The following is a 42590-nucleotide window of genomic DNA, read 5'->3' as shown; positions in this document are numbered from 1 at the left end:
TGCAATTCGGTCATGCGCATTCGCGAAACAGAGCGAGGGCTTGTCACCGCACCGATGTTCCATTGCGCAGAATTGCATTGTTGCTTCCTTCCACGCGTCCATGCTGGCGCAACAAACGTGATTGTTCATCATTTCGACCCGAAACAAGTATTAACGGTCATCGAACAAGAACAAATTACCATCTTATTTGCCGCACCGACGATGTGGAATATGCTCTTGCAAGAAAAATTATCCGATTATGATTTATCGTCGCTTCGCATCGGTCTATACGGAGCCGCTCCGATGGCGCCAGTGCTTGTGAAAGAATGCAAAGAGCGGTTAGGCATTGATTTAATCCAAGCGTACGGCATGACGGAAATGGGACCAGCTGTTACGTTCTTGTACGAAGATGAGCAGTTAACGAAAGCTGGGTCTGCTGGGCGGGCGTGCTTAAACCATGAAATTCGCATCGTCAAACCGCGCGAAGACGGTCCATCCGACCCAGATGACATCTTGCCACCGGGACAAGTTGGTGAAATTATCGTTAAAGGTCCATGTATGATGGTTGGCTACTACAACCGTGAAGACGCGACCGAAAAAGCGATGTATAAAGGCTGGTATCATTCTGGCGATTTAGGTTATATGGATGAAGACGGTTATTTGTACGTGGCCGACCGCGTCGATGACATGATTATTAGCGGCGGCGAAAATGTCTATCCTCGCGAAGTAGAAGACGTGCTTTACGAACATGAAGGCGTGCTTGATGTCGCAGTGCTTGGCGAGCCAGATGCGCTATGGGGAGAAAAAGTCGTTGCTTTCGTCGTCAAAAAAGACCAACAGCTTACCGCAGAACAATTAGAGGCGTTTTGTAAACAAAGCGACAAGCTGGCTCCGTACAAACGACCGCGCGCGTACTATTTTGTCGAGGCACTGCCACGCAATGCGAGCGGAAAAATTCAAAAGTTTTTATTGCGCGAACAAATGAAAAAAATGGCGCAATCATAAGGTGGGGACAACATGGCAACCTATTTGCATGAAGAACATCACATTTTTCGGGAGGCGTTCCGAAAGTTTTTGCAAAAAGAAGCGTACCCGTTTTATGCGGAATGGGAAAAACAAGGAATCATTCCACGGGAGTTTTGGCGGAAAATGGGGGAGAACGGATTTCTTTGTCCGTGGGTAGATGAAGCGTACGGTGGATTTGGTGCCGATTTCGGCTATTCAGTCGTCATCAATGAGGAGTTAGAAAGAGTAGGGTCTAGCCTTGTCGGCATCGGCTTGCATAACGATATCGTCGTTCCGTATATCGCATCGTACGGCACAGAAGAACAAAAGAAGAAATGGCTACCGAAGTGTGTATCCGGGGAACTCATCACCGCCATTGCGATGACCGAACCAGGCGCAGGTTCTGATTTAGCAGGTATCCAAACAACGGCGGTGAAACAAGGTGACCATTATATCGTCAACGGGCAAAAAACGTTCATTACAAATGGCATTCATGCGGACTTAGTCATCGTCGTTTGCAAAACGAACCTGAGTGCGAACCCGCCGCATAAAGGGATTAGTTTGCTTGTGGTAGAGCGAGAAACACCGGGGTTTACACGCGGTCGGAAGCTTGAAAAAGTCGGATTGCATGCCCAAGATACAGCGGAGTTATTTTTTAGCGACGCGAAAGTTCCGGTGGAAAACTTACTTGGAGAAGAAGGAAAAGGGTTTTACTATTTAATGGAAAAATTGCAACAAGAGCGGCTCATTGTTGCGATTGCTGCACAAACAGCAGCAGAAGTGATGTTTGACTTAACGAAGCGGTATGTGAAAGAACGTACGGCGTTTGGGAAAACGATTAGCCAATTTCAAACCGTTCAATTTCGGCTTGCGGAAATGGCGACGGAAATTGCGTTAGGGCGCGCGTTTCTTGACGATGTCATCGAACAGCATATCGCAGGCAAAGACGTCGTGGCAAACGTATCGATGGCGAAATGGTGGATGACAGAAATGGCAAAGTGTGTTGCTTCGGAAGGGATGCAGCTTCACGGAGGATATGGCTATATGGAAGAATACGAGATTGCCAGACGTTACCGCGATATTCCGGTGAGCGCCATTTATGCCGGAACGAATGAAGTGATGAAAATGATCATTGCGAAACATCTTGGGCTTTAGGGGGGATTTTGTTGCTTGCTGGAATAAAAGTGATTGATTTTTCCCATTATCTCCCCGGTCCGTTTGCGAGTCTTCGCTTAGCGGATTTAGGGGCGGAAGTAATCAAAATCGAGCCGAAAACAGGCGATCGAATGCGGGAGTTAGCCGATGATTACCTTTTTGACGCGAACAATAAAAATAAAAAAAGCATCGCGCTCGATTTGAAGGACGAGCAAGATGTTCAAATCGCGCAACAGCTTATCCGCGAAGCAGACGTCGTTATCGAAAGTTTCCGTCCCGGTGTCATGAAAAAGCTTGGGCTTGGCTATGAAGACGTATCCGCTCTCAATCCAGCGATTGTTTATTGTTCTATCAGCGGGTATGGTCAGCATAGCACATATGGGAGCCATGACATCAATTATATGGCGCTTTCCGGTGTTTTAGCCCAGATGAAAGCGGACGGCCGCCCCATTCATCCGACGATCACGCTTGCCGATCTCATTACGAGCATGCATGTCGTTGAACAAGTTGCCGCTGCTTTGTATGCTCGGGAGCGGACGGGAAAAGGGTGTTATATAGACGTTGCCCTTGTCGACGGCTTACTTTCAATGATGACAAACCATTTTGTAGTAGAACACTATACGGGGCAAAAAAACGGGATTCCTGTATTAGCTGGCACGGTTGTGTCGTATCATTTGTACGAAACGAAAGACGGGCGCTATATGGCGCTTGCCGCGCTGGAAGCACACTTTTGGCGCAATTTTTGTGACGCAGTCGAAAAGCCAGAATGGTATGAAGGACATTTATCGGCAGCTTGTGACGACAATCCTCTCTTTCTAGAAATAAAGCAGTTGTTTCGCACAAAAACGTTCCAACAATGGATTGCGTTTGCCGAGCAAGTCGATTGTTGCTTAACGCCGGTATTCGAAACAGATGAAGCGAAAACGTGGTTTGCAAATAACGCGTACCGAAAAATGATTCATATCGACAACGACCAAATTGAAGTGGCGACTCGTTATGACGAACATTTTTTTACAAAACGTACACGAGCACCAAAGCTAAACGAACATGGAGGAGTGCATGCATATGATGAACGTTCCATTAAATATTGTGACAATGCTTGAACGGGCAGAAATGTTTTTTCCGAAAAAACAAGTCATTTCGCGGATGAAGAACGGGCTTGTCCGCCACACGTATCAAGAAATTGGCGAACGGACGAGAAAGCTTGCGAGCGCATTACGAACACTTGGCGTCCATACAGGAGACCGCGTCGGTACGTTTGCATGGAACCATCATCGCCATTTAGAAGCGTATTTTGCCATTCCAGGCATCGGGGCGGTGTTGCATACGATTAACATTCGCCTGTCGCCGCAACATATCGCCTATATTATTAATCACGCCAACGACCGTGTGCTATTGATTGACGACGATTTACTGCCGCTCATTGAACGTGTGAAAGACGAAATAAACGTTGAAGCGTTTGTCATTATGACCGATGAACCGACGCTTCCCGAGACGACGCTGTCGCCTGTTTATCATTATGAGGAATTGTTACAACAAGCCGAGCCGATTTCGTTTGTCAAAGATATCGATGAGCATCATCCTGCTGGGATGTGCTATACGTCCGCAACAACTGGAAATCCAAAGGGCGTGTTATACTCCCATCGCGGCATCGTTCTCCATAGCATGGCGCTAGGGCTTGCCGATAGCGCGGCGCTGTCGGAATCGGATGTGGCGCTGCCAGTCGTGCCGATGTTTCATGCGAATGCGTGGGGCTTGCCGTTTGCGGCGGTTTGGTTTGGAACGACGCTCGTTATGCCAGGGGCAGCATTTACACCGAAAATATTGGCAGAACTAATGGAACAAGAAAAAGTGACGCTTGCGGCTGGTGTGCCGACCGTTTGGCTTGGCTTATTGAATGAGTTGGAAAAAGGCACGTACGATTTACGCAGCGTGACGCGCATTTTATGCGGTGGTTCAGCAGCGCCAAAAGGAATGATTCGCGCCTTTGAAGAAAAATACGGCATCCCGTTCGTGCACGCCTACGGCATGACGGAAACGAGTCCGCTTGTCGTCTTATCGCGTCTAAAAAGCTACCAGCAGCACGTATCGAACGAAGAAAAATTGGACATCCGTGCGAAGCAAGGATTTCTTGTCCCTGGGGTAGAAATGAAAGTGATTGGCAAAGACGGCGAAGTAGCGTGGAACGGAACAGAAATGGGCGAACTATGCTTGCGCGGTCCGTGGATTGCCGACGAATACTACAACGATGAGCGAAGCAAAGACGCATTTCGCGATGGTTGGCTATATACGGGAGATGTCGTCACCGTCGATGAGGAAGGATTTATTAAAATCGTCGACCGGACAAAAGACGTCATTAAAAGCGGTGGGGAGTGGATTTCGTCTGTCGATTTAGAAAATGCCTTGATGGCGCACGAAGCGGTGTTTGAAGCTGCCGTTGTGGCGGTGCCACACCCGCAATGGCAAGAGCGACCGATCGCTTGCGTGGTAGTGAAAGAAGGAAAAAATGTGACAAAAGAGGAACTATACGACTTTTTACGTCCGCAATTTGCGAAATGGTGGCTGCCGGATGAGATTATTTTTATGAACGAAATTCCGAAAACAAGTGTCGGAAAATTTTTGAAAATGAAATTACGCGAACAATTTCGCGATTATTTCACGAATGTTCAATAGGGGGAGTAGCGATGCAAACAATTGCAGTCATCGGTGCTGGCTTAATGGGAAGCGGCATTGCCCAGTCGCTAGCGATGGGCGGAAAAACGGTTTATTTATACGATATTTCCGAAGCAGCGCTTGAAAAAGGAATGCAGTCGATTCAAAAAAGCCTTGCTCGCTTTGTAAAGGCTGGTAAACTACAAGAACAAGAAGCAACGGCTATTCTTGCCCGCATCCAAACCGAAACGAATTTGCAAGAAGCAGTAAAAGAAGCGGACGTTGTCATCGAAGCGGTGCCAGAACATTTGCCGCTCAAAAAACAAGTATTTGAACAGCTTGACCGCTATGCGAAACAAGAAGCGATTTTAGCAACGAATACGTCGGAATTAAGCGTGACCGCGATTGCCGCAGCGACTAAACGTCCGAGCCAAGTCGTCGGCATGCATTGGTTTAACCCAGCGCCAGTCATGAAGCTCATTGAGATCGTCAAAGGCGTGGCAACATCCGAACAAACGATCGAAGTGATTCAACAACTGTCCGAAGAAATCGGCAAAGAAACAGTCGTTGTCAAAGATATGCAAGGATTTGTGACAACAAGAGCGCTTGCGGCGCATATGATTGAATGCATTCGCATGTACGAAGAAGGAGTTGCTTCCGCCGAGCATATTGACAAAGCGATTCGCCTCGGGCTGAATTACCCGATGGGACCATTAGAACTTGCCGATTTAGTCGGATTAGATACGATGTTGTTTGTGAGTGAAAATATGACAGAAGCGTATGGCGACCGATTCCGTCCACCACAAACGCTTCGCAAACTTGTCGAAGCGGGGCATCTCGGTCGAAAAACAGGCAAAGGATTTTACACATACGAATGAAAGAAGGGAAAGATATGCGCGAAGTCGTGATTGTCGAAGCGGTACGCACTCCTGTTGGCAAGCGAAACGGGGTGTTCCGTGACAAACATCCTGTTCACTTAGCAGCTGTGGTGCTCGATGAAGTCGTGAGACGAGCGGGGATTGGAAAACAGCTGATCGAAGATATCGTGATGGGATGCGTAACGCCGATTGGCGAACAAGGCTACAATATCGGGAGGCTAGCAGCATTAGAGGCAGGCTTTCCGGTGGAAGTACCGGCGGTGCAAATTAACCGAATGTGCGGGTCGGGACAGCAAGCGATTCATTTCGCTGCGCAAGAAATTAAATCAGGCGATATGGATATTACGATTGCGGCTGGCGTCGAAAGTATGACGAAAGTGCCGATTTTAAGTGACGGGAACGAGCGAACGATTCCACCGTCGCTCCATGAAAAGTACGAATTCGTTCACCAAGGAGTGTCTGCTGAACGGATTGCCGAAAAATACGGATTGACAAGAGAACAGTTGGACGAATATGCATATGAAAGTCATCAACGGGCGCTTCGGGCACAAGCGGAAGGTCGTTTCACCGAAGAAATCATACCCATCCACGGGCTTGATAAAGATGGAAACGACATCATCGTAACAGCCGACGAAGGACCGCGCCAAGATACATCGTTTGAAGCGTTGGCGACATTGAAGCCGGTCTTTAAACAAAACGGAAAAATTACGGCTGGAAACGCAAGTCAAATGAGCGACGGTGCTGCTGCGGCGCTGCTGATGGAGCGCGAAACAGCGATTCGCCTCGGCTTGAAGCCGAAAGCAAAAATCGTCGCGCAAACGGTCGTTGGCTCCGACCCGACATATATGCTTGACGGTGTCATCCCGGCGACGAAAAAAGTATTGCAAAAAGCAAACCTCACCATTGATGATATTGACCTTGTCGAAATTAACGAAGCGTTTGCGCCTGTCGTCCTCGCTTGGCAAAAAGAAATCGGTGCTCCCCTTTCGAAAGTGAACGTTAACGGTGGTGCCATCGCCTTAGGTCATCCGCTCGGTGCAACGGGCGTGAAACTGATGGCATCCCTCGTTCACGAACTCGAACGACGAAAGGGGCGCTACGGGCTACTGACGATTTGCATCGGGCACGGTATGTCCACTGCGACCATCATCGAACGGTGGGAAGAATAAAAAGAAATCGGATGTCTCCATCAAGACATCCGATTTCAGTTTTCCATCTTCAACGATTTATTTGGCAATTTCCAGTTGTACGTATATGATAAAATACGTAATGTTGCAACAATAACAAACAATACGTACAAACTAATTGAAGAATGTGCGATTCCAGTTCCGACTGTAATGCCAGCTACAATAGCCCAAACAGCATAAATTTCATCGCGCAATACGAGCGGTTTTCTTCCCGCCAGTACATCACGGATCATCCCCCCACCGCTCCCGGTCAATACAGCAGCGACGATGACCGCGCTCAACGGAAGATTCATTTGAACAGCATATAGCGCTCCTTGAATGGCGAACGCTGAAAGACCGAGGGCATCAAAAAAGTTCCCCCACCGCTGCCAATGTGGTAGCATTTTTTGCGGAAACAAATAGACAATCGTCATCGCAATAAACGCAATCAAAAAAAGAGTTTGTTGCTGCCAAAGGATCGATACAGGTACACCAATTAATACGTTGCGTACAGCACCGCCGCCGAATGCGGTTACAATTCCGAGAATATACACACCTAAAATATCGTATTCTTCTTCCATAGCAACAATGGCTCCGCTAATCGCAAAGGCGATGGTGCCAATCATACTTAATACTTCCCAAGTCATCGTTGCATTCCTTTCTATCATGTAACATCACGTTAAAATTTTATGTGTAAAATACGAAAAAATCAATGCTCATTTTTCAGTCATAGCACTTTTACATAAGATTTGTTATGATGAGAACAGACGTTCAACAGGAAAGAGGGAAAATATGCAAAAAGAACAAGAAAGAGTGATTATTGTTGGGTGTCAATTACCACATGTCGATGATGAGCGGTTTTCGTATTCAATGGAAGAGCTTTCTTCGCTCGCTCATACGGCAAACGGTAAAGTCGTTATCCAGCTTACGCAAAAGCGGGAGATGATCCATCCGGCTACATATATTGGTAAAGGAAAAGTGGAAGAACTTGTTCGGCTTGTTGAACAGTTTGAACCAGATGTTGTTATTTTTAATGACGAGCTGTCGCCAAGTCAAAACCGCAACTTAACGAAGGTATTGAATGTGCGTGTCATTGATCGGACGCAGCTTATTTTAGACATTTTCGCAAGCCGGGCGCGTTCAAAAGAAGGGAAATTGCAAGTTGAGCTTGCTCAGTTACAATACATCTTGCCGCGGTTAAGCGGGCAAGGTGTAGAACTCTCTCGTTTAGGTGGTGGAATTGGAACGAGGGGACCGGGGGAAACGAAACTAGAAACGGATCGTCGTCATATTCGCCGTCGCATCGATGAAATTAAAGCGCAGCTAAGAGCGGTCGTCGAACATCGTGAACGGTATCGTGAGCGACGAAAAAAAAATGCTGTGTTTCAAATTGCGCTTGTCGGCTATACAAACGCTGGAAAATCCACGCTTTTTAACCGCCTAACGAACGCAGATGCGTTGGAAGAAAATTTATTGTTCGCTACGTTAGATCCGCTCACTAGAAAACTTGTGCTGCCAAGCGGCTACACCGCGCTGTTGACGGACACGGTCGGCTTTATTCAAGACTTGCCGACAACGCTTGTTGCAGCGTTTCGTTCGACGTTAGAAGAAGTGAAAGAAGCTGATTTGATTTTACATATTGTCGATTCGTCCAATCCGGACTATATTCAACATGAACAAACTGTTTACCGCTTGCTTGAGGAGTTGGAGGCGACATCTATTCCAATTGCTACCGTGTATAATAAACGCGACATCGTCCTTCCGAGCTTTGTGCCAAGCCCGAAAACGGACTATTTGTTAGTGAGTGCCTTTCATGAACAAGACGTCCAAACCTTACGCCATTTTATTGAACAAAAAATGATAGAGGCGATGGAACATTATAATGTAGCGATTCCGTCGTTTGCAGGAAAATTGCTCGCACAACTAAAAGCAGAAACAATTGTACAACATATGTATTTCAATGAACAAAGTGGTATGTACGAGTGTAGCGGCTATTTATTGCCGGAACATCCACTTTTAGCACAACTAAGAACATATCAAAAATAGAAAGGGTTGTTTTATGTTTCAACATTTAACTCATGGAGAAAAAATTGAAGCGCTCGTCAAAGAAGTTGAAGTACAAATTGCGCCGGTTCATCGGGCAATTGAAGAGCGGATCGACTATAACCAATATCGCGTTTTGCAGAGCTTTCGTCACCATCAAGTGAGCGATGCTCACTTTATTCCATCAACAGGATATGGTTATGATGACATCGGACGTGATACGCTTGAAAAAGTGTATGCGGACGTATTCGGTGGGGAAGCGGCGCTCGTTCGTCCGCAAATCATTTCCGGTACGCACGCCATTACGATTGCCTTGTTTGGCATTTTGCGCCCCGGCGATGAGCTTTTATACATCACTGGCAAACCGTACGATACACTCGAAGAAATTGTCGGCATTCGTGGCAAAGGTATCGGCTCGTTAAAAGAGTTTCATATCGGCTATCAAAGTGTACCGCTCACTCCAGAAGGAAAAGTTGACTTCGTAGCGGTCAAACAGGCGATCAACGAACGGACAAAGATGATTGGTATTCAACGCTCGAAAGGGTACGATCCTCGACCATCGTTCACTATCGCCGAAATAAAAGAGATGATTGATTTTGTCAAAGCAATCAAACAAGACGTTATTGTGTTTGTTGATAACTGTTACGGAGAATTTGTGGAAAACCAAGAGCCGTGCCATGTTGGTGCCGATTTAATGGCGGGTTCACTTATTAAAAATCCAGGTGGCGGATTAGCAAAAACGGGAGGATATCTCGTTGGTAAACGCGAATGTATCGAGATGTGTGCGTACCGCATGACATCTCCGGGAATCGGGGGAGAGGCAGGCGCCTCTTTATATAGTTTGCAAGAAATGTATCAAGGTTTTTTCTTAGCTCCGCATGTTGTTGGACAAGCGTTAAAAGGGGCGGTTTTCACATCAGCGATGCTCGAACGGATTGGAATGAATACGTATCCAACGTGGGATGCAGTACGTACAGATTTAATTCAATCGGTGCAATTTGATGATGCAGAACAAATGATTGCATTTTGTCAGGCGATTCAATTTGCATCACCAGTCAATGCCCATTTCACCCCATACCCGAACTATATGCCAGGCTATGAGGATGACGTCATTATGGCGGCAGGGACATTTGTACAAGGTGCAAGCATTGAGCTATCCGCCGATGGCCCGATTCGGCCTCCATATGTTGCATACGTCCAAGGGGGACTAACGTACTCACATGTCAAAATCGCTGTTTGCATGGCGATTGATCAGTTGCTTGAAAAACAGTTGATTCAATTATAAAATTTTCAGAAAAAAACATGTGATAAGATGTAACGTGTCATTGACATATAAACTAACATATAATAAAATAAAAATACGTATTACGTAAGGAGGGGTCGACATGAATAGTCACATTCGTCGCTCCATGCCGTTATTTCCTATCGGTATCGTTATGCAGTTAACAGATTTATCAGCGCGACAAATTCGCTATTATGAAGAACACGGTCTTATTTCACCTGCACGGACAGAAGGTAATCGGCGGTTGTTCTCGTTTAATGACGTGGATCGGTTGCTTGAAATTAAAGATCTAATCGAGCAAGGGGTTAATTTGGCGGGAATTAAACAAATTTTTGCTTCACGTCAGCAACAACACGCTGAAGCAACGCCACCTGTTGCGCCGAAAGTCATGAAGCAAGATTTGTCGGAAGCGGAGTTGCGCAAACTTTTGCGTGCCGAGCTGATGCAAGCAGGTCGCTTTAATCGCGCTTCACTTCGTCAAGGCGATATCGCTCGTTTTTTTCATTAAAGAATTTATGTTTTTAACATAAATGATCTTTTCATTTTTGGGGGAGGAATATGTATGGCTAAGTACACAAAAGAAGACATTTTTCGTATTGTAAAGGAAGAGAATGTAAAGTATATTCGCTTGCAATTTACTGATATTCTCGGCACGATTAAAAACGTAGAAATTCCAGTGAGCCAGCTACAAAAAGCGCTCGATAATAAAATGATGTTTGATGGATCATCGATCGAGGGATTTGTTCGCATCGAAGAATCAGATATGTACTTGTACCCAGATTTAGATACATTCGTTATTTTCCCATGGACAGCTGAAAAAGGGAAAGTGGCACGTTTTATTTGTGACATTTATAATCCGGATGGTACACCGTTTGAGGGGTGTCCGCGTTACAACTTAAAACGTGTACTAAAAGAAATGGAGGAGCTCGGATTTACAGAGTTCAACCTAGGGCCAGAGCCAGAGTTCTTCTTGTTTAAGTTAGATGAAAAAGGAGAGCCTACATTAGAGTTAAACGATAATGGCGGTTACTTTGACTTAGCACCAACCGATTTAGGAGAAAACTGCCGACGGGATATTGTATTAGAATTAGAAGAGATGGGATTCGAAATTGAAGCGTCTCACCATGAAGTTGCGCCAGGGCAACATGAAATTGACTTCAAGTATGCAAATGCGGTAAAAGCGTGTGATGACATTCAAACATTTAAGCTTGTGGTCAAGACTGTTGCACGTAAACATGGTTTGCACGCGACATTTATGCCAAAACCACTTTTTGGTGTAAACGGATCTGGTATGCATTGTAACTTATCGCTCTTTAAAAATGGTGAAAATGCTTTCTTTGATCCAAATGGCCAATTACAACTGAGCGAGACAGCATTACAGTTTATTGCAGGTGTGTTAAAACACGCGCCAAACTTTACAGCGGTAACGAACCCAACAGTAAATTCATATAAACGTCTCGTTCCAGGATATGAGGCACCTTGTTACGTTGCATGGTCGGCACGTAATCGTAGCCCGCTTGTTCGTATCCCAGCATCGCGCGGCATGAGCACACGAATTGAAGTGCGTAGTGTGGATCCTGCAGCTAATCCATATTTGGCCATGGCTGTATTATTGGCGGCCGGACTAGATGGAATTAAAAACAAATTGACGCCGCCTGCGCCAGTCGATCGCAACATTTATGTGATGACAAAAGAGGAACGTTTAGAGGAAGGTATTGTTGACTTACCTGCGACATTAGCGGAAGCGCTCCAAAACTTAAAATCGGATGAAGTAATTGTTAATGCGCTTGGTAAACATTTATTCGAACACTTTGTCGAAGCGAAAGAAATTGAATGGGATATGTTCCGCACGGCTGTGCATCCGTGGGAACGTGAACAATATATGAGCCTTTACTAAAAAAGCTAACGGTTTTTCCGTTAGCTTTTTTTCCGTTTCTTTTTCTTTCTTAATGAATAGTTCGATATACACCGATGACTTTCCCTAAAATTGTAGCGTTTTGGACAATGATCGGCTCCATTGAAGAGTTCTCAGGCTGCAAACGGATATGATCTTTTTCTTTAAAAAACCGTTTTACTGTCGCTTCATGATCTTCCGTCATCGCTACAACGATATCCCCGTTATTTGCTGTTTGTTGTTGACGGACGATCACGTAGTCTCCGTCTAAAATACCGGCTTCAATCATGCTTTCTCCGACAATTTGCAACATAAATACTTGATCATCTGGTGAGACGAACCGTTCTGGAAGGGGGAAGTATTCTTCGATATTTTCAATTGCAGTAATTGGTTGTCCGGCTGTGACTTTTCCGACGATTGGGACATTGATGACATTTGTTCTCGGGATGGATTCATGTTCGTCCAAAATCTCAATGGCGCGAGGTTTCGTTGGATCACGTCTAATGAACCCTTTGCTTTCTAAACGGGCTAAATGTCCGTGAACGGTAGAACTTGAAGCTAAACCAACTGCCTCGCCAATTTCCCTCACAGATGGTGGATACCCTTTCGTGCGCACTTCTTGTTTAATAAAGTCCAAAATTTGTTGTTGTCGTTTTGATAATTTTGCCACCATTATACACCTCTTCCTATTCAATCTTTGTCCATATTATAACATAAATTCGTATGTTAACACAAACATAAGTTCGAGAAATAGTTGACACGAACAAAAGTTCGCGTTATCATAAATACAAACAAATGTTCTTGGGGGTAGGTTTGATGAGCAAAATACATTATATAATAATGATCTTATTTAGCTTTTTGTTTGTATGGGCATTTATGCATGTCACACAATCTGTTGATAAAGAAAAATATGTGGAGATTACGGTATCAGCTGGCGATACACTATGGGGGCTTGCAGAGCAATATAAACATGAACATCAATTGTCACGGCAACAATTCATTGAATGGGTAATGAAAGTAAATAAACGTTCAGACGATCAATTGATCGTTGGTGAGAAAATTGTCATTCCTGTGTTAAAATCAAATAGCGAAAATCAGCTTGTTGCTAATAAACCATAAAGAAAGGGATGACGGATGAACGCGATTATTTATTGTCGTGTAAGTACGACAAAAGAGGCACAAGAAACATCGCTACAAAGACAAAAAGAAGAGCTTCAGCACCTCGCTATGGAATACGAAATGAATGTGATCAAGACCATTGAAGAACAGGCAAGTGGTTATGATATTGAACGGGAAGGAATTATGGAGCTGCTTGATACGATGAAACAACATCGCATCGACGTCGTTCTCGTTCAAGATGAAACAAGACTTGGACGAGGAAATGCAAAAATTGCTCTTCTTCGTTGTTTACAAAAGGAAGGGATTCGCGTCTATACGGTAAGTCATCGTGGGGAGCTTCAATTATCAGAAGCAGATTCGATGGTGTTAGAGATTATTAGTATTGTTGAAGAATACCAAAGAAAGATACATAATTTAAAAATTAAACGTGGCATGCAACGGGCCGTTCAAAACGGATATCGTCCAGAAAACAATTTACGCAACATTGGTGAACACGCTGGACGCGATCGGAAAGATGTGCCGATTGAAGATATTGTTCGTTTACGCCAAAATGGCTTAACGTTTGCAGAAATTGCGGCTACCCTTCGTTCATTTGGTTATGATGTATCTAAAGCGACTGTTCATCGGAGATACAAAGAACACGAACAACTTGTCAACAAAGAAAAGTTTTTGTATGATGATACGAGCAAAAAAATCAATACAAAGGAATGAGGTTGAATGTTATCTTCTGAAAAAATTGCACGAATTAATGCGTTAGCTAAAAAAGCAAAAATGGAAGGTCTTACGGACGAAGAAAAACAAGAGCAACTCCAACTTCGTACAGAGTATATTGCGGCGTTTCGTGCGTCAATGATTGAAACGTTGCATGCCGTGAAAGTCATTGATCCGAACGGAAACGATGTCACTCCTCAAAAATTAAAGGATAGTAAGAAAAAACGCCTGCATTAATATGCCTATCATGGAGAACATACGAGTATAGATGTTCTCTTTTTTCGTCAGTTTGTCAAAAAAAATGTTGTGAAGCATTGTACATTTTACGAACTTTTCTATATCATAAAAGATGAACATGTTTGCAAATGAAAGGATGAAGACGATGACACACTCTATTGAACAATTATCGATTGCGGCGATTCGTACGTTGTCCATTGATGCTATCGAAAAAGCTAATTCCGGTCATCCGGGTATGCCGATGGGCGCAGCACCGATGGCGTATACGCTATGGACGAAGTTTATGAATCATAACCCACGCAATCCAAAGTGGTTTAATCGCGATCGCTTTGTGCTGTCAGCAGGGCACGGTTCAATGCTATTGTATAGCTTGCTCCATTTAAGTGGTTACGACGTCACGATGGAAGATATTAAGCAGTTTCGTCAATGGGGAAGTAAAACACCGGGACATCCAGAATACGGTCATACCCCAGGTGTCGAAGCAACAACTGGTCCGCTTGGGCAAGGAATTGCGATGGCTGTTGGAATGGCGATGGCAGAACGTCATTTAGCAGCTACGTACAACAAAGATAAGTTCGAAATGATCAATCACTTTACATATGCCATTTGTGGTGATGGCGACTTAATGGAAGGGGTTTCGGCAGAAGCTGCGTCGTTAGCGGGGCATTTGAAACTCGGCCGCCTCATCGTTCTTTATGATTCGAATGATATTTCGCTAGACGGCGAATTACATCTTTCGTTTTCAGAAAGTGTAGAACAGCGTTTCAAAGCGTATGGATGGCAATATATTCGTGTCGAAGATGGCAATAACATCGAGGAAATTGCCCGAGCTATTGCTGAAGCTCAAAAAGATTTAGAACGTCCGACATTAATTGAAGTAAAAACGACAATCGGTTATGGTTCACCAAACAAAGCGGGAACAGCAGATGTACATGGCGCTCCGCTAGGTAAAGATGAAATTAAGTTAACAAAAGAAGCATATAAATGGACGTTTGAAGAAGATTTTTACGTTCCAGATGAAGTATATGCTCATTTTGAAAAAGTAGTTAAAGAAGCCGGAGAGAAAAAAGAAGCTGAGTGGAATGCTTTATTTGCTGAATATGAAAAAGCATATCCAGATTTAGCGAAACAGCTAAAAATGGCGATTGAAGGTAAACTTCCTGAAGGTTGGGAAAAAGCGTTGCCTGTATATGCTGAAGGGAAGAGTCTAGCAACACGTGCTTCTTCTGGAGAAGTATTGAATGCTATCGCAAAAGTTGTGCCACAATTTTTAGGTGGATCCGCAGACCTAGCAGGTTCAAATAAAACGTTGATTAAAGGAGCAGGAGACTTCTTACCTGGAAGTTATGAAGGTCGTAACATTTGGTTTGGTGTACGTGAATTTGCGATGGGCGCAGCGTTAAATGGGATGGCGCTTCATGGCGGTGTAAAAGTGTACGGTGGTACGTTCTTCGTCTTTTCAGATTATTTACGTCCAGCGATTCGACTTGCTGCACTTATGGGATTGCCTGTCACATATGTATTTACGCATGATAGCATTGCTGTTGGTGAGGATGGTCCAACGCATGAGCCAATTGAACAACTCGCTTCATTAAGAGCGATGCCAAATGTATGCGTCATTCGTCCGGCAGATGCGAACGAAACAGCAGCTGCATGGCGGTTAGCGGTAGAATCTACGGATCGTCCAACGGCGCTTGTGTTGACACGTCAAAACCTTCCTACGCTAGCGACAACAGCAGGGCGTGCGTATGAAGGAGTGAAGAGAGGAGCGTATGTTGTTTCTGAAGCTCAAGGAGAAGTACAAGCATTGTTGCTAGCATCTGGTTCAGAAGTTAGCTTAGCTGTAGAAGCACAAAAAGCGTTAGCGAATGAAGGTATTCATGTTTCGGTTGTAAGTATGCCTTCGTGGGACCGTTTTGAAGCGCAACCAGCGCAATATAAAGAAAGCGTCATTCCGAAGCATGTAAAAAAACGTCTTGCGATTGAAATGGGTGCATCTCTTGGTTGGGAACGATATACAGGTGACGAAGGGGATATTTTAGCTATCGATCGCTTTGGGGCCTCAGCACCTGGTGAAAAAATTATGCAAGAATATGGATTTACAGTAGAAAACGTTGTAGCGCGAGTCAAAGCATTATTAAGTAAATAATAAAACGGGGAGATGTGCTCCCCGTTTTATTATCGAATGAAGATTTTTTACTGAACATATTGTACAAACCGTTATTGTTTAGTATAGTGTAATGTAGACAACATGAAGGAGGAAAAAATATGTGGGAAATGATTTTAGTAGGCATTGTAGCGCTTGCTGCTGGCGTTGCGCTCGGATTTTTTATCGCGCGTAAAACAATGATGAACTACTTAAAGAAAAATCCACCGATTAATGAACAAATGATTCGAATGATGATGATGCAAATGGGTATGACGCCATCGCAAAAAAAGATCAACCAAATGATGAAAGCGATGAACAATCAGTTGAAATAAAGGTAAGGCACTCACAACGAGTGTCTTTTTTAGCATGGAAAGAAGCTGTTGCCCGTATTTGTATTTTTTTGATAAAATATAGCTAAATGAAGAAAGAATGGAGTGCCAATCATATGGACATTCAACTGTTTGTTGCGTTTGGGGCAGGTGTGTTGTCGTTTATTTCTCCTTGCTGTTTGCCGCTTTACCCAGCCTTTTTATCATATATTACGGGAATTTCAGTTAGTGATTTAAAGTCTGATTATGCATTGTTACAAAAAAGAAGTTTGTTACATACGTTATTTTTTTTGCTCGGTTTTTCTTTTATCTTTATTGCGATCGGTTTCGGCACATCGATTCTTGGACGTTTTTTTCATACGTACCAAGATCTTATTCGGCAAATTGGTGCAATACTGATGGTGTTTTTCGGATTTGTTATTATCGGCATCTTTAAGCCGACCTTTTTAATGACGGATCGTCGTTTATCCTTTCAACAACGTCCATCAGGTTATATCGGATCTTTTCTTATTGGTATGGCGTTTGCTGCTGGTTGGACGCCGTGTACAGGTCCGATTTTAGTATCCGTGATTGCTCTAGCAGCGACAAATCCGAGTTTAGGCGTTGTCTATATGACCGCCTATTCACTCGGTTTTGCTTTGCCTTTTTTGCTTTTATCGTTTTTTATTGGGAAAATGGGTTGGATTCGGAAACATCATGTTAAGCTAATGAAAGTCGGCGGATATGTCATGATAGGCATGGGGGTTGTACTGTTTTTTGATTGGATGACGAAAATTACGATTTATATGACAAACATATTTGGTGGCTTTACAGGTTTCTAGTTTCTTAGGGTGTGGAGGGAAAGGAAATGGCGAGAATTTTAATTGTCGATGATGCAAAATTTATGCGCATGACATTAGCGAATATTTTAAAAAAAGCGAATCATGAAGTGGCTGGGGAAGCAGAGAACGGAAAAGAAGCTGTTGATCTTTATATAGAGTTAAAGCCAGACGTGGTGACACTCGATATTACAATGCCAGTGATGAGTGGTCTTGAAGCTGTGAGGGAAATTAAACGTCATGATCCTCATGCGAAGATTATTATGTGTTCCGCGATGGGGCAACAAAAAATGGTTGTTGAAGCTATTGAAGCAGGGGCGCTAGATTTTATCGTAAAACCATTTGATGAAAGTCGCGTCATGGAGGCTATTCAACGTGTGTTACAGTAAGATGAGAAAGGAAGATTGATTTTGGCTATTTTTAGTTCGGTATTTGCGGTGTTTATGGCTGGACTTGTTTTCTTTATTCGTATGAAAGCAGCAGAAAAACCGACAAACGCCAAAAAAATTATATTACCCCCTATTTTTATGAGCACAGGCGCTCTTATGTTTCTTCATCCAATGTTTCGAGTAACGATGTTAGAATGTGTAGAAGCAGTTTTTGTTGGAGCGCTTTTTTCTATTTTGTTAATTAAAACATCTTCGTTTGAAGTTCGAGGCAACAAAATTTATTTACAACGTTCAAAAGCGTTCGCTTTTATTTTTGTTGGCTTAATTGTATTGCGTCTCGCTTTAAAAACATATTTAAGCCGCACCATTGAGTACGGAGAACTCGCGGGAATGTTTTGGATTTTAGCCTTCTCGATGATTGTTCCGTGGCGCGTGGCGATGTATGCATCATATCGTCGCCTCCAACGTGAAATAAAAGAAAAAAGCTAATCAGCAACAGGCGATTAGCTTTTTTTTGTTAGTAAATGTTCGTATTTTGTAAAATCAATTTGTTTTTCTCTTAGCGCTTTAATTAAAAATTTATGATCACGCTTTGGTGTGGCGAGAATATAGCCACGAACAACTAAATCTTCTGTAATTTGATTCGCATTTTCTTGCAACGCCAACTCTCCAATTTTCCCAGCAATTTTTTGGCGTGCCACATCGCGAAACAACTCAGGAACTGGGCGAACTAAATCTTCAAGTAGCGCTTTTTCTTTTTCAGACCATAAATGACGCGTTTGCTCAATATAATATTGTTGCCAATCCAATTCTGACTTCCCATCCTCTTTTGGTAGCCGTTTTAAAAATTTCCTAAACATGAAGAAGCCACCGATTGACATCGTAACAAGAAGAAAAACGACCCAAAATAAAATAAACCATAAAAACCAACCTGTTAGCATACATTCCACCTCAACGTTTATTATGTAAAAAAACAATGGCAGAATCAAGTAAAAGAGCTGACAGTTGCGTCAGCTCTTTTACATATCGTGACTTGAGTTATGCTTTTGGCGGGTATGATTTTGATTTTTTACTTTTTTCGAACCACTAAGCGGTTCTGGTTGTCCTGGGTTATCTCCTTTTGGGGCATTTTTACGCATGTCTTTGCTTGTATTTTTGTTCATGCGACACACTCCTTTCTTTCATATGATGGCATGATAAACCGTATTTATGCATATTTCATCCGTCAATAGGCACGATAATAACAAAAAGAGAGGAGTGAAAGCGATGCCTTATCATAAAAATAAGCAACAGGCGTTTGAAGCTGCACAACAAGGAACAATGGAGGCAAAAGAATGGTATGATCATCTGGTGAAAAGTGACGCAGACTATGGAAGTCAGTTGCATCATCTAAAGCAAGAAGTAAACGAGGCGTTTGAACAAATTAATAACGCGCTTGAAGTAGCCTCGGAAAAACAACGCAAACAGCTTGAACAATTTCGTCATGATTTGCAAGCGATTGTCGACGAAGTTAACATGTATGAATAATCCCGCTTCAAGCGGGATTATTGATTTTTCTTTCGTTTTTTATTATTTTGTTTTTGAGCTTCGGTGAGTGGCTCGTTGGAGAGCTCTTCATTGTAGCCAGCACCTTTTCCTTGTGCGCTCGCATCGTTCATGCCAGGAATGACATGATTTGCTTTTCTTTTTACCATCTTTTTTCACCTCCTACAACTATTGTTGGAAATAGAGCAAAAAAATATGCATTTATCTGAAACTTATAAACAATTATTATTTACTTATGTAGAGCATTGTATTAAGATAAAAGCGTAGGAATTTTGTGGGTGTGGGAGAAGATGATTTGTTAGAAGGGGGTAATACATAATGGTGAAAAATGATGTATTTCAAGCGCGTGATACGTTTGAGGTGAACGGGAAAAAATATCATTATTATCGTTTACAAGCGCTTGAAGAAGCAGGAATCGGAAATGTATCGCGTCTTCCGTATTCTATTAAAGTGCTTCTTGAATCAGTACTTCGTCAAGTTGATGGACGTGTCATTACGAAAGAGCATGTTGAAAATTTAGCGAAATGGGGAACGAGCGAACTAAAAGATGTAGACGTTCCGTTTAAACCATCTCGCGTCATCTTGCAAGACTTTACAGGTGTCCCTGCTGTTGTTGACTTAGCTTCCATGCGGAAAGCAATGGCCGACATCGGCGGAGATCCGTATGAAATCAACCCCGAAATTCCTGTTGATCTTGTGATCGACCATTCTGTCCAAGTTGATAAAGCAGGGACAGAAGATGCGCTCGAGTATAACATGAATTTAGAATTTGAACGCAATGCAGAGCGTTATAAGTTTTTGAAGTGGGCACAAAAAGCGTTTAGCAATTATCGTGCTGTTCCTCCAGCAACAGGTATTGTGCACCAAGTTAACTTAGAGTATTTAGCGAATGTGGTGCATGTTGTTGAAGGGGAAAATGGTGAGTATGAGGCGTTCCCAGATACGCTTGTTGGCACAGACTCCCACACAACAATGATTAACGGTATTGGCGTACTCGGTTGGGGTGTTGGTGGTATCGAGGCGGAAGCAGGCATGCTTGGACAACCATCTTACTTCCCAGTACCAGAAGTAATTGGTGTACGTTTAACAGGAAAATTACCGAATGGTACGACAGCAACAGACCTTGCGTTAAAAGTGACACAAGTGCTTCGGAAAAAAGGGGTTGTCGGCAAGTTTGTTGAATTTTTCGGTCCAGGTGTGGCGACATTGCCGTTGGCCGACCGTGCAACTGTGGCCAACATGGCACCTGAATATGGTGCAACGTGTGGCTTCTTCCCGGTTGATGCTGAGGCGCTTGATTATTTACGTTTAACAGGTCGTGACGAACAACATGTTCAAGTCGTTGAAGCATATTGCAAAGCGAATGGTTTGTTCTATACACCAGATGCACAAGAGCCTGTGTTTACAGATGTTGTTGAAATTAACTTATCAGAAATTGAACCAAATCTTTCTGGGCCAAAACGTCCACAAGATTTAATTCCGCTTTCAAAAATGAAAGAATCGTTCCGTCAAGCTGTTGTTTCTCCGCAAGGGAACCAAGGTTTTGGCTTGACTGAAGCAGATTTCGATAAAGAAATGACTGTTACGTTAAACGGCGAAGAAGTAAAAATGAAAACAGGTGCGATCGCAATTGCGGCGATTACAAGCTGTACGAACACATCTAACCCATATGTGTTGATCGGAGCAGGCTTGGTGGCGAAAAAAGCGGTAGAAAAAGGATTGAAAGTACCGAAATATGTAAAAACTTCGCTTGCGCCAGGTTCGAAAGTTGTCACAGGTTACTTAAAAGATTCAGGTCTTCTCCCTTACTTAGAGCAAATTGGCTTTAATATTGTCGGTTACGGTTGTACGACATGTATCGGTAACTCTGGTCCGCTTGCTCCAGAGCTTGAAAAAGCGATTGCAGAAAACGATTTGCTTGTAACAAGCGTATTGTCTGGTAACAGAAACTTTGAAGGACGCATTCACCCGCTTGTCAAAGGTAACTATTTAGCATCACCACCACTTGTCGTGGCATACGCTCTTGCCGGAACAGTCGATATCGATTTATTAAATGAGCCGATCGGTAAAGATCAAAACGGAAATGATGTGTACTTTAACGATATTTGGCCATCTACAGAAGAAGTGAAGGAAGTTGTAAAACAAGCAGTGACGCCAGAATTATTCCGTAAAGAATACGAGCGAGTATTTGACGATAACGCACGTTGGAATGCGATTGAAACGACGGACGAGCCACTTTATCAATGGGATGAAAACTCAACATATATTCAAAATCCGCCATTCTTTGAAGGATTATCGCCAGAAGTGGAAGAAGTAAAACCACTTGCTGGTTTGAGAGTGGTTGGAAAGTTTGGCGACTCTGTCACAACAGATCACATTTCGCCAGCTGGATCGATCGGTGTAAACACACCAGCAGGACAATATTTAATTTCTAAAGGTGTTGATCCGAAAGACTTTAACTCGTACGGTTCTCGTCGTGGTAACCATGAAGTGATGATGCGTGGTACGTTTGCAAACATCCGTATTCGCAACCAAATCGCGCCAGGTACAGAGGGTGGCTATACAACATATTGGCCAACAGGCGAGGTCATGTCGATTTACGATGCTTGCATGAAATATAAACAAGATGGTACAGGGCTTGTTGTTATTGCTGGAAAAGATTACGGTATGGGAAGTTCGCGCGACTGGGCGGCAAAAGGAACATACTTGCTCGGTATCAAAACGGTTATTGCGGAAAGCTTTGAACGTATCCATCGTTCAAACCTTGTGCTTATGGGTGTGTTACCACTCCAATTTAAAGAAGGGGAAAATGCTGAGACGCTTGGATTGACAGGTAAAGAAGTATTTGAAGTGCATATTGATGAAAACGTCAAACCGCGCGACTACGTCAAAGTAACAGCGACAGACGAGCAAGGAAACAAAAAAGAATTTGAAGTGCTTGTTCGTTTCGATAGCGAAGTAGAAATCGACTACTACCGTCATGGTGGAATTTTGCCGATGGTATTGCGCGAGAAGTTAAAACGATAAGAAGAGAGCGATCTGCTCTCTTCTTTATTTTGTGTTTGTCTTTTTCGCTGCGTTTTCTAATGCACTTTTTGGATCAGGGGTAAATGTGGCATCATATCCTTGTGGATTGACGCTTGGAGCGTTTTGCCCACGATTTCTTCCGTTATTTTTACTCATCATGTCCACCTCCTGCGCATATTGTATCCGTCTTTTTCAAAAAATATATATAAGAGGAGGCAGTGACATGAATCGAGCCATTCAAACAGCATTGTGTACAATTGCTTTAGCCCAATTTTTAAAAATTCCATTGACGAAAAGAAAAACGAAAAAGTGGGATTGGTCGCTTTTTTTTGAAACGGGAGGCATGCCAAGTTCACATTCTGCGGGTGTTGCCTCCCTTGCCACATATGTTGCTTTAAAACGAGGAGTGCATAGTATAGATTTTGCCCTTGCAGCCATTTTTGGTTTAATTGTTATGTATGACGCCCAAGGAGTGCGTCATCAAGCAGGAGAGTTAGCTATTCGTGTGAACGAATTAACTGAGGAAATCGAACGGTTAAAAGGTGCTCAAGATGACGGAAAGTTGGACCGAAAAGAAGAGTTGTTGCGCGAACGGCTTGGTCATCAACCAATTGAAGTGATTGGAGGGGCGTTTCTTGGTATCGTTACAGGGGGATTATCTTATGTAATAAGTAGGTGGAAGCGCTCGCTATGAGAGGTGAGCGCTCTTTTTTCTTTGCCATATATGTTGAGGGAGTTCTGACAAAATCATCCCTAATAAAATAAGTCCAGCTCCAAATAAGGCCGCTTGTTGAAGATACTCATCATTCCATATATATGCAGTTAGAGCCGCAAAAACAGGTTCTAAAGCAAAAATTAAAGCAACACGTGTTGGAGATGTATATTGTTGAAAATGCGTTTGAATAAAGAAAGCAATCGTTGTCGCGAACAGTGCGGTAATGAGTAGAGCCAGCCATACATCAAATTCAAAAAAAGTGGATAGTGGAATAAGAGACCAGTCTTCAAACAAATATGAACATATAAAACAAGTGATGGATACTGTTTGAACTTGAATCGTTGTTAGCAGGATAGGTGAAAATTTTGTTGCATATATGCTTGTCGTTACGATATGTAGCGCAAAAGCGATAGCGCACAAAAAGACGAACACATCTCCTTTATTGATCGACATATCTCCGCTTGCGGTTAAAAGATATAGTCCGCATGTAGCGAGTATGCTTCCGACAACGGCGTTAAACGAAGGTCTTTGCTTTAAAATGATAAATGAAAGGAAAGGAACGATAACAACATTTAATCCGGTAATGAATCCCGCTTTTGATGAAGTCGTATACAATAAACCAATCGTTTGAAAGGCATATCCAAGACATAGCCATATGCCAAGAAGCGATCCAGCACATATAAGTTGTCGATCCAGAGGTTTACGTTCGAAGATAAGCACCCAAGCCCATAGCAGTACGCTAGCGATCGCAAAACGTACGCCATTAAACATTAATGGAGGTAAAAAAGCAATGGCGTTTTGAACGACGACAAACGTAGCACCCCAAACAAATGCAACAAATAATAAACTAATATCAGCTTTGTATTTCATTTGACTCTCCTTTACAAAAAAAATGTTGTATAAGACCGAAGTCTCATACAACATTTTACCATTATTCTGTATATTTTGGAGATATTTTTTTTGCAAAATATACAAAAGGTGTATCCAACATTGCAACAATCCATTTCAGTACATATGTTGTCATAAAAATTTGTATCCAATCATGCAACGGAAATACACCGAGAAATGCAATGGATGTGAAAACGAGTGTATCGATCAATTGGCTAATCATTGTGCTTCCATTATTGCGAATCCAAAGTTGCGAATCGCGCGGAAATTTCTTTTTAAACCAATGAAATAAGTGAACATCAAGCGATTGACTAATTACAAAAGCAAGTAAGCTACCAAGCGCGATACGTGGCAATAAACCAAAAATCGTTTCTAACGCTGGTTGAGCAAAATCGCTCACATGCGGCTTAAATAATAAAGCGATTTGCATGACGATTGTGAGTGAAATAAGTGTAAAAAAGCCGAGCCATACCGCTTTTTGTGCTTCTTTTTTTCCGTATTTTTCACTTAAAATGTCAGTCACTAAAAAGGCGGTTCCGTACATGACGTTTCCGAGTGTAGCTGTCATACTAAGCAATTCAACGGTTTTGACGACTTGTAAATTAGCAACGACAGTAGAAAAGCCGATCCATACGAATAAACCTGAGCGACCGAAGAAACGATAAATGAGCAATACAAGTGAAAATGTGACGATGGCAGAAAAAAGACCGAGTATTTCGTTAAACATCGTGATCCCTCCTCGTATGAAAATATAAAGACACAAGCGATATTATACAACTGACATCATTTTTTGTCTAAACTGTTATAATAAAATAAAAAGAAAAGGTGAGTGACATATGAAGGTTTTTATGGAATGGACATATGTAACACCGAAGAAAAAGGAAATGGTGTGGACATCAACAGAGATGGAAGTGACAGAGGCTCTATTTTTTGCAGAGGATATAGAAAGAACAGGGAGAGTGAAACAACTTTTATTTTATGATGCAAGTGGTGTGGCTTGGACGAAAAAGGAGTTAATGAAGCTTATGAAAGAAATTGAAACGGAGCCGCACGACGTGATTGCTTATTTTGATGGCGGTTATGATCGTCAATCAAAAAAAGCAGGAATTGGAATCGTGATTTATTATAAACAAAACGGTGCACAATTTCGTAGGCGAGCAAATGCGCAGTTAGACGAATTGCAGTCAAATAATGAAGCAGAGTATGCAGCCTTTTATTTTTTACTCGAACAAATCGAGCATCTCGGTGTTCATCATTTGCCTGTTGTATTCCGTGGGGATGCGCATGTTGTATTGCATCAATTGTCTAATGATTGGCCTGTATTTTCAGACGAGGGGAGATGGGTGGAGCGAATTGAGCAAAAAATGAAAAAGCTTCGTATTTCTCCAATTTATGAACCCATTAATAGAAAAGAAAATAGTGAAGCAGATCAGTTAGCAACACAAGCTCTTCGTGGGAAGATAATTGTAAGTACAATACAATTGGAGCGTGAATGATGAATCGAAAAGATGTGTTACTTCGAATAAATGAATTATTTGACACGTATTGTGAGGAGTGTTTTGTAAAACGTGCACTCCGTAAAGAATACGGGAAATTATATGCACAATCGTTTTGCATCCAAACATGTACAATAGGAGAAAAAATGAAGCAATACGGTCAGTTGCTTGTGAAACAAAAAACGTAACAAGGTGCCCCGAGATACGGGACACCTCATCATTACATGTGGTGGATCGTTTTTGATAATTGATGATATGCGTCCGCTAATTCCTTTTCACATTGTAATAGCAGTGGATCCTCGATGTTTGTTTTAGCGCGTGCGATCGCTTCTTTTGCATTTTCGATCGCTTGTTTTGCGTGATCGAAAGTGTGACTGTCTAAGCTCATCGTTGCCGCTGCAACCATCTTTTTTGCCGATTCAACCGCTAAATGTGCATCTTCAATTTTCGTAAATACGCTATCGGCCTGAAGGTGTGGCTTTTTTGGGTTTTGTGTCATCATGATCCCTCCTCACTTGTAGTATTTGTGTGAAAAGAGGAGAGTATGTAATAAAAAAGACCAGCATATTGCTGGTCTTTTCGTCGAGCTATATATGAATCATCTCAGACGATTATAATTTCACTACGTTTGCAGCTTGAGGACCACGGTTTCCTTGAACGATTTCAAAAGAAACAGCTTGACCTTCTTCTAACGTTTTGTAGCCTTCACCTTGGATTGCTGTGAAGTGTACGAATACATCGTCTCCACCTTCAACTTCGATGAATCCGTAACCTTTTTCGTTGTTAAACCATTTTACTTTACCGTTTTGCATAATACTGAATCCTCCTAATACCTTTTAGCCAACAGGCTAATGAAAAAATTTTTCATATAACGGAATATACTCACAGCAACCAAGTCGGTGCAGGACATATATTCAGTTAGATGATAATTAGACTATACACGAATGATGAGGAAGAGTCAAGACAAAAAGGTGATTTTTTCAAAAAATTTTTTTAGAGGAGGATTTTTGTAATAAGTGCATAACATTAACAGTAAGTAGTATAGAAAGGGAGTGAGCGGTATGTATCGTGGTCAGATTCGTGGGAAAGAAGTGATCATTAAGTTAAGCAATCATGTACGGAAGCAAAAAGTCGATCAAGAAAAGTTATATCAAACGATTTTAGCATTTGGCGAGGCAGCATTTAATCAACAAAAAGAACAATTCGGCATTGTAAGCAAGCAGGGGTTAATTGTAGCCTCAGTTGAACAGCACGATTTGCCTGTGATTTCGGTCGATTATATTATCCCTTCTCATCATGTGTATGAATAAAGTCCAGTAAAGTCTGGGCTTTATTTATGTTATAGTCGTCAATAGATGAATTTTTTATAGAAAACAATTGTGAAAATATGTATGATCATAAATATATGAGGATAAAGGTGGGAACGTATGATGATCAAACAATGGACGATTCAGACGACGAAGCGAGATGAATTTGTAGACATTACTTCACTTGTTCAATCCTTTATTACAGAGAGTGGTGTACAAGAAGGAGTTGTTGTTGTTTATTGTCCACACACGACAGCAGGAATCACAATTAATGAAAATGCTGATCCAGATGTTAAACGGGATATGATTCGCCGTTTTGATGAATTGTATCCATGGTATCATTCTCTCGATCGGCATAGTGAAGGAAACACAGCTGCTCATATGAAAGCAAGCACGGTTGGATCATCTGCGCATGTCATTGTCACAAAAGGTCAGTTGCTTCTCGGAACATGGCAAGGTATTTATTTTTGTGAGTTCGATGGACCGAGAACACGTACATTTTATGTGAAGGTGATGGAAGGATGAACGGACAACGTATTTTGCCGGCAGTGCGTTCGATGAAAGATTTTGACAGGCTATTAAAAATGAATTATGAATATGGTGTGTTTTTAGACATTCATATCGGTATGTTGAAAAGTGTGTATACATATGCAAACGAACATGGGAAAAAAATGTTTCTTCACGTTGATTTAATACAAGGGCTAAAAAGTGATGAGTATGCGACAGAATTTTTATGTCAACTCGTTAAACCGTACGGATTGATTTCAACCAAAAGCAGTGTGATCACGAAAGCAAAACAAAAAGGTGTTGTTGCGATTCAACGAACATTTATTATTGATTCGAACGCCTTTGAACGAAGTGTTCAACTTGTCGAAAAAACAAATCCTGATTATATTGAGGTATTACCTGGTGTTGTTCCGAAAGTTATCTCTCAACTTCATGAACGAACTGGGAAAGAAATTATTGCTGGAGGATTAATAGAAAACGAAACCGAAGTGGAAGCGGCGATTGCTGCAGGGGCTGTTGCGGTAACGACATCAAATGTCGAACTTTGGCGATATTTCGAGCCAAAATAATACAAAAAATCCATTGACACCGTTTTCAATATCCGTTAAACTTGTAAACAAGTTAATTAACTTTGTGACGGAGAAAAGGAGACTCACGCATGTTCCATGTGACGGGATATGTGTGGGTCTTTTTGTTTCTGTCAAAAATAAAAATAGCAAAGGGGAGGAAAGACGATGACACCATTTATAGCCGAAATTGTGGGAACTGCATTATTAATTATTTTTGGGGGAGGTGTATGCGCTGCTGTTAGTTTGAAGAAGTCGTTTGCCCAAAATGGTGGTTGGATTGTGATCACAATGGGGTGGGGACTTGGAGTCGCTATTGCAGTATATGTCGTTGGGCAATATAGCGGTGCTCATCTAAATCCTGCGGTTACACTAGCTTTAGCTTTTAACGGAGACTTTTCTTGGATTCAAGTTCCTAAATATGTTTTAGCCCAAATGATTGGTGCAATGATTGGTGCGACATTTGTGTTTTTATATTATTTACCGCATTGGAAAGAAACAGAGGATGCAGGCACAAAGCTTGGTGTTTTCTCCACGGGACCAGCCATTCCAAATCGCTTTGCAAATTTACTCAGCGAGATACTAGGAACTTTTATTTTAACTGTTGGAATTTTAGCAATTGGAGCGAATAAGTTTACAGAAGGTTTAAATCCGCTTATTGTTGGTTTTTTTATTGTTAGTATAGGTCTTTCTCTTGGTGGAACGACTGGATATGCGATCAACCCTGCAAGGGATTTAGGACCGAGAATTGCACACTTTTTATTGCCTATCCCAGGTAAAGGAAGCTCGAATTGGGGATATGCTTGGGTTCCGGTTGTCGGTCCAATATTAGGCGGTTCGTTAGGTGGACTTTTTTATAAAGGTGTGTTTAAAGGGGAAATGACACAATCATTTTGGTATGTTTTTATTTTGACAATGCTCATTTTAGGCATCGCGTTTGCATCAGAGCAGAGAAAAAATAATAATCCACAGATAGCAAGAAAAATAACAATATAGTAAAAATAGTGAGGGGAGAATGAAATATGGATAAATACATTTTAGCTCTTGATCAAGGAACAACGAGTTCACGTGCTATTTTATTTAATCAAAAAGGGGAAATTGTTCATATTGCACAAAAAGAGTTTACACAATATTTTCCACAGCCAGGATGGGTGGAGCATAACCCAAATGAAATTTGGGGTTCTATTTTAGCTGTCATTGCAACGGTATTGTCAGAGGCAGCTGTTGAACCAAAGCAAATCGCCGCAATCGGTATTACAAACCAACGTGAAACAACGGTCGTATGGGACAAACAAACAGGACAACCGATTTATAACGCCATTGTATGGCAATCGCGCCAAACCGCACAAATTTGTGAGCAGTTAAAGCAAGCTGGATACGATGAAGTGTTTCGTGAAAAAACAGGTTTGCTTATTGACGCTTACTTTTCAGGAACGAAAGTGAAATGGATTTTAGATCATGTGGAAGGAGCACGTGAAAAAGCGGAAAGAGGGGAGTTGTTATTTGGGACGATTGATACATGGCTTACTTGGAAGCTATCTGGTGGAAAAGTGCATGTGACAGACTACTCTAACGCTTCAAGAACGTTAATGTTCAATATTTATGAACAAAGATGGGATGATGAACTACTCGGCATTTTACAAGTGCCAAAAGCAATGCTACCGGATGTTCGGCCATCTTCAGAAATTTACGCACATACAGCACCGTACCATTTCTTTGGGCAAGAAGTGCCGATTGCTGGTATTGCAGGAGATCAACAGGCAGCTTTGTTCGGGCAAGCATGCTTTGAACAAGGAATGGCGAAAAACACATACGGTACAGGTTGCTTTATGTTAATGAATACGGGCGAAAAAGCAGTTCAGTCTAAACACGGTTTATTAACGACAATTGCATGGGGAGTCGATGGAAAAGTCGAATATGCGTTAGAAGGAAGCATTTTCGTTGCTGGATCTGCCATTCAATGGTTACGTGACGGATTACGAATGATTAAGGAAGCAAAAGATAGCGAAGTATATGCAACGAAAGTACAATCAACAGATGGTGTATATGTGGTACCAGCGTTTGTAGGACTTGGGACACCATATTGGGATAGCGATGTACGAGGAGCGGTATTTGGCTTGACACGCGGAACGACAAAAGAGCACTTTATTCGCGCAACGCTTGAGTCACTTGCATATCAAACGAAAGATGTGTTAACTGCAATGGAAGCGGATGCGGGGATTACATTAAAAACGTTACGTGTTGATGGTGGAGCGGTAAAAAACAATTTTCTAATGCAATTTCAAAGTGACATCCTCGGCGTACCCGTTGAAAGACCAGTTGTGAACGAAACGACTGCTCTCGGTGCTGCTTACTTAGCAGGGCTCGCGGTTGGCTATTGGCAAAGTAGAGAAGAGATTGCGAAACAATGGAATATAGATCGTGCTTTTGAACCAAAAATGAATGTTGATGTTCAACAACAACTTTATGATGGATGGAAAAAAGCAGTTCGTGCTACGCAAGCCTTTAGATAGAAAAACAAAATCGACTGTCGACTAGACAGTCGATTTTTTTTTAAATAAAACTATGTTCTAAATAATCAATAAGAAAAACAAAATATTTTGTTAATATAACCGTTTTCACATCCGAAAAAATGTGATAATATAATCAATAAAAAAGAAAAAAATTTTGTTTTTAAAGAAATGTGAGGGCTATATGGTATACGATGGGATTATCTTGAGCATCTTAATCGGTTTATTTCGCGGAGGCAATTTTAAAGGGATCGCGACATTAAAGTTAAAAGGCGGTTGGATCTTCCCTGTGCTGTTGCTTGTGCAATGGATTTTCTTCCTATTGCAAGACCGAATTGCTTTTCTAGCGAATATAAGCAACGTCACATTTATTATCGTTTACATCGTTGGACTAACATTTATTTGGCTTAATCGCCATTATCCGGGAATGAAAACGATCTTCGCAGGCGTGCTTTTAAACTTTATTGTTATTGCATTAAACGGTGGTAGAATGCCTGTATCACTTGAAGCGACACAAGCCGTTTTAGGACAAGAATACGTTGAACTTTTAAAAACGGGACTTTACGGAAAGCATACAGCTATTACAGCTGATACGATCTTTCCGTTCTTAGGCGACATAATTCCGTTAGCGCCACCTTATCCGCGAGCGAAAGTGATTAGCATTGGCGACGTTGTCATGAATATCGGTGTCTTTTTGTTTATTCAGTATTTAATGATGAAAGAGAAACAAACAAATGCTTCCCAACCAATACATGAAGGGAGGTGAAACACATGAACGCACGCGTGAAAAATGTACTTATTAATCTCCTCGTTATCGGCTCTGTTGTTGTGGCATTAACTTCAGGATTTAAGTTTGGAAGTTAAAAATAGTACTGGGGGCGTGGACAGCTCCCAGTAAGTAATAATGTGAAGATAGAGAGTGATAGAATTGAATGCAAGAGAAGGAGTTTTTGAAGATTACACAAAGTTATATGCTCTGCTGATATCTGTAATCGGTTTATATTTTTTTATCAACCACACTAATCTTGAAAGTTTGACTCTCAGTGATTGGGTTTTAATATATGTTTTATCTGGAACAGTTTCATTATTGAATTATTTCGTGGTAGATATTCCACCAAAGGGAAATTCTCTGTCCTTAGATTCATCGGTTTATTTGGCAACTTTATTTATATACGGTATAAATATTGCTCTTTATATACTTCTAATAAGTAGTATAGCTCATTTTTTTTATAATAGAAAAATGGCTTGGTGGAAACATTTTTTCAACTTTTCAATGTATTGTCTAATGATAAGTAGTGCATATTATGTTTTAATAAACTTATCTATCCAAATTGGCAACATTGACTACGAGAATTTTTTTGGATATCTATTTAGCCTAACTGTATATGGATTAGTTAACATTTTTTTAATGTATGTTTTTTTTGCTTTTTTATCGAAGCAGGACTTGTTGTCTGCTTTATACAGTATGTTTAGCGAGGGAATATTTAGTGAAGCCCTCATTAGTTATTCGGTTACACTTCTCCTTTCCTTTGTTTTAGGATTGATGATTAGAGATGACTTGTTTTTTGGGTTATTTATTTTTACAATACTAGTTATGTGTTTATCATTTGTTTTTAAGAAGTTTCTATATCTTTATCAAGAAATGGCCAATCAGGCAAATAAAGATTACCTCACCGGCTTATATAACCACGGATATTTTAAAGATTACTTAAAGGAATTATTTCGGGAGACGAAAAAAACAGGTGGCCAGTTTTCGATCGCTTTTTTAGATTTAGATGATTTTAAAAAATATAATGATTATCATGGTCATGTGCAAGGGGATCGATTATTAAAGTTTGTTGGGGAATTTTTGAGAAACGAAACAAAAGATTTAGGATATATTGTTGCCCGTTATGGTGGAGAGGAGTTCGCGATTGCTTTACCCAGAATAACAAAACATGAAGCAGCAGCTTTTATGGATCAATTACGAAAAAAATTAAATGATACACCATTTGACGGAGTTGACCGCCTTCCGTATCGTTGCATTTCGTTTTCATGTGGAGTTGCGGAGTATGAGTCTGACATGTATGAAGAAAGTGAACTATTACATAAGGCTGATCAAGCGCTTTATTATTCAAAAGCACAAGGGAAAAATAATGTACAATTGTACGATGCGAAAAGAATATCGCGTGATGCATTGAAATTTAAAGAAGATTTAGATGCGATTGAAGAGCAGTTAAAATTGTTGCTTTATAAAGATGTATATACATACCGTCATAGTAAACGTGTATTTAAATATGCAATGGAATTTAGCGATCGTTTAACTCTTACGGAAGAGGAAAAACGTACACTCGTTTTAGGGGCGCTTGTTCATGATATTGGAAAAATCGAAGTTTCACGAGATATTATTAACAAAACAAGCAAGCTTGATCCAGATGAATGGGAAATAATGAAAAAACACGTTATATGGGGGAAAGAAATTGTCCTTTCGGATGGTCGGTTTGAAGAAGTGATTCCTCTTGTTGAACTTCATCATGAACGTTATGATGGACGAGGATATCCTTATGGACTGAAAGGCGAAGAGATCCCGAAATTGGCACGTATTTTGTGTATTATTGATTCATTTGATGCGATGACAACAGACCGCCCGTATCAACGAACAAAAACATTCTCCGAAGCAATTGTTGAATTGCGCCGCTGTTCTGGGACGCAATTCGATCCTCAATATGTCGAGCCATTTATCCAAATGATTGAAGAATATTATCCTGAGAAAGTCGGAAATGAAAACGAAACTGTCTCACCGTGAGGCAGTTTTTATTTTTCCGAAAATTGATCGTTTGTGAATGATATATGAAATAAAATGATTATTTTTGATTAAAATTGAATGAATTTGGTTGATTTTTTGTATATATTTCAGTATGATAAAAATGTAAGCGATTTAAAAAGGAGGTGTGAAGTTGTTAACACCAGAACGACATCGCATTATTTTACAGCTGTTACAAGAAAAAGAAGTCGTCAAGCTACATGAACTCGTTGAAGCAACGCAATGCTCCGAGTCGACAATTCGACGTGATTTAAGTCAGTTAGAAAAAGAAAAAAAATTAAAGCGCGTCCATGGTGGTGCAGCGTTGTTACAACAAAAAAGAGAAGAGCTGAGCGTTTTTGAAAAATCGACGAAAAACATTCATGAAAAACAGCTTATTGGTAAATATGCAGCAAGCCTTATTCAAGATGGAGATTGCATTTATTTAGATGCGGGAACGACAACATTACAGATGATTCCTTATATTCAAGCAAAAAATATCGTCGTTGTGACAAATGGAATGATGCATATTGATGCACTATTAGAAAAGGATATCCCGACGTATGTTGTTGGCGGATTAATTAAGAAAAAAACGAATGCATTAATCGGTCGAGGAGCTATTCACTCGTTGCAGCAATATAGTTTTGACAAATGTTTTATTGGAGTAAATGGCGTTCATATTGATTTTGGTTATACGACTCCAGATCCTGAAGAAGCGTTTATGAAACAAACAGCCATCCATTTATCACAACAAGCTTTTGTATTAGCTGATCATTCGAAATTAAACGAAAGTACGTTTGCAAAAATTGCCGAATTACAAGAGGCAACGATGATTACGGATGAAACAGATGAAGAATTGCTAGCAATGTATGAAGCAAAAACGACAGTAGAGGTTGTGAAATGATGATTTATACATGTACATTAAACCCTTCCGTCGACTATGTTGTTGAAGCACAACAGATCGAACTTGGAAAATTAAATCGCGCGACAAAAACATCCTATTTTCCTGGGGGGAAAGGAATTAATGTATCACGCGTACTAAAGCGACTACACATTCATAATATTGCTCTCGGGTTTATCGGTGGATTTACGGGACAGTTCATTGCTGATGAATTGAAACGGGAACATATTTTAACAGATTTTATTACTGTACCGGGACAAACGCGATTAAACATTAAGTTAAAAGGGGAAAAAGAAACAGAAGTAAATGGCGAAGGGCCTGTCATTAGCGATGAACATAAAGAAGCGTTGATCGATAAAATTAAACAGCTAAAAAAAGGAGATATCCTTGTTTTAGCAGGAAGCCTTCCGCCGTCGATAGATGATACATTTTACGTCATGATGATGGAAGAAGCGAAAAAACGAAAAGTTGCAGTTGTTGTTGATACGAGTGGTAGTGCATTGAAACAAGCAATCGCATACGAACCATTTTTACTTAAACCGAATCAAATGGAGCTTGGGGAATTGTTCGGAGTGAGTATTCATAGTCGCCATCAAATTATAGAATACGGAAAAAAACTAATTGACAATGGTGTGCAACATGTCATTGTTTCCCTTGCTGGAGATGGGGCAATTTTGTTCCATAAAGACGTCATATTAATCGCCCAAGCCCCAAAAGGAATGGTAAAAAATTCAGTTGGGGCAGGTGATTCGATGGTAGCAGGATTTTTAGCTGCGTACGTGAACGAAGCACCACTTGAAGAAGCATTTCGATATAGCGTCGCAGCAGGGAGTGCGACGGCATTTTCGGAAGATTTATGCACAGAAGATGAGGTTTATCGCTTATTAGAACAAGTGACCATCATCAGAATGGAGGATCGTGTATGAGAATAACAGATTTGTTGACAGAAGATACGATTGTTCTTGATTTGAAAGCCCGAACAAAAAAAGAAGTGATTGAAGAATTAGCAAATGTTCTTGAGAATACGGGAAAATTGTACGATCGTCAGACGTTTATCGAAGCAATTTTTGCTCGCGAAGCGCAAAGTACGACAGGAATCGGAGAAGGAATTGCCATCCCTCACGCAAAAACGAAGGCGGTGCGCACCCCAGCCGTTGTTTTTGGACGTTCGAAAGAGGGAATTGATTACGATGCGTTGGACGGAAAAAGAAGCCATTTGTTTTTCATGATTGCTGCACCAGAAGGAGCCAACGATACTCACTTAGAAGCGCTATCTCGCTTGTCAACATTGTTAATGGATACATCGTTTCGCTCAGAAATTGAAAACGCTTCATCAAAACAACAAATTATTCAGACGATTCAAGAAAAGGAGGGAGAAATGGTGACTGAAGAAAAACAGACGGTTGGAAAGAAAAAAGTATTAGCCGTGACAGCGTGCCCAACAGGGATTGCGCATACGTATATGGCTGCTGATGCTCTGAAGGCGAAAGCAAAAGAAATGGGAGTGGACATAAAGGTAGAAACGAATGGTTCAAGCGGGGTGAAAAATGAGTTAACACAACAAGAAATTGAACATGCTGTTGCCATTATCGTTGCAGCAGATAAGCAAGTAGAAATGGACCGATTCGATGGAAAACATGTCATCCAAGTACCTGTTGCCGATGCGATTCGTAAACCAGAGCACCTCATTGACCGAGCATTAAAACAAGATGCCCCAATTTATCGTGCAAGTGGTGGCAATCGCTCGTATGCATCAAAAGAACGAACAGGTTTTTATAAACATTTAATGAACGGCGTATCGAATATGCTTCCGTTCGTTGTTGGTGGCGGAATTTTAATTGCGATCTCATTTATTTTTGGTATTAAAGCGTTTGATCCAAATGATCCGTCATTCCATCCGATTGCAAAAGCATTAATGGACATCGGTGGTGGTAGTGCCTTTGCCCTCATGATTCCTGTTTTATCTGGATTTATCGCGATGAGCATCGCCGATCGCCCAGGATTTGCACCGGGGATGGTCGGAGGATTTATGGCCGCGAATGGCGGTGCAGGCTTTTTAGGTGGACTAATTGCGGGCTTTTTGGCCGGTTATCTCGTTGTTGGATTGAAAAAATGGTTTAGCCGTTTGCCACAATCACTTGAAGGAATTAAACCTGTTCTACTTTATCCATTATTCGGAATATTGCTCACGGGATTTATTATGATGTATGTCGTCATTGACCCAGTGAAAGCATTAAATGAAGGAATGAAAACATGGCTTGAAAATATGGGCACAGGTAACCTTGTTTTGCTTGGTCTTGTCCTTGGAGGAATGATGGCAGTCGATATGGGTGGACCGATCAACAAAGCGGCGTTTACGTTTGGAATTGCGATGATTGATGCAGGGAACTATGCACCGCATGCAGCTATTATGGCAGGTGGAATGGTTCCACCTTTAGGATTAGCGATTGCGACAACGTTATTTAAAAAGAAATTTACAAAAGCAGAGCGGGAAGCGGGAAAAACATGCTATATTATGGGGGCTTCATTTATCACAGAAGGAGCCATTCCATTTGCAGCAGCTGATCCAGGACGTGTCATTCCATCAATTATTGTTGGTTCAGCGGTTGCCGGAGCGTTGACGATGATGTTTGGCATCGGTCTCCCAGCTCCACATGGTGGAATTTTTGTAATCCCGATCGTAAAAGGAAACCCGTTGTTATATGTGCTTGCCATTTTAATTGGTTCACTTGTGACTGCATTCATGGTTGGTTTGTGGAAAAAAGAAGTAAAAGAATAATAGATAAAGAGCGCGCGATAAAAAATCGCGCGTTTTTTCTTAAAAAATACTTTGACAAAGATAATCATTATCATTTAATATATAGTTGTTGAAAATGATTATCAATAATAAGGATAGGGGGATTACTAATGGCAAAAGTCATTATGGTATTCACAAGTATGACAGGGAATACAGAAGAGATGGCGGAAGCGATTGCTGAAGGCGTTCGAGAACAAAGTGCGGAGTTAGACGTGAAAGAAGTATTAGACACCACAGCAACAGAGCTCGAGGAATATGACGGTATTTTGCTTGGAGCGTACACATGGGGAGATGGTGAATTACCAGATGACTTTTTAGATTTTTACGATGAATTAGATAGCGTTGATTTGACAGGTAAAAAAGCGGCTGTTTTCGGCTCATGCGATTCAAGTTATGAAAAATATGGTGCTGCCGTTGATATTTTAATTGAAAAGTTGCAAGAACGTGGGGCTGAAGTCGTTCTCGACGGGCTCAAGGTTGAATTGACACCGACAAATGAAGAGAAACAATTATGTCGTTTATTCGGTCGAGATTTTGTAAAACATTTGTAAAAGGTCGTTTTACACACGACCTTTTTTAAATAAACTATGTTCTAAATAATCAATAAAAAAGAAAGAACAAGTCAATAACTAACTTGTTCAAATTGAGAGCGCTTTGATGATGTTTCGATATCTGACTTATAATAAGATGGAAAATACATATACACATCTGTTCCTTCTCCAACTTCACTATGAATAAATAAATCTCCTTTCATCGTCTCAACGATGCGGTATACAACCATCATTCCGAGACCGGTTCCTTTTGCTCCTTTTGTTGTAAAATACGGTTCTCCTAAACGTTCAATTTGTTCTTTTGTCATGCCAACTCCTGTATCACCAATATGAATAAGTACGTAATCTTTATCGATCGATACGTTAATACGCAACGTACCTCCATTTGGCATCGCTTCAATGGCGTTCTTCATTACATTGAGTAAACATTGCTGAAACTTTTGACGTTCTCCTTTCACTGCAAACGGAACAAGAGATGTTTGAATTTCAATGCTACTCATATTAGCAAAGGGGCGTAAAATATCAATCACTCGTTCGATTTCTGTTTTTACATTTAACTTTTCAACATGTTCTGGCGCCGGTTTTGCAAATGTTAAATAATCGGTAATAATAGCCTCAGCGCGATCAATCTCCTCAATGGCAATTTGAATATATTGCTTATCTTTATAATTCATTCGTTCGCTTTGGAGTAGCAATTGCATAAATCCTCTCGATACGGTTAATGGGTTACGCACCTCATGTGAAATAGAAGCAGCTAAATGTCCAACGACTTCCATTTTTTCAGCGCGGACAATACGCCGCCGAAGTTCGCTATGTTTTTGAATCGTTTCAGTAATGTAAGCACCTAAAAATGCGGCAAGTGGTTGTGCTGGAAAGTATGTTGAAATAATGTGTGACAATTGGTATTCATCACCAATATGTATGTGAGAGAGTATCATTGTTAAAATAGCTGTGCCAATCGATAAAAGAGTAATGAAAGTTATTCGTTGCTTGGATGATAAAGATGTTTTAAACTTTCGGTAAAAAAAGAAACAAGTCACAGCTTGAATGGTTGTAATGATCATTGTTACTATGATGCCTTCTGTACCACCGATGATGATACGGTAAACTACAGTAATTATCGAAAGAAAAAGAGCTGAAAATGCGCCACCATATAAACCACCAATCCAAGTGGCTACTTGACGCAAATCGAAAACAAACCCATTTGTTGCATGTATCGGAAACGTCATACAAAATATAATACATATGCCGATTGCGATCGTTTTCAACATCGTTTTCACGTGATCAGATATGCGGCGTTCTTCAAGCCAAATCGGAACGATCAATAATGCTAATATAATGAAAAATAAGTTTAGCAATATTTCTTTGATTAGTGAGGGCATGTGAAGCCACTCCTTCCGACATATATTTTGAATTATTTGAATATTTAAGTCGAATGATCTCTTTTCATTGTAGAGAAAGTGAACGATGGTGTGAATACATAATAGTTCGATGTTTTATGTCATGTTTCTACAAATTTTGCGCAATTTTTCATCTTTATGTGGTATGATGGAAAGAAAAGGAGATGAGAGAATGGTTGAGAAAGCGTTAACGAATAAAAAAATTGCACTATGTGCCTCGCGTAAAATAGAGGAAATGAGCATGCTTATCGCTAAACAAGGAGGTATTCCTCTCTCTCGACCTGCCCAAGGAACGATGTTTTTCAATAAAGAGCTAGAGCAACAGCTTCATCAAATGATCAATGAACAAAATGATTGGTTTATTTTCACAACAGGAATTGGTGCCGAAACGTTAATAAAAAAAGCAGACGAATGGGGAATGAAAGATGCGTTACTTCAGGTCATTCGCCGAGCACATATAGCGGCACGGGGCTATAAAACAGTAAATGTGCTACGTACGTACGGTATCAGTCCGCATATAACGGCAAATGATGGAACGACACGTGACCTTATACGTGCTTTGGGAGATGTCGAATGGAAAAATAAACATGTGGTTGTTCAGCTTTACGGAGATTCTGTTCCATCCTTACAACAATTTTTAGTTAAACAAGGGGCTTTGTACAAAGAAGTATGGCCATATCTTCATACTCCACCTACACCAAGTGTGATGAAACAGCTTGTTGATGAAATCATTTCTCGATCTGTACAAGCGGTTTGTTTTACATCAGCAATTCAAGTGCGTTTTTTCTTTTCGGTTGTGAACGAATGGGGATACATACGTGAAATTAAACGAGCATTGGCCGATGACGTTGTAGCTGTTGCGGTTGGAAAGGTGACAAAAGAAGCGTTATATGAAGAAGGGGTTGCACGTGTCATTGCACCGGATCACGAACGTATGGGGGCCATGATTGTCGAACTCGCAAAATATTTTGAGAAAAAGTAGCCGTGCATACAATATGCGCGGCTACGTACGAAATGATTCAACTGTTGCGCGTAGCTGATCACCAAGTTTTGCAAGCGTTTGGGCGGCCGAAGAAATTTGTTCGTTCATTGCTAATTGTTCTTCTACAGTTACAGCGCTTTCTTTACTTTTTTGCATGACTTGTTGTGCTAGATGTTTTAATCGCTTCATTGTTTTAGTTAGTTCGTTTGAAATAGCAGTCATTTGTTCAATCGCTGCGGATGTGGTTTGCACTTTAGAAAACACTTGTTCTACTGAATAGTCAATTGTTTGGAAAGCTTGTTCTGCTGTTTCATAGTATATGACGCTGTCGGCAATTTTTTTTGTATTTTGTTCCATCGAATGTGCTACTTGCTTTGTTTCGATTTTTATTTGATCAATCATAGTTTCAATTTCTTTCGTCGCTTCTTTCGATTGTTCAGATAGCTTTCTCACTTCATGAGCGACGACAGTAAACCCTTTTCCATGCTCACCAGCGCGTGCGGCTTCAATCGCAGCGTTAAGTGCAAGTAAATTTGTTTGTTCGGCAATTGCTGTAATGACGTTTGTAATTTTTCCGATTGTTTCCGAATGTTGCTGGAGCGATTCAACAAGTGTTTTTGTTGTAAACATCGCATCATGCAATTCGTGTGCCTGTCTCGTAACTGCTTGAATGGCTTGTTTTCCTTTATTGACGGAATGATGTGCTTGTTCTGCTGAAGTAAGTAGATCTTCTGTACTTTCGGCAATTTGACTCATTCCTGTCGCGAACTCGTGTAAAGAATCATCAGTTTCTTTTAACATATGCAGTTGTTGTTGTGCTTCTGTATATGTTTGCTCAGCTTTTGTTGCTGCCTTTTCAGACGATTGTGTACTTTCTTCTGCACTTGCGGCAAATTGTTCTGCTTGTGATGCGATGTGAATAGAAACGTCCTTTATTGTTTGAATCGTTCCTTTCAATTTTGTTTTCATATGATTGATTGACTCAATCATACGTCTTGTTTCATCTTTCGTTTTTACTGATAGAGGAGCATTCCTGTTAGAAAGGTTTTCGGGGACTTGAAAGAAAAAAGCCCTCTTGGTATGATGCAGGGGTGTCAATGGAAAGTTGACCCTATCATCAAACCAAGGAGGACTTACTATGAATTGTACACAAAATCTCAAAATTGAACAAGTCACCGATCAAACATTAGTGATAGGAATGGATATTGCCAAACAAAAACATTACGCAGCGATCGTAGACGCACGAGGTCGGGTACTGAAAAAGTCATTTTCGGTGTCCCAGTCAAGAATCGGATTCGAGCAGTTCTATGCGTTGATCCAAGAAACGATGAGGGAGTTTGGCAAAACGGAAGTCATCGTCGGAATCGAACCAACCGGACATTACTGGTTGAACCTCGCCTATTTCCTTGAGGAAAAAGGGATCCCATTGGTGATGGTCAATCCGATGCATGTCAAACGGTTGAAAGAACTGGACGACAACTTGCCAACGAAGCACGATGCCAAAGACGCTCTCGTCATCGCGAAGTTGGTCAAAGATGGGCGCTTTAGCTATCCGCGTATTTTTCACGAGGTGGAAGCGGAATTGCGGGCAGGAAGCACGTTTCGAGAGTCATTAATCAAGGAACGAAATGCCGTTCACAATCAAATCATTCGATGGACGGATCGCTATTTTCCTGAGTTTCCACAAGTGTTTCCATCGTTAGGAAAAATGGCATTAGCTGCATTAGAAAAAACGCCGTTTCCGATGGATATCGTCGATCAGACCGTAGAGGAATTAATCGAGCTCTATCGAGAGAGCGAGGCGTTGAAATATCCACAAAAACCAAAAATTCAGAAGCTGTTAGAGGTTTCCCGTCACTCGATTGGGATCACAGAAGGACAACAGATGGCCCGTATCGAAATCACCACGTTGGTCCGCCGATATCGCCAATTGGAACAGGAAATCGCTACGCTAACGGAACAGTTAATCGTACTTGCCCAAACGACTGTGGAATATGAATGGCTTCAAACGATCCCTGGGCTTGGTGATGCGACGATTGTGGAACTATTATCGGAAATCGGGAGTTTTGCTCAGTATCAAGATCCACGACAGCTCATCAAATTAGCGGGCTTGACACTGAAAGAAAACTCGTCAGGACAACACAAGGGGCAAAAACGCATCTCGAAGCGAGGACGAAAACGGCTACGAGCTCTCCTCTTTCGGGTGATGATGCCACTCATTCGCCATAATGAGGCGTTTCGAAAGTTGCACGAGTACTACACGACACGCCCCGTTAACCCTTTGCGTAAGAAACAATCGATCGTTGTGTTATGTGGCAAGCTATTGAAGATTCTATACGCGGTTTGTACGAAACGGCAAGCATTTGATGGGGAACGGATGATGCAAGATATCTTTACCCAATCCCAAGCGCAGGCAGCCTAGAGCCTCCTCCTTTCGCAAAACAAACTGTCTGAACAACCAGATGACACGGGGAAGCTGGCACGATGTTCTCCATTCGACCTAGAGTCCCTTGAGGAGCTTAGCCGGCCTCTGCCTGGTGAAGAGACCGAACGAAGGAATGTTGGCGCGTGGATGCCCAGAGACATGGGAGGGTTCGTCCTCATCAGTTATGCAGAGATCCAAGGTGCATCGCATATGTATTCCCCATTGGTTTTAACATACAAAAATAACCAGTGGTCGCGAAGCGTACCTATGGATTGTTAGATATCAACAAAAATGAAAAAGTATGTGATTCATTTTGTCGAAAAAATTTTTTTGGCACCCCTATGATGCCAAGAAACCTTGATATATCAACATTTCTAGAGGGAGG

General features: G+C 41.4%; 48 protein-coding genes. 36 read left to right on the top strand and 12 right to left on the bottom strand.

The genetic code is table 11. The annotated features are described in order from the left end of the window. The 6 genes from LD028_RS00240 to LD028_RS00215 form a co-directional block, all read left to right on the top strand. Positions 1 to 984, top strand: a 984-nt coding sequence (locus tag LD028_RS00240) for an AMP-binding protein (RefSeq protein WP_237810506.1), incomplete at its 5' end; no start/stop codon positions are given. A 12-nt stretch (positions 985 to 996) separates the two neighbouring features. Beyond that, positions 997 to 2139 (top strand): acyl-CoA dehydrogenase family protein, encoded by a 1143-nt coding sequence (locus tag LD028_RS00235; RefSeq protein ID WP_237810505.1) that lies wholly within the window; start codon positions 997 to 999, stop codon positions 2137 to 2139. Positions 2140 to 2150: 11 nt separating this feature from the next. Further along, on the top strand, positions 2151 to 3242 hold the full coding sequence (locus tag LD028_RS00230; RefSeq protein WP_237810504.1) for a CaiB/BaiF CoA transferase family protein: 1092 nt from the start codon (positions 2151 to 2153) through the stop codon (positions 3240 to 3242). Continuing rightward, a complete protein-coding gene (locus LD028_RS00225) occupies positions 3205 to 4812 on the top strand; it encodes a long-chain fatty acid--CoA ligase (RefSeq protein ID WP_237810503.1) in 1608 nt (535 codons plus the stop codon). The genes LD028_RS00230 and LD028_RS00225 overlap by 38 nt, the downstream gene beginning before the upstream one ends. A gap of 11 nt (positions 4813 to 4823) precedes the next feature. Further along, complete coding sequence (locus tag LD028_RS00220) at positions 4824 to 5669, top strand: 3-hydroxyacyl-CoA dehydrogenase family protein (RefSeq protein WP_006318296.1); 846 nt, start codon at positions 4824 to 4826, stop codon at positions 5667 to 5669. A gap of 14 nt (positions 5670 to 5683) precedes the next feature. Beyond that, complete coding sequence (locus tag LD028_RS00215) at positions 5684 to 6838, top strand: thiolase family protein (protein WP_237810502.1); 1155 nt, start codon at positions 5684 to 5686, stop codon at positions 6836 to 6838. 35 nt (positions 6839 to 6873) lie between these two features. On the opposite strand, the gene LD028_RS00210 is transcribed toward LD028_RS00215, so the two are convergent. After that, positions 6874 to 7482 carry a trimeric intracellular cation channel family protein gene (locus LD028_RS00210; protein ID WP_237810501.1) on the bottom strand — a complete coding sequence of 203 codons (609 nt, stop codon included), beginning with the start codon at positions 7480 to 7482 and terminating at the stop codon, positions 6874 to 6876. A 145-nt stretch (positions 7483 to 7627) separates the two neighbouring features. Here LD028_RS00210 and hflX point away from each other — a divergent pair, with 145 nt between their 5' ends. The 4 genes from hflX (at position 7628) to glnA (ending at position 12057) form a co-directional block, all read left to right on the top strand. Then, entirely contained in the window at positions 7628 to 8881 is a 1254-nt protein-coding gene (gene hflX, locus LD028_RS00205) for a GTPase HflX (protein WP_237810500.1), read from the top strand. 13 nt (positions 8882 to 8894) lie between these two features. After that, positions 8895 to 10163: a methionine gamma-lyase family protein gene (locus LD028_RS00200; protein ID WP_077428334.1), complete on the top strand. Its 1269-nt coding sequence runs from the start codon at positions 8895 to 8897 to the stop codon at positions 10161 to 10163. A gap of 100 nt (positions 10164 to 10263) precedes the next feature. Further along, positions 10264 to 10668 (top strand): MerR family transcriptional regulator, encoded by a 405-nt coding sequence (locus tag LD028_RS00195; protein ID WP_077428335.1) that lies wholly within the window; start codon positions 10264 to 10266, stop codon positions 10666 to 10668. A gap of 54 nt (positions 10669 to 10722) precedes the next feature. Further along, positions 10723 to 12057, top strand: coding sequence for a type I glutamate--ammonia ligase (gene glnA / locus LD028_RS00190; protein WP_237810499.1), 1335 nt, complete (start codon positions 10723 to 10725; stop codon positions 12055 to 12057). 49 nt (positions 12058 to 12106) lie between these two features. On the opposite strand, the gene lexA is transcribed toward glnA, so the two are convergent. Next, complete coding sequence (gene lexA / locus LD028_RS00185) at positions 12107 to 12724, bottom strand: transcriptional repressor LexA (protein ID WP_171700061.1); 618 nt, start codon at positions 12722 to 12724, stop codon at positions 12107 to 12109. A 146-nt stretch (positions 12725 to 12870) separates the two neighbouring features. Here lexA and yneA point away from each other — a divergent pair, with 146 nt between their 5' ends. The 8 genes from yneA to LD028_RS00145 all read left to right on the top strand — a co-directional run bounded on the left by yneA (position 12871) and on the right by LD028_RS00145 (position 18295). Then, positions 12871 to 13173: a cell division suppressor protein YneA gene (yneA, locus tag LD028_RS00180; protein ID WP_237810496.1), complete on the top strand. Its 303-nt coding sequence runs from the start codon at positions 12871 to 12873 to the stop codon at positions 13171 to 13173. A 15-nt stretch (positions 13174 to 13188) separates the two neighbouring features. Continuing rightward, a complete protein-coding gene (locus tag LD028_RS00175; RefSeq protein WP_237810494.1) occupies positions 13189 to 13884 on the top strand; it encodes a YneB family resolvase-like protein in 696 nt (231 codons plus the stop codon). 6 nt (positions 13885 to 13890) lie between these two features. Next, the gene (locus LD028_RS00170) at positions 13891 to 14121 is read left to right on the top strand and encodes a DUF896 domain-containing protein (protein ID WP_006318312.1); all 231 of its coding nucleotides are present in this window, start codon (positions 13891 to 13893) and stop codon (positions 14119 to 14121) included. 145 nt (positions 14122 to 14266) lie between these two features. Continuing rightward, entirely contained in the window at positions 14267 to 16270 is a 2004-nt protein-coding gene (gene tkt / locus LD028_RS00165) for a transketolase (RefSeq protein ID WP_237810493.1), read from the top strand. Positions 16271 to 16389: 119 nt separating this feature from the next. Beyond that, the gene (locus LD028_RS00160) at positions 16390 to 16602 is read left to right on the top strand and encodes a YneF family protein (protein WP_003398951.1); all 213 of its coding nucleotides are present in this window, start codon (positions 16390 to 16392) and stop codon (positions 16600 to 16602) included. A gap of 113 nt (positions 16603 to 16715) precedes the next feature. Then, entirely contained in the window at positions 16716 to 17420 is a 705-nt protein-coding gene (locus LD028_RS00155; protein WP_035019581.1) for a cytochrome c biogenesis CcdA family protein, read from the top strand. A 26-nt stretch (positions 17421 to 17446) separates the two neighbouring features. Further along, a complete protein-coding gene (locus LD028_RS00150) occupies positions 17447 to 17806 on the top strand; it encodes a response regulator (RefSeq protein ID WP_237810492.1) in 360 nt (119 codons plus the stop codon). Between the two features lie 21 nt (positions 17807 to 17827). After that, complete coding sequence (locus LD028_RS00145) at positions 17828 to 18295, top strand: CcdC family protein (protein WP_004890601.1); 468 nt, start codon at positions 17828 to 17830, stop codon at positions 18293 to 18295. Between the two features lie 14 nt (positions 18296 to 18309). On the opposite strand, the gene LD028_RS00140 is transcribed toward LD028_RS00145, so the two are convergent. Both LD028_RS00140 and LD028_RS00135 read right to left on the bottom strand, forming a co-directional pair. Then, positions 18310 to 18747: a DUF2621 domain-containing protein gene (locus tag LD028_RS00140; RefSeq protein WP_035019583.1), complete on the bottom strand. Its 438-nt coding sequence runs from the start codon at positions 18745 to 18747 to the stop codon at positions 18310 to 18312. Between the two features lie 78 nt (positions 18748 to 18825). Continuing rightward, a complete protein-coding gene (locus tag LD028_RS00135) occupies positions 18826 to 18969 on the bottom strand; it encodes a small acid-soluble spore protein P (protein ID WP_006318326.1) in 144 nt (47 codons plus the stop codon). A gap of 103 nt (positions 18970 to 19072) precedes the next feature. Between LD028_RS00135 and LD028_RS00130 the strand changes: the two genes are divergently transcribed. After that, the gene (locus LD028_RS00130; RefSeq protein ID WP_035019584.1) at positions 19073 to 19333 is read left to right on the top strand and encodes a hypothetical protein; all 261 of its coding nucleotides are present in this window, start codon (positions 19073 to 19075) and stop codon (positions 19331 to 19333) included. 17 nt (positions 19334 to 19350) lie between these two features. Here the strand turns inward: LD028_RS00130 and sspO are convergent, their stop codons facing one another. After that, positions 19351 to 19500 carry a small acid-soluble spore protein O gene (gene sspO, locus LD028_RS00125; RefSeq protein ID WP_004890592.1) on the bottom strand — a complete coding sequence of 50 codons (150 nt, stop codon included), beginning with the start codon at positions 19498 to 19500 and terminating at the stop codon, positions 19351 to 19353. A gap of 169 nt (positions 19501 to 19669) precedes the next feature. Between sspO and acnA the strand changes: the two genes are divergently transcribed. Then, on the top strand, positions 19670 to 22378 hold the full coding sequence (gene acnA / locus LD028_RS00120) for an aconitate hydratase AcnA (RefSeq protein ID WP_006318333.1): 2709 nt from the start codon (positions 19670 to 19672) through the stop codon (positions 22376 to 22378). 24 nt (positions 22379 to 22402) lie between these two features. Here the strand turns inward: acnA and sspL are convergent, their stop codons facing one another. Further along, entirely contained in the window at positions 22403 to 22534 is a 132-nt protein-coding gene (gene sspL / locus LD028_RS00115; RefSeq protein WP_035018667.1) for a small, acid-soluble spore protein L, read from the bottom strand. 67 nt (positions 22535 to 22601) lie between these two features. Between sspL and LD028_RS00110 the strand changes: the two genes are divergently transcribed. Further along, positions 22602 to 23072 carry a divergent PAP2 family protein gene (locus LD028_RS00110; RefSeq protein WP_041638403.1) on the top strand — a complete coding sequence of 157 codons (471 nt, stop codon included), beginning with the start codon at positions 22602 to 22604 and terminating at the stop codon, positions 23070 to 23072. Here the strand turns inward: LD028_RS00110 and LD028_RS00105 are convergent. Next, the gene (locus tag LD028_RS00105; protein ID WP_077428341.1) at positions 23067 to 23963 is read right to left on the bottom strand and encodes a DMT family transporter; all 897 of its coding nucleotides are present in this window, start codon (positions 23961 to 23963) and stop codon (positions 23067 to 23069) included. The genes LD028_RS00110 and LD028_RS00105 overlap by 6 nt on opposite strands. Positions 23964 to 24024: 61 nt before the next feature. Next, positions 24025 to 24708 carry a queuosine precursor transporter gene (locus tag LD028_RS00100; RefSeq protein ID WP_237810491.1) on the bottom strand — a complete coding sequence of 228 codons (684 nt, stop codon included), beginning with the start codon at positions 24706 to 24708 and terminating at the stop codon, positions 24025 to 24027. Between the two features lie 109 nt (positions 24709 to 24817). Between LD028_RS00100 and LD028_RS00095 the strand changes: the two genes are divergently transcribed. Both LD028_RS00095 and LD028_RS00090 read left to right on the top strand, forming a co-directional pair. Then, a complete protein-coding gene (locus LD028_RS00095) occupies positions 24818 to 25477 on the top strand; it encodes a ribonuclease H family protein (protein WP_035018665.1) in 660 nt (219 codons plus the stop codon). Then, positions 25477 to 25665: a zinc-finger domain-containing protein gene (locus tag LD028_RS00090; protein ID WP_035018664.1), complete on the top strand. Its 189-nt coding sequence runs from the start codon at positions 25477 to 25479 to the stop codon at positions 25663 to 25665. Before LD028_RS00095 ends, LD028_RS00090 begins: the two co-directional genes overlap by 1 nt. A gap of 32 nt (positions 25666 to 25697) precedes the next feature. Here the strand turns inward: LD028_RS00090 and LD028_RS00085 are convergent, their stop codons facing one another. Further along, the gene (locus LD028_RS00085) at positions 25698 to 25979 is read right to left on the bottom strand and encodes a DUF2564 family protein (RefSeq protein WP_309240386.1); all 282 of its coding nucleotides are present in this window, start codon (positions 25977 to 25979) and stop codon (positions 25698 to 25700) included. Positions 25980 to 26088: 109 nt separating this feature from the next. Continuing rightward, a complete protein-coding gene (gene cspD, locus LD028_RS00080) occupies positions 26089 to 26289 on the bottom strand; it encodes a cold-shock protein CspD (protein WP_003398931.1) in 201 nt (66 codons plus the stop codon). A 249-nt stretch (positions 26290 to 26538) separates the two neighbouring features. Between cspD and LD028_RS00075 the strand changes: the two genes are divergently transcribed. The 11 genes from LD028_RS00075 to LD028_RS00025 all read left to right on the top strand — a co-directional run bounded on the left by LD028_RS00075 (position 26539) and on the right by LD028_RS00025 (position 37398). After that, positions 26539 to 26787 carry a hypothetical protein gene (locus tag LD028_RS00075; RefSeq protein ID WP_004890569.1) on the top strand — a complete coding sequence of 83 codons (249 nt, stop codon included), beginning with the start codon at positions 26539 to 26541 and terminating at the stop codon, positions 26785 to 26787. Between the two features lie 120 nt (positions 26788 to 26907). Beyond that, positions 26908 to 27309, top strand: a complete 402-nt coding sequence (locus tag LD028_RS00070; protein ID WP_237810508.1) for a secondary thiamine-phosphate synthase enzyme YjbQ — start codon at positions 26908 to 26910, stop codon at positions 27307 to 27309. Next, positions 27306 to 27860, top strand: coding sequence for a glycerol-3-phosphate responsive antiterminator (locus LD028_RS00065; RefSeq protein ID WP_237810489.1), 555 nt, complete (start codon positions 27306 to 27308; stop codon positions 27858 to 27860). The genes LD028_RS00070 and LD028_RS00065 overlap by 4 nt, the downstream gene beginning before the upstream one ends. Positions 27861 to 28025: 165 nt before the next feature. Further along, on the top strand, positions 28026 to 28853 hold the full coding sequence (locus LD028_RS00060; protein WP_237810488.1) for an MIP/aquaporin family protein: 828 nt from the start codon (positions 28026 to 28028) through the stop codon (positions 28851 to 28853). A 26-nt stretch (positions 28854 to 28879) separates the two neighbouring features. Next, a complete protein-coding gene (glpK, locus tag LD028_RS00055) occupies positions 28880 to 30370 on the top strand; it encodes a glycerol kinase GlpK (protein ID WP_237810487.1) in 1491 nt (496 codons plus the stop codon). 181 nt (positions 30371 to 30551) lie between these two features. Next, positions 30552 to 31133, top strand: a complete 582-nt coding sequence (locus LD028_RS00050; protein WP_004890556.1) for a DUF5317 domain-containing protein — start codon at positions 30552 to 30554, stop codon at positions 31131 to 31133. A 507-nt stretch (positions 31134 to 31640) separates the two neighbouring features. Further along, positions 31641 to 33152 (top strand): bifunctional diguanylate cyclase/phosphohydrolase, encoded by a 1512-nt coding sequence (locus LD028_RS00045; protein ID WP_370642769.1) that lies wholly within the window; start codon positions 31641 to 31643, stop codon positions 33150 to 33152. Between the two features lie 151 nt (positions 33153 to 33303). Continuing rightward, entirely contained in the window at positions 33304 to 34053 is a 750-nt protein-coding gene (locus tag LD028_RS00040; RefSeq protein ID WP_237810485.1) for a DeoR/GlpR family DNA-binding transcription regulator, read from the top strand. Further along, positions 34053 to 34976, top strand: a complete 924-nt coding sequence (gene pfkB, locus LD028_RS00035) for a 1-phosphofructokinase (protein ID WP_237810507.1) — start codon at positions 34053 to 34055, stop codon at positions 34974 to 34976. The genes LD028_RS00040 and pfkB overlap by 1 nt, the downstream gene beginning before the upstream one ends. After that, positions 34973 to 36829: a PTS fructose transporter subunit IIABC gene (locus LD028_RS00030; RefSeq protein ID WP_237810484.1), complete on the top strand. Its 1857-nt coding sequence runs from the start codon at positions 34973 to 34975 to the stop codon at positions 36827 to 36829. The genes pfkB and LD028_RS00030 overlap by 4 nt, the downstream gene beginning before the upstream one ends. A 128-nt stretch (positions 36830 to 36957) precedes the next feature. Next, positions 36958 to 37398: a flavodoxin gene (locus tag LD028_RS00025; RefSeq protein WP_237810483.1), complete on the top strand. Its 441-nt coding sequence runs from the start codon at positions 36958 to 36960 to the stop codon at positions 37396 to 37398. A gap of 71 nt (positions 37399 to 37469) precedes the next feature. On the opposite strand, the gene LD028_RS00020 is transcribed toward LD028_RS00025, so the two are convergent. Beyond that, entirely contained in the window at positions 37470 to 38780 is a 1311-nt protein-coding gene (locus LD028_RS00020; protein ID WP_237810482.1) for an ATP-binding protein, read from the bottom strand. Positions 38781 to 38889: 109 nt separating this feature from the next. Here LD028_RS00020 and LD028_RS00015 point away from each other — a divergent pair, with 109 nt between their 5' ends. After that, positions 38890 to 39780: a uroporphyrinogen-III synthase gene (locus LD028_RS00015; protein WP_237810481.1), complete on the top strand. Its 891-nt coding sequence runs from the start codon at positions 38890 to 38892 to the stop codon at positions 39778 to 39780. Between the two features lie 21 nt (positions 39781 to 39801). Here the strand turns inward: LD028_RS00015 and LD028_RS00010 are convergent, their stop codons facing one another. After that, positions 39802 to 40770, bottom strand: coding sequence for a methyl-accepting chemotaxis protein (locus LD028_RS00010; protein ID WP_237810480.1), 969 nt, complete (start codon positions 40768 to 40770; stop codon positions 39802 to 39804). A gap of 148 nt (positions 40771 to 40918) precedes the next feature. Between LD028_RS00010 and LD028_RS00005 the strand changes: the two genes are divergently transcribed. Then, positions 40919 to 42202 (top strand): IS110 family RNA-guided transposase, encoded by a 1284-nt coding sequence (locus LD028_RS00005; protein WP_237810478.1) that lies wholly within the window; start codon positions 40919 to 40921, stop codon positions 42200 to 42202. Positions 42203 to 42590 lie beyond the last annotated feature (388 nt).

Source organism: Anoxybacillus sp. LAT27, assembly GCF_022030075.1.
GTDB classification, from domain to species: Bacteria; Bacillota; Bacilli; order Bacillales; family Anoxybacillaceae; genus Anoxybacillus; species Anoxybacillus kestanbolensis.
This window is presented reverse-complemented; position numbering and strand designations above follow the sequence as displayed.

Bases quoted from the DNA above. Each gene is read 5' to 3' on its own strand.
- LD028_RS00045 (WP_370642769.1), top strand. From the start codon at position 31,641: ATGTATTGTCTAATGATAAGTAGTGCATATTATGTTTTAATAAACTTA.
- LD028_RS00155 (WP_035019581.1), top strand. From the start codon at position 16,716: ATGGACATTCAACTGTTTGTTGCGTTTGGGGCAGGTGTGTTGTCGTTT.
- LD028_RS00130 (WP_035019584.1), top strand. From the start codon at position 19,073: ATGCCTTATCATAAAAATAAGCAACAGGCGTTTGAAGCTGCACAACAA.
- LD028_RS00090 (WP_035018664.1), top strand. From the start codon at position 25,477: ATGAATCGAAAAGATGTGTTACTTCGAATAAATGAATTATTTGACACG.
- LD028_RS00175 (WP_237810494.1), top strand. From the start codon at position 13,189: ATGAACGCGATTATTTATTGTCGTGTAAGTACGACAAAAGAGGCACAA.
- tkt (WP_237810493.1), top strand. From the start codon at position 14,267: ATGACACACTCTATTGAACAATTATCGATTGCGGCGATTCGTACGTTG.
- LD028_RS00235 (WP_237810505.1), top strand. From the start codon at position 997: ATGGCAACCTATTTGCATGAAGAACATCACATTTTTCGGGAGGCGTTC.
- LD028_RS00220 (WP_006318296.1), top strand. From the start codon at position 4,824: ATGCAAACAATTGCAGTCATCGGTGCTGGCTTAATGGGAAGCGGCATT.
- sspL (WP_035018667.1), bottom strand. From the start codon at position 22,534: ATGAGTAAAAATAACGGAAGAAATCGTGGGCAAAACGCTCCAAGCGTC.
- LD028_RS00160 (WP_003398951.1), top strand. From the start codon at position 16,390: ATGTGGGAAATGATTTTAGTAGGCATTGTAGCGCTTGCTGCTGGCGTT.
- LD028_RS00085 (WP_309240386.1), bottom strand. From the start codon at position 25,979: ATGATGACACAAAACCCAAAAAAGCCACACCTTCAGGCCGATAGCGTA.
- LD028_RS00015 (WP_237810481.1), top strand. From the start codon at position 38,890: ATGTTTTATGTCATGTTTCTACAAATTTTGCGCAATTTTTCATCTTTA.
- LD028_RS00030 (WP_237810484.1), top strand. From the start codon at position 34,973: ATGAGAATAACAGATTTGTTGACAGAAGATACGATTGTTCTTGATTTG.
- LD028_RS00140 (WP_035019583.1), bottom strand. From the start codon at position 18,747: ATGCTAACAGGTTGGTTTTTATGGTTTATTTTATTTTGGGTCGTTTTT.
- LD028_RS00200 (WP_077428334.1), top strand. From the start codon at position 8,895: ATGTTTCAACATTTAACTCATGGAGAAAAAATTGAAGCGCTCGTCAAA.
- LD028_RS00020 (WP_237810482.1), bottom strand. From the start codon at position 38,780: ATGCCCTCACTAATCAAAGAAATATTGCTAAACTTATTTTTCATTATA.
- pfkB (WP_237810507.1), top strand. From the start codon at position 34,053: ATGATTTATACATGTACATTAAACCCTTCCGTCGACTATGTTGTTGAA.
- LD028_RS00050 (WP_004890556.1), top strand. From the start codon at position 30,552: ATGGTATACGATGGGATTATCTTGAGCATCTTAATCGGTTTATTTCGC.
- hflX (WP_237810500.1), top strand. From the start codon at position 7,628: ATGCAAAAAGAACAAGAAAGAGTGATTATTGTTGGGTGTCAATTACCA.
- LD028_RS00070 (WP_237810508.1), top strand. From the start codon at position 26,908: ATGATCAAACAATGGACGATTCAGACGACGAAGCGAGATGAATTTGTA.
- LD028_RS00025 (WP_237810483.1), top strand. From the start codon at position 36,958: ATGGCAAAAGTCATTATGGTATTCACAAGTATGACAGGGAATACAGAA.
- LD028_RS00170 (WP_006318312.1), top strand. From the start codon at position 13,891: ATGTTATCTTCTGAAAAAATTGCACGAATTAATGCGTTAGCTAAAAAA.
- cspD (WP_003398931.1), bottom strand. From the start codon at position 26,289: ATGCAAAACGGTAAAGTAAAATGGTTTAACAACGAAAAAGGTTACGGA.
- LD028_RS00110 (WP_041638403.1), top strand. From the start codon at position 22,602: ATGAATCGAGCCATTCAAACAGCATTGTGTACAATTGCTTTAGCCCAA.
- LD028_RS00075 (WP_004890569.1), top strand. From the start codon at position 26,539: ATGTATCGTGGTCAGATTCGTGGGAAAGAAGTGATCATTAAGTTAAGC.
- sspO (WP_004890592.1), bottom strand. From the start codon at position 19,500: ATGGTAAAAAGAAAAGCAAATCATGTCATTCCTGGCATGAACGATGCG.
- LD028_RS00215 (WP_237810502.1), top strand. From the start codon at position 5,684: ATGCGCGAAGTCGTGATTGTCGAAGCGGTACGCACTCCTGTTGGCAAG.
- glnA (WP_237810499.1), top strand. From the start codon at position 10,723: ATGGCTAAGTACACAAAAGAAGACATTTTTCGTATTGTAAAGGAAGAG.
- glpK (WP_237810487.1), top strand. From the start codon at position 28,880: ATGGATAAATACATTTTAGCTCTTGATCAAGGAACAACGAGTTCACGT.
- acnA (WP_006318333.1), top strand. From the start codon at position 19,670: ATGGTGAAAAATGATGTATTTCAAGCGCGTGATACGTTTGAGGTGAAC.
- LD028_RS00225 (WP_237810503.1), top strand. From the start codon at position 3,205: ATGATGAACGTTCCATTAAATATTGTGACAATGCTTGAACGGGCAGAA.
- LD028_RS00210 (WP_237810501.1), bottom strand. From the start codon at position 7,482: ATGACTTGGGAAGTATTAAGTATGATTGGCACCATCGCCTTTGCGATT.
- LD028_RS00135 (WP_006318326.1), bottom strand. From the start codon at position 18,969: ATGAACAAAAATACAAGCAAAGACATGCGTAAAAATGCCCCAAAAGGA.
- LD028_RS00065 (WP_237810489.1), top strand. From the start codon at position 27,306: ATGAACGGACAACGTATTTTGCCGGCAGTGCGTTCGATGAAAGATTTT.
- LD028_RS00105 (WP_077428341.1), bottom strand. From the start codon at position 23,963: ATGAAATACAAAGCTGATATTAGTTTATTATTTGTTGCATTTGTTTGG.
- LD028_RS00005 (WP_237810478.1), top strand. From the start codon at position 40,919: ATGAATTGTACACAAAATCTCAAAATTGAACAAGTCACCGATCAAACA.
- LD028_RS00195 (WP_077428335.1), top strand. From the start codon at position 10,264: ATGAATAGTCACATTCGTCGCTCCATGCCGTTATTTCCTATCGGTATC.
- yneA (WP_237810496.1), top strand. From the start codon at position 12,871: ATGAGCAAAATACATTATATAATAATGATCTTATTTAGCTTTTTGTTT.
- LD028_RS00095 (WP_035018665.1), top strand. From the start codon at position 24,818: ATGAAGGTTTTTATGGAATGGACATATGTAACACCGAAGAAAAAGGAA.
- LD028_RS00060 (WP_237810488.1), top strand. From the start codon at position 28,026: ATGACACCATTTATAGCCGAAATTGTGGGAACTGCATTATTAATTATT.
- LD028_RS00010 (WP_237810480.1), bottom strand. From the start codon at position 40,770: ATGATTGAGTCAATCAATCATATGAAAACAAAATTGAAAGGAACGATT.
- LD028_RS00100 (WP_237810491.1), bottom strand. From the start codon at position 24,708: ATGTTTAACGAAATACTCGGTCTTTTTTCTGCCATCGTCACATTTTCA.
- LD028_RS00150 (WP_237810492.1), top strand. From the start codon at position 17,447: ATGGCGAGAATTTTAATTGTCGATGATGCAAAATTTATGCGCATGACA.